General features: G+C 66.7%; 56 protein-coding genes, 4 tRNA genes and 1 pseudogene (1 of these 61 running past the window's edge). 41 read left to right on the plus strand and 20 right to left on the minus strand.

All coding sequences use genetic code 11. From position 1 onward, the window contains the following. Positions 1 to 2, plus strand: partial view of a hypothetical protein gene (locus tag AB0H00_RS03695; RefSeq protein ID WP_357260167.1) — a 2-nt sliver only. Its footprint begins 607 nt before the window's first position; a 2-nt sliver of its 609-nt coding sequence is all that appears in the window; the start codon falls outside the window, past its left edge; the stop codon is cut by the window's left edge — 2 of its three bases fall inside, at positions 1 to 2. Positions 3 to 328: 326 nt separating this feature from the next. Here AB0H00_RS03695 and AB0H00_RS03700 read toward each other — a convergent pair whose 3' ends face one another. Next, positions 329 to 535: a hypothetical protein gene (locus tag AB0H00_RS03700; RefSeq protein ID WP_357260170.1), complete on the minus strand. Its 207-nt coding sequence runs from the start codon at positions 533 to 535 to the stop codon at positions 329 to 331. A 118-nt stretch (positions 536 to 653) separates the two neighbouring features. Beyond that, positions 654 to 863 (minus strand): BldC family transcriptional regulator, encoded by a 210-nt coding sequence (locus AB0H00_RS03705; protein WP_327110406.1) that lies wholly within the window; start codon positions 861 to 863, stop codon positions 654 to 656. A 184-nt stretch (positions 864 to 1,047) separates the two neighbouring features. Between AB0H00_RS03705 and AB0H00_RS03710 the strand changes: the two genes are divergently transcribed. The 5 genes from AB0H00_RS03710 to AB0H00_RS03730 all read left to right on the plus strand — a co-directional run bounded on the left by AB0H00_RS03710 (position 1,048) and on the right by AB0H00_RS03730 (position 3,936). After that, positions 1,048 to 1,401 carry a DUF4229 domain-containing protein gene (locus AB0H00_RS03710; protein WP_357260172.1) on the plus strand — a complete coding sequence of 118 codons (354 nt, stop codon included), beginning with the start codon at positions 1,048 to 1,050 and terminating at the stop codon, positions 1,399 to 1,401. Further along, entirely contained in the window at positions 1,398 to 2,483 is a 1,086-nt protein-coding gene (locus tag AB0H00_RS03715; RefSeq protein ID WP_357260175.1) for a PLP-dependent cysteine synthase family protein, read from the plus strand. Before AB0H00_RS03710 ends, AB0H00_RS03715 begins: the two co-directional genes overlap by 4 nt. Before the next feature lie 183 nt (positions 2,484 to 2,666). After that, complete coding sequence (locus tag AB0H00_RS03720; protein WP_327110403.1) at positions 2,667 to 2,888, plus strand: helix-turn-helix domain-containing protein; 222 nt, start codon at positions 2,667 to 2,669, stop codon at positions 2,886 to 2,888. Continuing rightward, positions 2,888 to 3,472, plus strand: coding sequence for a Clp protease N-terminal domain-containing protein (locus AB0H00_RS03725; RefSeq protein ID WP_357260179.1), 585 nt, complete (start codon positions 2,888 to 2,890; stop codon positions 3,470 to 3,472). The genes AB0H00_RS03720 and AB0H00_RS03725 overlap by 1 nt, the downstream gene beginning before the upstream one ends. A 74-nt stretch (positions 3,473 to 3,546) precedes the next feature. After that, entirely contained in the window at positions 3,547 to 3,936 is a 390-nt protein-coding gene (locus AB0H00_RS03730; protein ID WP_357260182.1) for a phage holin family protein, read from the plus strand. A 75-nt stretch (positions 3,937 to 4,011) separates the two neighbouring features. Here AB0H00_RS03730 and AB0H00_RS03735 read toward each other — a convergent pair whose 3' ends face one another. Both AB0H00_RS03735 and AB0H00_RS03740 read right to left on the minus strand, forming a co-directional pair. Then, entirely contained in the window at positions 4,012 to 4,881 is an 870-nt protein-coding gene (locus tag AB0H00_RS03735) for a 1,4-dihydroxy-2-naphthoate polyprenyltransferase (protein ID WP_357260185.1), read from the minus strand. A 26-nt stretch (positions 4,882 to 4,907) separates the two neighbouring features. After that, entirely contained in the window at positions 4,908 to 5,372 is a 465-nt protein-coding gene (locus tag AB0H00_RS03740) for an SRPBCC family protein (protein ID WP_357260188.1), read from the minus strand. Positions 5,373 to 5,502: 130 nt separating this feature from the next. Between AB0H00_RS03740 and AB0H00_RS03745 the strand changes: the two genes are divergently transcribed. Then, entirely contained in the window at positions 5,503 to 8,847 is a 3,345-nt protein-coding gene (locus tag AB0H00_RS03745; RefSeq protein ID WP_357260191.1) for a BTAD domain-containing putative transcriptional regulator, read from the plus strand. Between the two features lie 147 nt (positions 8,848 to 8,994). Here AB0H00_RS03745 and AB0H00_RS03750 read toward each other — a convergent pair whose 3' ends face one another. The 5 genes and pseudogenes from AB0H00_RS03750 to AB0H00_RS03770 all read right to left on the minus strand — a co-directional run bounded on the left by AB0H00_RS03750 (position 8,995) and on the right by AB0H00_RS03770 (position 13,827). Then, positions 8,995 to 9,834: an ABC transporter permease gene (locus tag AB0H00_RS03750; protein WP_357260194.1), complete on the minus strand. Its 840-nt coding sequence runs from the start codon at positions 9,832 to 9,834 to the stop codon at positions 8,995 to 8,997. Continuing rightward, positions 9,831 to 10,826, minus strand: a pseudogene (locus AB0H00_RS03755) (ATP-binding cassette domain-containing protein). Before AB0H00_RS03755 ends, AB0H00_RS03750 begins: the two are co-directional and overlap by 4 nt. A 216-nt stretch (positions 10,827 to 11,042) precedes the next feature. Next, entirely contained in the window at positions 11,043 to 12,176 is a 1,134-nt protein-coding gene (gene menE, locus AB0H00_RS03760) for an o-succinylbenzoate--CoA ligase (RefSeq protein WP_357260458.1), read from the minus strand. A 363-nt stretch (positions 12,177 to 12,539) separates the two neighbouring features. After that, positions 12,540 to 12,932: a VOC family protein gene (locus AB0H00_RS03765; protein ID WP_357260197.1), complete on the minus strand. Its 393-nt coding sequence runs from the start codon at positions 12,930 to 12,932 to the stop codon at positions 12,540 to 12,542. A 1-nt stretch (position 12,933) separates the two neighbouring features. Further along, positions 12,934 to 13,827, minus strand: coding sequence for a 1,4-dihydroxy-2-naphthoyl-CoA synthase (locus tag AB0H00_RS03770; protein ID WP_357260200.1), 894 nt, complete (start codon positions 13,825 to 13,827; stop codon positions 12,934 to 12,936). A gap of 164 nt (positions 13,828 to 13,991) precedes the next feature. On the opposite strand from AB0H00_RS03770, the gene AB0H00_RS03775 reads away from it, so the two are divergent. The 3 genes from AB0H00_RS03775 to menD all read left to right on the plus strand — a co-directional run bounded on the left by AB0H00_RS03775 (position 13,992) and on the right by menD (position 17,024). Continuing rightward, positions 13,992 to 14,648: a PaaI family thioesterase gene (locus AB0H00_RS03775; RefSeq protein ID WP_357260203.1), complete on the plus strand. Its 657-nt coding sequence runs from the start codon at positions 13,992 to 13,994 to the stop codon at positions 14,646 to 14,648. 74 nt (positions 14,649 to 14,722) lie between these two features. After that, on the plus strand, positions 14,723 to 15,166 hold the full coding sequence (locus AB0H00_RS03780) for a hypothetical protein (protein ID WP_357260206.1): 444 nt from the start codon (positions 14,723 to 14,725) through the stop codon (positions 15,164 to 15,166). Positions 15,167 to 15,380: 214 nt separating this feature from the next. Then, on the plus strand, positions 15,381 to 17,024 hold the full coding sequence (gene menD / locus AB0H00_RS03785) for a 2-succinyl-5-enolpyruvyl-6-hydroxy-3-cyclohexene-1-carboxylic-acid synthase (protein ID WP_357260209.1): 1,644 nt from the start codon (positions 15,381 to 15,383) through the stop codon (positions 17,022 to 17,024). A 6-nt stretch (positions 17,025 to 17,030) separates the two neighbouring features. Here menD and AB0H00_RS03790 read toward each other — a convergent pair whose 3' ends face one another. Together AB0H00_RS03790 and AB0H00_RS03795 are read right to left on the minus strand one after the other, a co-directional pair. Next, entirely contained in the window at positions 17,031 to 17,258 is a 228-nt protein-coding gene (locus AB0H00_RS03790) for a hypothetical protein (protein WP_357260212.1), read from the minus strand. Between the two features lie 338 nt (positions 17,259 to 17,596). Beyond that, positions 17,597 to 18,271 carry a TetR/AcrR family transcriptional regulator gene (locus tag AB0H00_RS03795; protein ID WP_357260215.1) on the minus strand — a complete coding sequence of 225 codons (675 nt, stop codon included), beginning with the start codon at positions 18,269 to 18,271 and terminating at the stop codon, positions 17,597 to 17,599. Positions 18,272 to 18,384: 113 nt separating this feature from the next. Here AB0H00_RS03795 and AB0H00_RS03800 point away from each other — a divergent pair, with 113 nt between their 5' ends. Continuing rightward, positions 18,385 to 19,419 (plus strand): aldo/keto reductase, encoded by a 1,035-nt coding sequence (locus tag AB0H00_RS03800; RefSeq protein ID WP_357260460.1) that lies wholly within the window; start codon positions 18,385 to 18,387, stop codon positions 19,417 to 19,419. 27 nt (positions 19,420 to 19,446) lie between these two features. Here the strand turns inward: AB0H00_RS03800 and AB0H00_RS03805 are convergent, their stop codons facing one another. From AB0H00_RS03805 to AB0H00_RS03820, 4 genes are all read right to left on the minus strand, one after another. Beyond that, positions 19,447 to 23,616, minus strand: a complete 4,170-nt coding sequence (locus AB0H00_RS03805) for a bifunctional nitrate reductase/sulfite reductase flavoprotein subunit alpha (protein WP_357260218.1) — start codon at positions 23,614 to 23,616, stop codon at positions 19,447 to 19,449. Between the two features lie 115 nt (positions 23,617 to 23,731). After that, positions 23,732 to 24,442, minus strand: a complete 711-nt coding sequence (locus tag AB0H00_RS03810; protein WP_357260463.1) for a demethylmenaquinone methyltransferase — start codon at positions 24,440 to 24,442, stop codon at positions 23,732 to 23,734. Between the two features lie 85 nt (positions 24,443 to 24,527). Next, positions 24,528 to 25,670, minus strand: coding sequence for a glycosyltransferase family 1 protein (locus tag AB0H00_RS03815; RefSeq protein WP_357260221.1), 1,143 nt, complete (start codon positions 25,668 to 25,670; stop codon positions 24,528 to 24,530). An 83-nt stretch (positions 25,671 to 25,753) separates the two neighbouring features. Beyond that, the gene (locus tag AB0H00_RS03820; RefSeq protein ID WP_357260224.1) at positions 25,754 to 26,209 is read right to left on the minus strand and encodes a DUF3592 domain-containing protein; all 456 of its coding nucleotides are present in this window, start codon (positions 26,207 to 26,209) and stop codon (positions 25,754 to 25,756) included. A 39-nt stretch (positions 26,210 to 26,248) separates the two neighbouring features. Between AB0H00_RS03820 and AB0H00_RS03825 the strand changes: the two genes are divergently transcribed. Further along, positions 26,249 to 26,755: a DUF2505 domain-containing protein gene (locus tag AB0H00_RS03825; RefSeq protein ID WP_357260227.1), complete on the plus strand. Its 507-nt coding sequence runs from the start codon at positions 26,249 to 26,251 to the stop codon at positions 26,753 to 26,755. Positions 26,756 to 26,839: 84 nt separating this feature from the next. On the opposite strand, the gene AB0H00_RS03830 is transcribed toward AB0H00_RS03825, so the two are convergent. Genes AB0H00_RS03830 through AB0H00_RS03840 form a run of 3 tightly spaced genes read right to left on the minus strand, consistent with a single transcriptional unit; the run spans position 26,840 to position 29,052 of the window. After that, entirely contained in the window at positions 26,840 to 27,277 is a 438-nt protein-coding gene (locus tag AB0H00_RS03830; protein WP_357260230.1) for a VOC family protein, read from the minus strand. Positions 27,278 to 27,336: 59 nt separating this feature from the next. After that, positions 27,337 to 27,765 carry an AraC family transcriptional regulator gene (locus AB0H00_RS03835; protein WP_357260232.1) on the minus strand — a complete coding sequence of 143 codons (429 nt, stop codon included), beginning with the start codon at positions 27,763 to 27,765 and terminating at the stop codon, positions 27,337 to 27,339. Positions 27,766 to 27,780: 15 nt separating this feature from the next. Then, on the minus strand, positions 27,781 to 29,052 hold the full coding sequence (locus tag AB0H00_RS03840; RefSeq protein ID WP_357260235.1) for a geranylgeranyl reductase family protein: 1,272 nt from the start codon (positions 29,050 to 29,052) through the stop codon (positions 27,781 to 27,783). A 277-nt stretch (positions 29,053 to 29,329) separates the two neighbouring features. Here AB0H00_RS03840 and AB0H00_RS03845 point away from each other — a divergent pair, with 277 nt between their 5' ends. Both AB0H00_RS03845 and htpX read left to right on the plus strand, forming a co-directional pair. After that, on the plus strand, positions 29,330 to 30,337 hold the full coding sequence (locus AB0H00_RS03845; protein ID WP_357260466.1) for a polyprenyl synthetase family protein: 1,008 nt from the start codon (positions 29,330 to 29,332) through the stop codon (positions 30,335 to 30,337). Between the two features lie 307 nt (positions 30,338 to 30,644). Beyond that, positions 30,645 to 31,526: a zinc metalloprotease HtpX gene (htpX, locus tag AB0H00_RS03850; protein WP_357260238.1), complete on the plus strand. Its 882-nt coding sequence runs from the start codon at positions 30,645 to 30,647 to the stop codon at positions 31,524 to 31,526. Positions 31,527 to 31,536: 10 nt separating this feature from the next. Here htpX and AB0H00_RS03855 read toward each other — a convergent pair whose 3' ends face one another. Next, positions 31,537 to 32,001: a MarR family winged helix-turn-helix transcriptional regulator gene (locus AB0H00_RS03855; protein ID WP_357260241.1), complete on the minus strand. Its 465-nt coding sequence runs from the start codon at positions 31,999 to 32,001 to the stop codon at positions 31,537 to 31,539. Positions 32,002 to 32,126: 125 nt separating this feature from the next. Here AB0H00_RS03855 and AB0H00_RS03860 point away from each other — a divergent pair, with 125 nt between their 5' ends. Further along, positions 32,127 to 33,152 (plus strand): nitroreductase/quinone reductase family protein, encoded by a 1,026-nt coding sequence (locus tag AB0H00_RS03860; RefSeq protein ID WP_357260244.1) that lies wholly within the window; start codon positions 32,127 to 32,129, stop codon positions 33,150 to 33,152. On the opposite strand, the gene AB0H00_RS03865 is transcribed toward AB0H00_RS03860, so the two are convergent. Beyond that, positions 33,143 to 33,634, minus strand: coding sequence for a YajQ family cyclic di-GMP-binding protein (locus AB0H00_RS03865; protein ID WP_327110379.1), 492 nt, complete (start codon positions 33,632 to 33,634; stop codon positions 33,143 to 33,145). The genes AB0H00_RS03860 and AB0H00_RS03865 overlap by 10 nt on opposite strands. Before the next feature lie 173 nt (positions 33,635 to 33,807). Between AB0H00_RS03865 and AB0H00_RS03870 the strand changes: the two genes are divergently transcribed. From AB0H00_RS03870 to AB0H00_RS03995, 26 genes are all read left to right on the plus strand, one after another. After that, a tRNA-Tyr gene (locus tag AB0H00_RS03870) sits at positions 33,808 to 33,890 on the plus strand. A 400-nt stretch (positions 33,891 to 34,290) separates the two neighbouring features. Then, positions 34,291 to 34,363: transfer RNA gene (locus AB0H00_RS03875), tRNA-Thr, on the plus strand. 84 nt (positions 34,364 to 34,447) lie between these two features. Then, positions 34,448 to 34,523 (plus strand) — tRNA-Met (locus AB0H00_RS03880). A gap of 41 nt (positions 34,524 to 34,564) precedes the next feature. Further along, positions 34,565 to 34,735 carry a 50S ribosomal protein L33 gene (rpmG, locus tag AB0H00_RS03885; RefSeq protein ID WP_011211653.1) on the plus strand — a complete coding sequence of 57 codons (171 nt, stop codon included), beginning with the start codon at positions 34,565 to 34,567 and terminating at the stop codon, positions 34,733 to 34,735. A gap of 183 nt (positions 34,736 to 34,918) precedes the next feature. Further along, on the plus strand, positions 34,919 to 35,986 hold the full coding sequence (locus AB0H00_RS03890; protein WP_357260469.1) for a fused (3R)-hydroxyacyl-ACP dehydratase subunits HadA/HadB: 1,068 nt from the start codon (positions 34,919 to 34,921) through the stop codon (positions 35,984 to 35,986). A 222-nt stretch (positions 35,987 to 36,208) separates the two neighbouring features. Further along, positions 36,209 to 36,281 (plus strand) — tRNA-Trp (locus AB0H00_RS03895). A 190-nt stretch (positions 36,282 to 36,471) separates the two neighbouring features. Beyond that, positions 36,472 to 36,873: a preprotein translocase subunit SecE gene (secE, locus tag AB0H00_RS03900; RefSeq protein ID WP_357260247.1), complete on the plus strand. Its 402-nt coding sequence runs from the start codon at positions 36,472 to 36,474 to the stop codon at positions 36,871 to 36,873. Between the two features lie 118 nt (positions 36,874 to 36,991). Next, positions 36,992 to 37,768, plus strand: coding sequence for a transcription termination/antitermination protein NusG (gene nusG, locus AB0H00_RS03905; RefSeq protein ID WP_357260472.1), 777 nt, complete (start codon positions 36,992 to 36,994; stop codon positions 37,766 to 37,768). Between the two features lie 95 nt (positions 37,769 to 37,863). Then, positions 37,864 to 38,298, plus strand: a complete 435-nt coding sequence (gene rplK / locus AB0H00_RS03910; protein ID WP_040870318.1) for a 50S ribosomal protein L11 — start codon at positions 37,864 to 37,866, stop codon at positions 38,296 to 38,298. A gap of 126 nt (positions 38,299 to 38,424) precedes the next feature. After that, the gene (rplA, locus tag AB0H00_RS03915) at positions 38,425 to 39,138 is read left to right on the plus strand and encodes a 50S ribosomal protein L1 (RefSeq protein WP_357260250.1); all 714 of its coding nucleotides are present in this window, start codon (positions 38,425 to 38,427) and stop codon (positions 39,136 to 39,138) included. A gap of 141 nt (positions 39,139 to 39,279) precedes the next feature. Continuing rightward, a complete protein-coding gene (locus AB0H00_RS03920; protein ID WP_357260253.1) occupies positions 39,280 to 39,486 on the plus strand; it encodes a hypothetical protein in 207 nt (68 codons plus the stop codon). Then, positions 39,483 to 39,896, plus strand: coding sequence for a PIN domain nuclease (locus AB0H00_RS03925; RefSeq protein WP_357260475.1), 414 nt, complete (start codon positions 39,483 to 39,485; stop codon positions 39,894 to 39,896). Before AB0H00_RS03920 ends, AB0H00_RS03925 begins: the two co-directional genes overlap by 4 nt. A gap of 380 nt (positions 39,897 to 40,276) precedes the next feature. Beyond that, positions 40,277 to 40,810, plus strand: coding sequence for a 50S ribosomal protein L10 (gene rplJ / locus AB0H00_RS03930; RefSeq protein WP_357260256.1), 534 nt, complete (start codon positions 40,277 to 40,279; stop codon positions 40,808 to 40,810). Positions 40,811 to 40,868: 58 nt separating this feature from the next. Next, the gene (rplL, locus tag AB0H00_RS03935; RefSeq protein ID WP_327110372.1) at positions 40,869 to 41,246 is read left to right on the plus strand and encodes a 50S ribosomal protein L7/L12; all 378 of its coding nucleotides are present in this window, start codon (positions 40,869 to 40,871) and stop codon (positions 41,244 to 41,246) included. Positions 41,247 to 41,493: 247 nt separating this feature from the next. After that, complete coding sequence (locus tag AB0H00_RS03940) at positions 41,494 to 42,570, plus strand: ABC transporter ATP-binding protein (RefSeq protein WP_357260259.1); 1,077 nt, start codon at positions 41,494 to 41,496, stop codon at positions 42,568 to 42,570. An 11-nt stretch (positions 42,571 to 42,581) separates the two neighbouring features. Then, a complete protein-coding gene (locus AB0H00_RS03945; protein WP_357260261.1) occupies positions 42,582 to 43,376 on the plus strand; it encodes an ABC transporter permease in 795 nt (264 codons plus the stop codon). A gap of 106 nt (positions 43,377 to 43,482) precedes the next feature. Further along, a complete protein-coding gene (locus AB0H00_RS03950) occupies positions 43,483 to 44,247 on the plus strand; it encodes an ABC transporter permease (protein ID WP_357260478.1) in 765 nt (254 codons plus the stop codon). Continuing rightward, positions 44,244 to 45,596 (plus strand): MCE family protein, encoded by a 1,353-nt coding sequence (locus AB0H00_RS03955; RefSeq protein ID WP_357260264.1) that lies wholly within the window; start codon positions 44,244 to 44,246, stop codon positions 45,594 to 45,596. Before AB0H00_RS03950 ends, AB0H00_RS03955 begins: the two co-directional genes overlap by 4 nt. Continuing rightward, complete coding sequence (locus tag AB0H00_RS03960; RefSeq protein ID WP_357260267.1) at positions 45,593 to 46,669, plus strand: MCE family protein; 1,077 nt, start codon at positions 45,593 to 45,595, stop codon at positions 46,667 to 46,669. The genes AB0H00_RS03955 and AB0H00_RS03960 overlap by 4 nt, the downstream gene beginning before the upstream one ends. Continuing rightward, positions 46,669 to 47,679 carry an MCE family protein gene (locus AB0H00_RS03965; RefSeq protein WP_357260270.1) on the plus strand — a complete coding sequence of 337 codons (1,011 nt, stop codon included), beginning with the start codon at positions 46,669 to 46,671 and terminating at the stop codon, positions 47,677 to 47,679. Before AB0H00_RS03960 ends, AB0H00_RS03965 begins: the two co-directional genes overlap by 1 nt. 64 nt (positions 47,680 to 47,743) lie before the next feature. Continuing rightward, positions 47,744 to 48,949 (plus strand): MCE family protein, encoded by a 1,206-nt coding sequence (locus tag AB0H00_RS03970; protein WP_357260481.1) that lies wholly within the window; start codon positions 47,744 to 47,746, stop codon positions 48,947 to 48,949. After that, entirely contained in the window at positions 48,946 to 50,211 is a 1,266-nt protein-coding gene (locus tag AB0H00_RS03975; protein WP_357260272.1) for an MCE family protein, read from the plus strand. Before AB0H00_RS03970 ends, AB0H00_RS03975 begins: the two co-directional genes overlap by 4 nt. Then, positions 50,208 to 51,449: an MCE family protein gene (locus AB0H00_RS03980; RefSeq protein WP_357260275.1), complete on the plus strand. Its 1,242-nt coding sequence runs from the start codon at positions 50,208 to 50,210 to the stop codon at positions 51,447 to 51,449. Before AB0H00_RS03975 ends, AB0H00_RS03980 begins: the two co-directional genes overlap by 4 nt. Before the next feature lie 29 nt (positions 51,450 to 51,478). After that, entirely contained in the window at positions 51,479 to 52,282 is an 804-nt protein-coding gene (locus AB0H00_RS03985; protein ID WP_357260277.1) for a hypothetical protein, read from the plus strand. A gap of 11 nt (positions 52,283 to 52,293) precedes the next feature. Continuing rightward, positions 52,294 to 53,037 carry a hypothetical protein gene (locus tag AB0H00_RS03990; RefSeq protein ID WP_357260279.1) on the plus strand — a complete coding sequence of 248 codons (744 nt, stop codon included), beginning with the start codon at positions 52,294 to 52,296 and terminating at the stop codon, positions 53,035 to 53,037. Positions 53,038 to 53,447: 410 nt separating this feature from the next. After that, positions 53,448 to 55,482: DNA-directed RNA polymerase subunit beta (locus AB0H00_RS03995; protein ID WP_357260281.1), on the plus strand; the 2,035-nt coding region annotated here is incomplete at its 3' end.

Below are 55,482 nucleotides of genomic sequence, written 5' to 3' on the forward strand. Positions count from 1 at the left end.
GATCGGAACTCGCGAGTGAATGGGGGCAGGCGCACCGCAGCGCGCCTGCCCCCTCTTCGATTTAGTGACAAATATCACATCGCCGCTCCATGGAAGCGTCGTGTGTTTCTGGCGATGTGCGACCTGATGCGCACCGTTGAGCAGCGTTAGCGGGCCGGTATCGGCACGCCCGCGACAAAGCAAGTTGCTGGTCTGAATTGCGATGATCGCGCTCGGCGCCTACGCCGAACCCGACGCGGCGACTGGGTACCGGCGAGATGTCACTCGGCGCATGCTTTCGATGGCACCGCTCTGAGCGCACCCGGCCGTCGAGGTGCGAAGGCCCTCGTCAGCGATCCGCCGGGCCGGACTCGCCGTCGCGGTGCTGGCGGGACAGGCGCCAGAGGAACTCTGGATCGTCGTCGGGGCCGATGATGCGCTTGCGTCGCGGCGAACGCGCTTGTGGGGCGGTCGGTCCGGCCTTCTCGGGGCCGAACGCCTTCCAGCACAACACCGCGACTGCCGCCATTGCGATGAGTGCCAACAGGTACGTCACGTCGCTCACCTCCTGGTTACGAGGGTAGTCGCGTACGTGACTCCCGCCCACCGCAGGCGCGAAATCGGTCCTGCGGGTTGGCGCGGGCCCCAGAACGACGGGCCCGCGCGCCCTGCGATCAGTGTGCCGTCGCCTCGGTGGTAAGCGACTGCAGCAGCTGGAGTACTTCTGATTCGCGGAACCGGCGATGCCCGCCCGGTGTGCGCAACGACCCCAGTCGCCCGGCATGAGCCCAGCGCGTCACGGTCTTGGGGTCGACATGGAACAGGGCAGCAACCTGCCCCGGCGTCAGCAGGGTGTCCTGGCCGCCGACGGTGATCGCAGTCATAGCAAACCTCTCCGTTCTCGACAGTTCCCTCATCAGATGGCGCCATCGTCGCACCGAAACCCCTAGGTACTCGAACCACCTACTGTTGGTAAAGGGGAGGTAATAGACAAATCGGATGTGCGCCCCACCCCCGGCAACAGGCGCGCGCCGAGGCTGGGCAACAGCTTCGCATAGGCTGACCGATGTGCGTGACGAAATTCCACCGGAAGGTGTTCGCGGACAGCAAACTGCTGGCGCGGGTCGTCGGCTGGCCCGCAATCTGGCGCTCTACAGCCTCGCCAGGCTGGCTCTGGTCGTGGTGCTCACGGCGGTCATCGTGCTGGCCGCACGGCTGGTCTCGGTGGACATTCCACTGGTGGTCGCCGCCCTGTTCGCGCTGATCATCGCGATGCCGCTGTCGTTGACCCTGTTCAAACGGCTCCGCACCAAGGTCAACGAGGACATCGCCCTGGTAGACGAGCGCCGTCGCCGTGACAAGGCCCAGCTGCGCGCGCGGCTTCGCGGAGAGAATCCGGAGGACACGGGGACGTCCTCGTGAAGTCCTGTGATCGCAGTACGCCGCGTGACTGGGTCGACAACGCGGTCCGGCTGATCGATGCCGATACCCAGCGCAGCGCCGACACCCATCTGCTGCGCTATCCGCTGCCGGCCGAGTGGAATGTCCAGCTGTATCTGAAGGACGAGTCCACGCACATCAGCGGCAGCCTCAAGCACCGGCTGGCGCGCTCGTTGTTCCTGTACGCGATCTGCAACGGCTGGGTCACCGAGGGCACCACGGTGGTGGAGGCGTCCTCCGGTTCGACCGCGGTCAGCGAGGCTTACTTCGCGAAGCTGCTCGGCCTGGACTTCGTCGCGGTGATGCCCGCAAGCACGTCCCCGCAGAAGATCGCGCTGATCGAAGCGCAAGGGGGCCGTTGCCATTTCGTGCGGCGTCCGCCGGACATGTACGCCGAGGCGGCGCGGCTGGCCGCCGAGTGCGGCGGCCACTATATGGACCAGTTCACCCATGCGGAGCGTGCCACCGACTGGCGCGGCAACAACAACATCGCCGAGTCGATCTTCCAACAGATGGCGTTGGAGACCCATCCGGTGCCGGAGTGGATCGTGGTCGGCGCGGGCACCGGCGGAACCAGCGCCACGATCGGCCGCTATATCCGCTACCGCAGGTACGCGACGAAATTGGCTGTTGTCGATCCGGAGAACTCCGCGTTCTTCGGCGGCTACGAGACCGGCGATCCGGCCTATCAGACCGGCATGCCCTCGCGCATCGAGGGGATCGGCCGTCCCCGGGTGGAACCGTCGTTCGTCGGGCCGGTGGTGGACCGCATGTTCGAGGTGCCCGACGCGGCCTCCATCGCGGCCGCCCGGCACGCCAGCGTGCGGCTCGGTCGGCGGGTCGGCGGGTCGACCGGCACCAACCTGTGGGGTGTGTTCGCCCTCGTCGCCGAAATGATCGCCGAGAACTGCCGCGGCAGCGTGGTCACGCTGCTGTGTGACGGCGGAGATCGCTACGCGGGAACGTATTTCGACGACGACTGGGTCGCGTCGCAGGGGATCGGTCTCGCCGAGCCCACCGCGATCCTGGACAAGTTCATGGCGACCGGAACCTGGGACGCCTGACCTGAACCGTCCGAGAGCGGTCGCGTCTGCGCGGAACCTGGCGAATCTGCCGCTGCGTGGCGCGGCCGGATCTCTTTCGCGGACCTGCCCATCCGTTCGCCGTTAGCTGTATCGGTCCCGCTCGCGCCCACGGTTGTCAATTTAGATTGACATCGCGCAGTGTCGTCAATAAAAATTGACGGCATGACTGAAGCAACCACCCTGGCGGCCGCCGCAGGCAGCCCCGACCCCAAGGTCGGGCTGCGCGCGGTGCTCGCACTGCGTCGGCTGCTCGAACGTCTCGAGGCGATCCAGGTGACCAATGCCCGCGAACAGGGCTGGTCATGGCAGGCGATCGCGGAGGCACTCGAGGTCAGCAAGCAGGCGGTCCACCAGAAGTACAACCGGAGAGGCAGGAGCCGCTGATGTTCGAACGGTTCAGCAGGTCGGCGCGAACGGCCATCGTCAACGCCCAGGAGGACGCACGGGAGTTGCGCGCGCCCAACATCGAGGTGGAGCATGTGCTGCTCGGGCTACTCTCGCACGGCGACCCGGAGCTGAAGGCACTGCTCGCCGAGGCCGGGCTCACCCACGAGAGCGTGCTGAGCAGGCTGGCCGACAATGGCGAGGAGGAACCGCTCGGCGCGGAAGACGCTGAGGCCTTGCGCTCCATCGGCATAGATCTCGACGCGGTGCGCGAATCGCTGGAGGCCAACTTCGGTGAGGACGCGCTCGATCGCGCGGTGCCCGAACCACGGCGCGGTCCGTTCGGCTGGGGTCGCGGCAGGGGGAACGTCGGGCACATTCCGTTCACCAAGGACGCGAAAAAGGTTCTGGAGCTCGCCCTGCGCGAGGCGCTCGGCCGCAAGGACAAGACCATAGAATCCGGGCACGTCCTGCTGGGGATCCTGCGGGCGCCCAATCAGACCACCGTGCGCCTGTTCGGCGGCTCCGGCCAGATCCACGACTTGCGTCCCAAGGTGCACGCCCTGCTCGACCGTGCCGCCTGAGAGCGGGGACGTGTGCTGTCACGATATTCATTTTGTGGCAGCACATGTCCGCCCCGCAGGCCTAGCATTGGCCCATGCAGCTTCTGATTCGGTTGATCATCAACGGGGTGGCCCTCTGGCTGGCCGCGGCCTGGGTCGACAAGATCGACATCATCAGCCCCTCCGACCAGGGCACCGGCGCCAAGATCGTTGTCGTGCTCGTCGTTGCCGCGGTCTTCACGGTGGTGAACGCGTTGGTCAAGCCGATCGTCAAACTGCTGTCGCTGCCCCTGGTGATCGTGACGGTCGGCCTGTTCCTGCTCGTGATCAACGCGCTCATGCTGTGGCTGACCGCGGAGATCACCGAGGCATTCAGCGACTACGGCCTGCGGGTGGAGGGCTTCTGGGCCGCGGTGCTCGGCGGCATCATCGTCTCGATCGTCAATTGGGTGCTCGGCATCCTGGTCCCGGACGGCGACGACTAGAAGCTGTGTTCGTTTTCCAGCGCCGATGTGGTTGCGGTGAGTAGGAACCGGGTCCTCCTTTGGCAGCGCGTTCGGCTAGCCGACCCCGACCGCGAGTGCGGTGACCGCCGACCAGACCAGTAGGGCGAGGCCGGAATCTCGCAAGGCGGAAATCAGTTCGAGTCCGCCCTTGCCGCGACGCACCGGCGCGTTGGCGCGCACGGCCAGCGGCACTGCGACCAGGCCGACCAGTGCCCACGGCGTGCGGGCGACGAGGGCCAGCGTCACGATGAACGGCACCGCGAGCAGCGCGAGATGCAATGTGCGAGTACGCGGATCGCCGAGCTTCACCGCGAGCGTGACCTTTCCGGACTCGGTGTCGGTCGGGATGTCGCGCAGGTTGTTCGCGACGAGCACAGCGCTGGAGAAAGCGCCCACCGCGACCGCGAGCAGCCCACCCACCCAATCGATCTCCTTCGCCTGCACGAACTGGGTGCCGAGCACGCCGATCAGGCCGAAGAAGACGAACACCGCGAGTTCGCCGAATCCGCTGTAGCCGTACGGGTTGCTGCCCCCGGTGTAGTACCAGGCCCCGGCCAGACAGGCGGCGCCGATGAGCAGCAGCCACCACGCGCTCGTGATGACGAGGACAAGGCCGAATACCGCGCCGAGGGCGAGGCTGACGATCGCGGCATTGCGCACCGCGGCGGGCGACGCGAGCTTCTGCCCGACCAGCCGCAGCGGGCCGACCCGGACGTCGTCGGTGCCGCGGATGCCGTCGGCGTAGTCGTTGGCGTAGTTCACGCCGACGATCAGCGCCAGCGAAACGAGCAGCGCCAGAATCGCTTTCCACCACACCGCACCGCCGACAGACGCGGCCGCGCCGGTCCCGGCGAGCACAGGGGCGATCGCGTTCGGCAGGGTACGCGGTCGCGCGCCTTCGATCCATTGCGCTGCAGTAGCCATATCCGCAGCCTAATGCGCAGGGGTGTTCAGCCCGTCTGGGCCGTCGCAGCCTGCTGCAGACGGGCGAGGCCTTTCTCGAAGTCCTTGCCGACCAGTTTCTCCATCGGTATCAGCTTCCCGACCACGCCCATCAAGCCGGACTGCCGCCCTGTCGCCCGCCAGGTCACCTCGGTGCCGGTCTCGACCGGATCCAGGGTGAAGGTCACCTGGTGGGTAGATTTGATCGGCTTCAGGAATTCCAGGCGGACGCCGATTTCTCGTTCGGCGCTGGCGATGATCTCCATGCTGCCCGCGCCTGCCTTGCGGTTACCGCTCCAGGCGTAGCGCGCGCCGACACCGGAGTCGGCACCGGAATAGCTGCGCTGCATCTGCGGGTCGAGATCCTCCCAGGGCGACCACTTGCCCCACTCGTGGAAATCGTCGATCAGCGTATGCACTCGCGCTGGTTCGGCCGTGATCACGGCCGAACGGACCACTTCGAACTCAGCCATGCGGTCAGCCTAAGCGACCGACCGCTCGGAACAGGGGCAAAGAAATCATGTCGGCCGATCAGTCCAGCTCGCATACGATGACCGCGGGATGTTTCCGGATCAGAGCGGCCCGAACGGCCACAGTCACCCCGTGACGGCGCCCGCAGTCGAATCGGTCGTGGTGGCCCTGCTGGGCGAAATCGCGCTGCGCCGTGACGGCGCGCTGACACCTGTGCCGGGCACGCGCTCGCGACTGCTGCTCGCGGCGCTCGCCTTGCGGACGGGCCGCAGCCGCAGCCGCAGCGCACAGGCACTGATCGACGACGTGTGGGGCGAGCAGCCGCCGAGGGCGCCGATGAATGCGCTACATACCCAGGTTTCCCGGCTCCGCTCCACCCTGCCCGACGGAGCGCTGGAGATCGGGCCCGCGGGCTACCGGTTGAGCATGGGCACCGATCAGGTCGATCTGAGCCTGGTCGGCGTGCTGGTGCGGCGGGCGCGTGCCTGCCGGACGGCGGGCGATCCGACCGGGTGCCTGGACGCGGTGTGGCAGGCACGAGGTTTGTGGCGCGGGGAACCCGGCGCCGACCTGCCCGCCGGTGACCTCGCCGACGAGCTGCGCACCGCCGCCGCACACGGGCTCGCCGAACTGGATGCGCTCGAGCTGGCCGTGCGCGAGTCCGTCGGCGACATCGACGGCGCACTGCGCCTGGCTCGCCGACGAAACGCCACCGACCCGTTGGACGAACCCGCACAGCACACCCTGATGTGCCTGCTCGCCGCGGCGGGCCACGCCAACGAGGCGCTGGAATCCTTCGCGGCCTTTCGTTCCCGGTTGGCCGAGCACCTCGGTACGGACCCCGGTCCTGCGCTCGTAGCGTTGAACACCGCGATATTGCGCGGCGAGCCGGTGTGCGGCGCCGACCTCGCGCCGCGGTCTTCCTCCGGCGGTGCGCCGACCTCGGCCGCTGCAGGCGCGCTGTCCTCGGGCGAGAACATCGTCGCGGCGGCGCAATTCCAGCAACCCGCCGCGATCGGGCTGCGTGCCGCGCCCAACATGCTGCTCGGCCGCATGGACGATCTGACCGCGCTCGAAGAACTGTTGCGCGATTCCCGCGTGATCACCATCCTCGGCCCGGGCGGCTCGGGAAAGACCAGGGTCGGCAACGAGATCGGTGCGCGCGTGGCGGCCTCCCGCCCGGTGGTACTGGTCGAACTGGCCTCGGTGCGTGCGGAGGGCGACGACGCCAGAGTCGAGATCGAAACGGCGATCGCCGCGGTGCTCGGCCTGAGCGACGTCACCTTCGACTCCGCCACATTGCGTACCAGGCAGGCGCTCGATGCCCGTCAGCGGCTGCGCGACGCGATATCGGCCCGCTCGATGCTGCTCATCCTGGACAACTGCGAGCACCTGATAGACGCCGTCGCCGTGGTCGTCGCTGATCTGATCGGCATCGCGGACCGGCTGACCGTGCTCACCACCAGCCGCGCGCCGCTGATGATCACCGCCGAGACTGTGTATCCACTGCCGCCCTTGACGATCGACCCGGCCGGCTCGCCCGCGACCGAGCTCTTCGCGGCGCGCGCCAGGGCGGTGCGCCCCGGCGTCCGGCTGGACCCGGATGTCGTCGCCCAGCTGTGCCACACCCTCGACGGGCTGCCGCTGGCCATCGAGCTGGCCGCCGCACGGGTGCGCGTGATGAGCGTCGAGGAGATCAACGAGCGGCTGGCCGATCGCTTCGCTCTGCTGCGCCACGGCGACCGTAGCTCGCCCGAACGACATCGCACATTGCACGCCGTGATCGACTGGAGCTGGAACCTGCTCGACACCGCGCAGCAGGTGACGCTGCGCCGATTATGCCGATTCCCGGCCGGTTTCACGCTCTCGGCCGCCGAGGCCGTGGCGGGCGCGGCGGCGGTGGACGACGTCGCCGCCGCCGTCGACGGCCTGGTCAATCAGTCCCTGCTCGCCGTGCTGGACGACGAGGTGCTCGGCACCCGCTATCGGATGCTGGAAACCGTGCGGGAATACGGCGAGGAGCAGCTCGCCCACACCGCGGGGGAGGCCGAATCGGTCGACATCGCGATAATGCGGTGGGCCACGAACTATGCCGACGACGTTGCGCGTCGATATCTGACCGGCGACCAGATCGAGCTGGCGCTTTCGGTCGCGATGGAGTTGGACAACCTGCTCGCGGCATTGCGCTGTGCGATCGAACGGGGGGACGCCGCGACGGCGTACACGGTCTTCCCGGTCGTCGCGACGATATGGGTGATTCGCGGCTCGCACACCGAGGTGGTCAACTGGGCCGCGCGGGTCATCGACCTGGAGCCGGCCGTATTCGGTCCCGACGCGCCGCGGTCGGATCTGGTGCTCACCACGTACCAGATGATGTTCCTGCATCTCGCCTACACCGGTGGGGGTGCTCGCGCGCTCGCACAGCTGCGCCTGCGCGTGCGCCGATTGCTGCGCGACCGCACCGATCTCACCGAGAACAACCGGTTCATCGGCCGAGTGGTGCTCGTTCGGCCCGACGGCGGTGGTCTCGGCAGGCTGATCGCTCACGCACTTCGATCGAGCGATCAGGAGACAAGGGCCACCGCATTGCTGCTGCGCGCCAACATCAGGGAGAACCTCGGCGACGTGCGCGGCTCGACCGTCGACGCGATCCGGGCACTGGAAATCTTCGGGCACAACAACGTCTGGAGCGTGGCCATGGTGTGCAGGCACCTCGGCCAGGTCTGCGGTCAGATCGCTCAGTACGCCGAATCGGTGACGTACTACCGTCGTTCGCTGGACATGCTGCAGCGGCTCGGCGCCTACGAGGACACGGTGGAGACCCGCAGCATGTTGGTGGCCTCGCTGGTCGGTATCGGTGAGCTGGAGCAGGCCGCGCACGAACTCGACCTCGCGCTCGGCACGTCGGACGTGGACAGTTCGACCGGCGGACAGAATCGGCTGCTGGCAACGGTCGTGCAGAGTTCGGCCGAGGTGGCGTTCGCGGAGGGCGATATCAACGGTGGGCTGTATCGCTACCAGCGTGCGCTCGAGCTGTACGGCTGGCCCGACAGCGTGCTCGAGCCCGGACCGGGGGCTTTGATGCTCGCTGCGGCGGCGCTCGACGCGAAGGTGCTCTACGGCGCCGCCGACTCTGCCGCGACCCTGGTCGCGGAGCTGGTCGAGGTCACCCTGCCGAGTATGACGCAGTATCAGGACCTGCCGCAGATCGGCGCCGTCGCCTGTGCGGTCGGCTCGTACCTCATCGCCGTCGACCGATATGTTCCGCGCGGTCTCGAGCTGCTCGCGCTGGCGCCGAATGTGTTCTGCCGCCAAGACTTTCCCTCGATGCGCTGGGCTGGGCACGCGGATGCGGCCGGCGCGGCGCTCGGCGCCGGCCGGGTCGCCGAGGCGCGTGAGCGGGTCGGCCATCTGCGCCGCAAGGACTCCGCCGACCGCATAATGCGGATACTGCACGAGCTGAACGAGGCCCGCTGACGCGCTATCGCGGCACACTCGGTGGATATCCGGTGACATTCGGCCACGACGCCCGTCGGGGCGACACAGCCGCCGCGCACCATGGACCGACGACGGCACGCCGGGTGAGACTGGTTCGTGTCACCCGGCGTGCGCATCGTATGTGCCTTACGCCCGGCGCATGTACGCCTTGACGGTCAGCGGGGCGAAGATCGCGATGACTACCACGGCGCCGATCAGCGACCAGGCCAGGTCGGTGCCGTAAGCGTTGCCATTCATCAGCGCGCGGCACGCGTTCACCATGTAGTACACCGGGTTCGCGTGATTGATCGCCTGCATCCAGCCTGGCATCGTGCCCACCAGCGCGAAGGCCCCGGACATGAAGGTCAGCGGGAACATGATCATCATCGAGATGCCCTGCACACCCGCCGCGCTCTTACCGGTGACACCGACCAACGCCCAGATCCAGCTGATCGCGAACGAGCAGGCCACGATGACCAGGCCCGCCGCGATCACGCCCAGCACGCCGCCGTCCGGACGGTAGCCGATGCACAGTCCGACGAGGATGGTCAGCACTGTCGCGATGACGTAGCGCGCCATATCCGCGATCAGCGCTCCCGCCAGTGCCGAAATGCGAGCAATCGGGAGAGATTTGAACCGGTCGAAGACGCCCTTGTCCATGTCCTCGCGCAACTGGGTGCCGGTGACGACCGAGGTGAGTACCACCGTCTGCACCAGAATGCCGGGGATCAGGATCGGCAGATAGTCCTTCACACTGCCACCGATCGCGCCGCCGAAGATGTAGGCGAACAACGCGGTGAACAGGATCGGCTGCACGGTGACGTCGAACAGCTGCTCCGGGTTGTGCTTGATCTTCAGCAAGCCGCGGTAAGCCATGGTGAACGAGTTCGCTACCGCCTGCCCGAGCGGAATATGGTTGCGCACGTCGGGAATCGGTGCGGGCACCGCATGACGCGCGGTGGTTTCGGTCGCGGTGAGGGTGGTCATGCCGCGCTCCTTTCGGAGTCGTCGTCGCTGTTGTCTTCGGCCGGGTGGCCGGTGATGGTGAGGAAGACCTCGTCCAGGCTCGGTTTGCTCACGGTGATCTAGTCGACCCCGATCTCCCACTCGCGCAGGCGGATCAGCAGATCGGCGGTGACGCCCGCGTCGGGCATCGGCGCGGTGAGCCTGCCCGCCTCCGGGGAGATCTGAGGTTCGGTGCCGAGGAAGTCGGCGACGATGCGGCGCACCTCGTCGAGCTGGCCGCGGTCGACCAAGGTCAGGTGCAGCGAGGAACCGCCCACCGAGGCCTTGAGCTCGTCGGCGGTGCCGTCGGCGATCACCTTGCCGCGGTCGATCACCGCGATCCGGTCGGCCAGCTGGTCGGCCTCCTCCAGATACTGCGTGGTGAGCAACACCGTGGCGCCCTCGCGGACCAGACGGCGGATGGTCTCCCACATCTGGGCGCGGGTGCGCGGATCCAGCCCGGTGGTCGGCTCGTCCAGGAACAGCAGCGGTGGGGTCGCGATCAAGCTGGCCGCCAGGTCGAGCCTGCGCCGCATGCCGCCGGAGAAATTCTTCAGCGGCTTGCTCGCAGCCTCGGCGAGGTCGAATTCGTCCAGCAGCTCGACCGCCTTACGCCGAGCGTCGATCCGGCTCAGGCCGAGCAGGCGGGCGAAGACGACCAGATTCTCGGTGGCGCTGAGGTCCTCGTCGACAGAGGCGTACTGCCCGGTGACGCCGATCAGGGATCGGACGGCGGTCGGCTCTCTGACCACATCGTGGCCGAAGATGCGGCCGCTGCCGCCATTCGGCCGCAACAGGGTCGCGAGCATGCGGATCGTCGTGGTCTTGCCGGCGCCGTTCGGTCCGAGCACGCCGTACACCGAGCCCTGTGGTACTGCGAGGCTCACTCCGTCGACGGCGCGCTGTTCCCCGAACACCTTGACCAGGCCGTCCGCCTCGACGGCGAGCGCTGCATTCGGTGCGAAAGATGTCATGCCCACGACTGTGGCGGCCTGGACTTGCACCGCTCTTGCACGGCGCTGTCTTCGGCCGCGCGGGCGCGGCGGGGTTCGCGGCCCCTGGAGTCGGGCCGGTGTGGTTGCGGTAGGTGGTGGAGAGTGGCGTCGTTTGGTCGAGCCTGCCAGCACTGGGCAGGTCTATTGCTCGGTCTCGGTTCGGCTTGGAGGCGGGGGAGTGGGGTCGACTTGGGCCTAAGGCGTCGAGTCGGCGAGTAGGTATTCGCGTAGCTTGACGCGGTCGGGTTTGCCCGGCCCGCGCAGCGGGATCTCGTCGAGCAATGCCAGTTCGCGTGGCGCCGCGGTGGAATCCAGGGCCGCCATCACGTGGTCGCGCAGCTCGGCGAGGCTCGGCGTCGCGCCCGCGGCCGGCACCACAGCGGCGGCGACCCGTTGCCCCAGCCGTTCGTCCGGCAGTCCGAGTACCACGACCTCGCTGATCGCCGGGTGGGTGATCAGCACCGCCTCGACTACCTGCGGGAGCACCAGCAAGCCGCCGGTCGCGATCGCCTCGTCGAGCCGTCCGGTGATCCGTAGCACGCCGTCGTCGAACGTGCCCGCGTCTTCGGTGCGGAACCAGCCGGGTTCGGCGAAGGCGGGATGATCGGGCTGGTTGCGGTAGCCGGAGGCGATCATCGCGCCCCCGAGTACCACCCGGCCGTCCTCGACGCGCACCTTCGTGCCGTTCAACGGGACGCCGTCGTACACGCAGCCGCCGCAGGTCTCGCTCATGCCGTAAGTGCGAACCACGGTGATACCGGCGTCTCTCGCGCGCTCGTAGACCGGAAGCGGGGTGGCCGCGCCGCCGACGAGCACGCCGTCGAGCTGGGCAAGCGCCGCGGCCGCCGCCGGCGCGTCCAAAATTTTGATCAACTGCGTCGGGACCAGCGCCGTGTATCGGCGTTCACCGCGCATCCCGGAGATCGCGCCCGCCAGCGCCTCGGGCAGGAATCCGCCGGACACGTCGAGCACCGTGGGTTCGGTTCCTGCCAGAATGCTGCGCAGCAGCACCTGGATGCCCGCGATGTGGTGGGTCGGCAGGGCGAGCAGCCAGCTACCGGGACCGCCGAGGCGGTCGTGCGTCGCGGTGCCGCTGGCACGCAGCGCGGACGCGCTGAGCATCGCGCCTTTCGGCACGCCCGTGGTACCGGAGGTGGTTACCACGAGGGCCACCTCGTCGTCGATCGGCTCGGCCGGCGACAGCGCGTCGCTCAGGCGGCGTGCCTCGCGACGGTCGGTGGTGGGTATCGGTAACCACGCGGACCCGCTGCCCTCCAGCGCTTCCCGCAGATGCGGCATGATGTCGCGGACGCCGGATCCGGTGGGCATCGGCAAGGTTCGCAGTATCCTGCTCACGACTTCGCCTCGGGGGCGCTCGGCCCCGTTATGCCCAGAGGCGCTGTGGTTATGGCTCGCTCGCTGCGCTCCCTCACGGTAGGGATCGTGTCATGCCCGCGTCGCCGCACGCGGAATGGGTGGGTTTGCCGGGGTGGCGCGCGACAGTCGCGGCCATCCGGACGGATCGGGACTCTGGTTCGCCAGGCATCGAGACTGCGATTCACTCGTCGGACGGAACGCGGACACAGCCCACTCGGACGTCGGCGGTCGGGTGGCCATCGAGCGTTATCGTCCTCGCAGGCTGCCGCGTTGGCAACTCGGCGGTGCGCGCCGGATTACCAAATGAGACCGTCTTCACTCCGCTGACCAGCGGGAATCCCGTCGAATTGGATGCGAGGGCGGGACCTCTACGAAGACGATCGGCACCCCATCCGGATCGCGCACCCACATCTCGATCAGACCCCACGGCTCCTGCACCGGTGGCCGTTCGATCGCGATCCCCTTCAGCGCGAGTTGCGCGGCGGCGTCGGACACATCGCGGACCTGGAGCCAGATGGCGCCCTGGAACGACGAGGAGTCCCCCGATCCGCCGTGGGCGGCTACCTCGATCAGCGATTGGCCCGCGAACAAGACCGTGCCGCCGGGGTATTCCCGCGCGATGGCCAGTTCCAGCCCGTCGCGGTAGAAGGCGAGAGTCGACGCGTAGTCGGCGGGCCGCAAGATGATACGGCTGCTCAGGACGTCCATGTCAGAAGTGCCATGGGTAGGGGGCCCAGTCCGGTGCGCGCTTCTCCAGGAAGGCGTCGCGGCCCTCGACGGCCTCATCGGTCATGTAGGCCATCCTGGTCGCCTCGCCGGCGAACAGCTGCTGGCCGACCAGCCCATCGTCGACCAGGTTGAACGCGTACTTCAGCATCCGTTGCGCCTGCGGGGATTTGCCGTTGATGTCGGCGGTCCATTCCAGCGCGACGTCTTCCAGTTCGGCATGGTCGACCACCTTGTTGACCGCGCCCATCTGATGCATCTCCTCCGCCGTGTACGGACGACCCAGGAAGAAGATCTCGCGCGCGAACTTCTGGCCGACCATCTTGGCCAGGTACGCGCTGCCGTAGCCGCCGTCGAAGCTGCCCACGTCGGCGTCGGTCTGTTTGAAGCGGGCGTGTTCGCGGCTGGCCAGGGTGAGGTCGCAGACCACGTGCAGGCTGTGCCCTCCGCCCGCGGCCCAGCCGTTCACCAACGCGATGACCACCTTCGGCATGAATCGGATCAGCCGCTGCACCTCCAGGATGTGCAACCGGCCCGCGCGGGCCCGGTCCACTGTGTCCGCGGTGTCGCCGCTCGCGTACTGGTAGCCGCTGCGTCCGCGGATGCGCTGGTCGCCGCCGGAGCAGAAGGCCCAGCCGCCGTCCTTCGGGCTGGGGCCGTTGCCGGTGATCAGCACCGCGCCGACGTCCGGGGTCATCCTGGCGTGGTCGAGGGCACGGAAGAGTTCGTCGACCGTATGCGGGCGGAACGCATTGCGCACCTCCGGCCGATCGAACGCGACGCGTACGGTGCCCTGCTCGATGTGTCGGTGGTAGGTGATGTCGGTCAGATTCTCGAACCCGGGAACGGGTCGCCACAGCTTCGGGGTGAACGTCACGCCTGTGATTATTGCGCGGTGGTGCTTTGCAGCGCCTGCGGCGCTGCGTGTCCGCAGCCCCTTGATGGCTCGCGTCCGAGCGACCGCCGCGGGCGACTTCATCGCGAACGCCCCTAGCGGCGGCCTCGATTTGACGGTGTAAAACGACGCGTTACCGTGCAGGTATGAGCGAGCGAGTGAAACCGGTTATCGACCGGAGCGCGGTAGACGAGTCCCGCTACGAGCAGCACGGGGGATTTCCCAAGGTCTCCCGCGCGCAGGCCGGGCCGAACTTCGGCTCGTTCGTCGAGGCGATGCGAACGCTGCAGGATCTCGCGGTGTCGGTGGACGCACCGGACGAGGTGTTCGGCGACGCCCTCGCCCAAGCGCGCGAACTCATCGGTCTGCTGGAGCCCTACCGCGCGCCGGAGTTGCAGGGCCCGGCGGGACGCGCCGTCGAATTGCCCGGGCGCGGCAGCCTTCTGCTGCTGCCGTGGCAGGTCGTCGAGGCAGGGCCGGAGGGCATCCGGATGACAGGGGAATTCCGCCGCTTCCATCTGGGCGGCAACGGGGCTGCGCACGGCGGCGTGCTCCCGTTGCTGTTCGACGATCTGCTCGGCATGATCGTGCACTACGCGGGACGGCCGATCAGCCGCACCGCGTATCTGCACGTGAACTACCGGAAGATCACGCCGCTGGAAACGCCGCTCACTGTTCGCGGGCGCGTCGACCGCATCGAGGGTCGAAAAACTTTCATCACCGCCGAATTGCTCGATGAGCAGGGCGATCTGCTCGCGGACTGCGAAGGACTGATGGTGCAGTTGCTGCCCTGGCAGCCGTAGCCGGGAGAATGCCGGCGCAGGTGCGTATAGTTTCCCTCGCTCGTTCATCTACACCGATCCGGAGGAACCTGAAAGTGGTTGCAGCACTGTCTGAATCCCTGCTCGACGACGCCAAGCGCCCGGCCTTTCTCGCCGATGCCGTCGAGGTTCTTGATGCCGAGGTCTCGGACAAGGGTGGTGCGTCCGGCCTGGCTGTGAAGGGTGGCTACGCGGCGGTCAAGAAGATCAGCCCGTCGATCGTGCCTGATGCACTGGAGTCGTTGGCGCCCAAACTCGTCGCGCAGCTGGACCCGTTCTGGCAGGAATACACGGCGTCCGGCTCCGGCACGTTCGCCGATCTGCTCGTCGCGAAGTCCGACGAGGTCGCCGAGGCGTTGCTCGCGGTAACCGACGCGCGTGCCGATGCCTCGACCCGTCCCGCGCTGAAGAAGGTCTACTCCTCGATGCGTTCCTCGGCGAAGAAGAACGTCATCGAGGCGCTGCCCCGGCTCGGCGACCTGGTCCAGAAGCACGCCTGAGTTCTGTGTTCGATGTGTAGCGCCTTCGGCGCTGCGTGTTCCTGGCCCTTGATGGCTCGTGTCCGAGCGGACGCTCGGACACGAGCCGCGCCGCGAACGTGGATTCACGTACACCCATGTCGGCTATAGATTCGCGATGGTGTGCGTGACGACACAGTGTGATGGAAAGCCTCCCGAAGGCGACTGCGGCCAGAGTGTCTGGGAGGCTGAAGGCGTGAATCCGTCAACAGCACAAGCGCAAGTCGTCGTCGACGAACTCGCGCGTGGGGGCGTACAGGATGTCGTCCTGTGTCCCGGCTCCCGGAACGCCCCGCTGGCTTTCGCCCTGCAGGCCGCCGATGCGGCCGGGCGGCTGCGGCTGCACATGCGGATCGATGAACGGACGGCGGGCTTCCTCGCCGTCGGGCTCGCCGTCGCGAGCCACCTCCCGGTACCGGTGGTGATGACCTCGGGGACCGCGGTGGCCAACCTCGGGCCCGCCGTACTCGAGGCGAATTACGCCAGGGTCCCACTGGTGGTGCTCAGCGCCAATCGGCCCTACGAGATGCTCGGCTCCGGCGCCAACCAGACCGTCGAACAGTTCGGGTTTTTCGGCAGCCAGGTCCGCGCGGCTATCTCGCTCGGTCTCGCCGAGGAGGAGGCGGGCGACGCCGACTGCGGGCCTTACGGACACCAGAACAGCCAGTGGCGTTCGGCGGTCTGCCGCGTGCTCGCGGCGGCCCGAGGCACCCGCTCCGGCAACGCGGGCCCAGTACACTTCGACATTCCGCTGCGTGAGCCGCTGGTTCCCGATCTCGCACCGAACGAGTGCGCTCCTGCGGGTCGCGCGGGCGGACGTGCCTGGACCGAGAGCCAGTACGCGACGCTGGACGTGCCGCTGGAGCTCGACCTCACCCCCGACACCGTCGTGATCTCCGGCCATGGCGCCGGACTGCGGCCGGAATTAGCGGATCTGCCGACCGTTGCCGAGCCCACCGCTCCCCTGCACGGCCCCGCGCTCCACCCGCTCGCGCTGCCGTTGCTGAAGCCGCGGCAGGCGATCATCACCGGTCGCCCCACCCTGCACCGCCAGGTCTCGAAGGTGCTCGCCGATCCTGCCGTCATGGTGTACGCGCTCACGACCGGCCCGCGCTGGCCCGATGTGTCCGGCAACGTGCTCGGCACCGGGACGCGTGCGGTCATCAGCGGCACACCCAGCGCGCGGTGGCTGGAACACTGCCGCGAACTGGACGCGAAGGCCGACTCGGTGGTGCGCTCCGAGCTCGCGCGGCACCCGAAGCCGACCGGGCTGCACGTCGCCGCGGTCGTGATGGACGCGCTGCGCGACGGCGACCAATTACTGCTCGGCGCCTCGAATCCGGTGCGTGACGCCGCGCTGGTCTCGCATCCGCGGCGGGGTGTCAAGGTGCTGTCCAATCGCGGCGTCGCGGGTATCGACGGCACGGTGTCCACCGCGGTCGGGGCTGCCATGCACCATGCGGGCCGGACCATCGCGCTGATCGGCGATCTCACCTTCCTGCACGACGCGTCCGGCCTCCTCCTCGGACCTGGCGAGCCGCGCCCGAGTGAACTGACCATCGTGGTCGCCAATGACGACGGTGGGGGCATCTTCGAGCTGCTCGAGCAGGGCGACCCGCAGTATGCCGGCGTCTTCGAGCGGGTTTTCGGCACCCCGCACGGGATGGATCTCGCCGCGCTGTGCGCCGCGTACCGCATCCCGCACCGTCAAGTCGATCCTCAGCAGCTGGCCGTCGAGTTGGCCGGGGAGGCGCACGGCATGCGGGTGCTGGAGGTGGCGACCGAGCGGTCCAGCCTGCGCGAGCTGCACGCCGCGGTACGAGCGAAGATCCTCCCCTGACCGGGGTCAGTAGCCGAGGTCGTCTTCGAGATCGTCATCCAGCGGGACCGGGATCGCCTGTTCGGCCACATCCGCCGGGTTGGCGCTCCACTCGTCGCGCTCGATAACCGCACGCTCGACGCTGTCGTCCGGTTCGGGTGTGTCGTCGAGGTACACCGGCTGGTCCGGGTACGCCGGAATGGACTGCTCGGCGAGATCGGCCTCCGGGACCGCGTCCGTGCTGCGATCGATCATCGTGCGCTCCTCTCCGTGTAAGTCTTTCGATCGGGCATACCCGCTGTGGCACGCCGCAATCGAGTGGGACCACCGAACTCGTTCAGCTTCGAGAATGCCCGTGGAGCGGCTCGGTGGCAACCATTTGGTTACTCGCTCTCCGGCGGCGCCGTTCCGTTCGCTGGTGCTCCACCAGCGCCAACGTGCGTCCGGCCGTGAATCGGGCGGTCCGCACCGGCGTGCCGGTTCCAATTATCCGCTTTTTCCAGGGCGTTTCGCCGTTACGACTTGGTCGCGGCAGGGCCCGCCCGTGCGACGGAGACCGCGGTGCCTGGCGATTGGCGCACCCGCATCCCGGCTCAGCTCGAGGCGCTTGTCGCGGCGTGGCGCGAGTCGAAGGTTCGGGACGGCGTGACGGATGTTCTCGTCACAAATGTGCCCGCTGTGACGGCGTGTGTCGTGGCTTCGGCGGCCATGGTCGCCGCAGTGTCGTCGAGGGGGTCACCGCTGGCGAGTAGGCGGTAGTAGAGCGGGCCGGACACCGCGGACAGCACCGCACGCGGGTCGGTGCCCTCGGGCGCCTCGCCGCGGACAACGGCCGCCTCGACACAGGCCGACCACTCGGTGAGCCGCACGTCGTAGAAGCGGCGCAAGGCCGTGGCGGCGGACTCATCGCAGGTGGCGGCGGCGATGACCGCCTGGAAGAGCTTGCCCTGGCGGGGGTCGGCCAGCGTCTTCGCGACCAGGCGGGCGTTGGCGGTGAGATCGCCGAGCAGCGAACCGGTATCGGCGTGCGGCACGGACTGCTCGGCCATGTCGACCAGCAGGTCGGTGACCAATCCGGTCGGCGTGCGCCAGCGGCGGTAGACGGTGGTTTTGCCGACCCCGGCCCGCACTGCGACCTCGGCGAGGTCCAAGTGGGCGAAGCCCCGGTCGGCGAGCAGGTCGCCGGCGACGCGCAGCACCGCCTCGCGGACCCGGGCGGTCCGTCCACCGGGGCGGACTGAACCGGGCGCGACTTCGTCTTGCTTCATAACGGAACTCCAGTTTCATTTACTGTGAGGTCAGTGTACTGTTCGAGCCGATAACGGAACTATAGATCCTTTAGGAGGGCTGTCTCATGAACCTTCGGACGGTAGACGCTCAGATGGAGTACCGGCGCCTCGGCGCCTCGGGTCTGCTCGTCCCGGCCCTGAGCTTCGGTGCAGGCACCTTCGGTGGGCGCGGCGAGTTGTTCAGCGCCTGGGGCGACACCGATGCCGAGCAAGCACGGCGCCTGGTCGATATCAGCCTCGAGGCGGGCGTCACCATGTTCGACACGGCCGACGTCTACTCCGACGGCGCTTCCGAAGAGGTGCTCGGCGCCGCCGTCAAGGGCCGACGCGATCAGGTGCTGCTGTCGACCAAGGCCACGCTGCCGACCGGACCGGGCCCGTTGGACGCCGGTTCCGGCCGGGCCAGGCTGATCGGCGCGGTGGAGGCCTCGCTGCGCAGGCTCGGCACCGACTACATCGATTTGTTCCAGCTGCATGCGTTCGACGCGGGCACCCCGGTGGAGGAAGTCGTTGCCGCGCTGGACGATCTGGTGCGCTCGGGCAAGATCCGCTACGTCGGCGCCTCGAACTTCGCGGGCTGGCAGCTGATGAAATCCCTTGCCGCCGCCGACCGGAGCGGGTTGACCAGGTACGTCGCGCACCAGGTCTACTACTCGCTGGTCGGACGCGACTACGAGTGGGAGCTCATGCCGCTCGGGCAGGATCAGGGCGTAGGCGCGGTCGTGTGGAGTCCGCTCGGGTGGGGCAGGCTCACCGGCAAAATCCGCCGCGGGCAACCGCTTCCGGAAGGAAGCCGGTTGCACCAGACGGCCGCGGCCGGTCCGCCCGTGGATGACGAAAAGCTCTACGACGTGGTCGATGTTCTCGACGAGCTCGCCGCCGAAACAGGCAAGACCGTTGCGCAGATCGCCCTCAACTGGCTGTTGCGCCGACCCACCGTCTCGACCGTCATCGTCGGCGCCCGCAACGAGGAACAGCTGCGCCAGAACCTCGGCGCCGTCGGCTGGGAACTCGACGCCGACCAGATCGCCCGCCTCGACAACGCCGGCGCCACCACTCCGCCCTACCCCTACTACCCGTACTACCGTCTCCCCGCCTTCACCCGCCTGAACCCACCCGCGGTGTAGGCCTCCTGGTTCGTCCGCGCGCAGAACTCAGTAGACGTCGCGAACGTAACGCTTTTCGGCGACCAGCTGCTTTCTGAAGGCGAGAGCGCTGTCCTCGTCGAGTTTGCCGTGAATGCGGGCGATCCTCAGCAGGGCTTCGTCGACGTCCTCGGCCATGCGGCCTGCGTCGCCGCAGACGTAGAAGTGGGCGCCATCGCACAGCCAGGACCACAGTTCGGCGCCGTGCTCGATCATGCGGTGTTGCACATAGATCCGCTCTCGCTGGTCGCGCGAGAAGGCGAGGTCGAGTCGGGTCAGGAAGCCGGAGCGGAACATGTCCTCCAGCTCGGCGCGGTAGTAGAAGTTCTGTGCCGCGTGCTGATCGCCGAAGAACAGCCAGTTGCGCCCGGTGCAGCCGAGCGCCCTGCGCTCCTGGAGGAAGCCGCGGAACGGTGCGATGCCGGTGCCCGGCCCCACCATGATCATCGGTGCTGTCGGGTCGGTGGGCGGGCGGAAGTGCGGCGCCCGCTGCAGGAAGATCGGCACGGCCGCGTCCGCGACTTCGGCGCCTGCCCGATCGGCGAGGAATGTTGAGCACACCCCGCCGCGCCGGGCCGCTGAACCGGTGGCCGCCGGATCTCCGTAGCGCACAATGCCGACAGTCAGCTGCACCTCGTCCGAGCTGACCAGTGGGCTCGACGAGATCGAATACTGGCGCGGTTGCAGCTTCTTCAGCGTGCCCAGCCACTCCACCAGGTCCGCGCGCACCGGGAAATCACGCAGCACATCCACGGCCTGGCGATCCCACAGGTAGTTCTCCAGCTCGTTCCTATTGTCTCTGCGCAGCAGTTTGGCGAGCTGGTTGCTGTGGTTGCGGTCGGCGAGGAACCCGAGCAGATCCTGGCTCACCTTGGTGATGTCGTAGTGCGTGTGCAGCGCCGCGGCGAGCGGCAGCTCGCGGTCGTCGACGTCGATGACACGGCTGCCGTCCAGCCCGGTGGCCGCGAGCCATTCCGTGACGAGCGACGAACAATTCACCGGCCAGACACCGAGTGAATCGCCCACCTCGTAGCCGGCGTCGAGCCCGGTCACATCGAACCCGAACTGTCGCACTTCTTTCGGCGAACGGCCTCCGGACAGCAGGTGATTGCGCACCAGCGGCGCGCGCAATGGAGCAGCGCGGGTGAACGGCGCGGGCTTGGTGCGGGTGCGGCCGAGTGCCGGGGCGGCGATCGGCAACTCCATGGTGGCGACTCCGCCTGCGTGGCTCGTCGGGCGCCCGGTCCGTGCCGGCGGATCGGTGGGGGAGCTGGGTGGACCGTCGCCGAACGTGGCGAGCACGTCATCGAGCCAGCTCGCCGCCGCGTCCTCGTAGTCGGGTTCGCTGTCGACGCGCACAAGCAGCCGCGTCGCACCGAGTTCGGCGAACTTCTCGTCGAGTTTGCGGCCGTACCCGCAGAAGTCGCGGTAGGAGGAGTCGCCGAGGGCGAACACCGCATACCGCACGTCTGTCAGCCGAATCGCGCTCTCGGCCAGCCGATCCCAGAAATAAGTGCCGTTGTCCGGCGGACCGCCGTCGCCGAAGGTGCTGCTGATCACCAGCACGTCGCCGCTCACCGCGCTCGGCTCGCAAGAATCCAGGTCGAGCAGCCTGGGGCGGAAACCATCCTCGGCCAAGCGCGCAGCGGCGCGCGCGGCGAATTCTTCCGCGGTGCCGGTCTGCGACGCCCACAGCACGGTGATCGCGCCGCCGTCCGGGTCGCTCGTCTGGGGTGCCGAGCCTGCCGCGCCGCGCGAGTACATTCCGGCCAGCAACCCGTCGATCCAGAGCCTGCTGTGCGCCGACATCGGAGCCGACTCCGGAAGGACCGGCTGACCGGTTACCGGAATTGATTGCAGCGCAGCCAAATATCCGCTCATGTAGATGCGTTCGGTCTCGCTGAGCGTGGGCGCGGTCGCACTGTCGAGGCCGAGCACGGCCGCCAGCGGGTGTGCTGATGGTGCCCCGGGAAACGCGGCCGGAGCCTCCGGCACGGCCGCGACCCGACGCAAGGCCACCGCACACGCCTTGAACTCCGGCTGTAGCGACACCGGGTCGACCGCGTCGTTGGTGACCGCGTTGATGGTCAGGTATTCACCCTGCTCGTCGTTCCAATGGAACGGAACGAAGCAGTCACCCTGGCGAACCCGGTCGCTGACCTGCACCGGCAGGACGGCTCTCCCTCGGCGTGAGGCGATCTCGAGCTGGTCTCCCGCGCGCAGACCGAGTCGCTCGGCATCGGCGGGATGCACCTCGACGAACGGCGTGCCGTTCAGCTTGGTCAGCTTGTCGATCTTGCCGGTCTTGGTCATCGTGTGCCACTGGTGTTGCACTCGGCCGGTGTTGAGCAGGAAAGGGTAGTCGTCGTCCGGCATCTCCTCCGGCAACATGTGCGGGCGCGGCCAGAACACGGCTCGGCGGCTGGGCGTGGCGAAGGCAAGCCGGGGCCGATGCCCGTTCTCGTCGACGAAAAGATCTTGGCTGACACCGTCGTTCAGGTATCGGATCGGGTTTCGTCTGTGTTCGGGCTCCGCGCAGGGCCACTGCATCGGCCCTTCGCGCAGCGCCTCGTAGCTCATACCGCGCAGGTCGTAGCCGGTGGACGGGTTGGCGAACCGGCCGATCTCCGCGAAAACATCGGCACTGGAGGGGAAGTCGAAGCCGGGGAACCCCATGGCGGTGGCGATGTCGGCGATGAGCCGCCAATCGGGCCGGGCGTCGCCGGTCGGTGGGACCGACTGCCGCAGCAGGGTGAGGCTGCGTTCCGAATTCACCATCACGGAATCGGCTTCCGCCCACAGTGTGGCGGGCAGCAGCAGGTCGGCGTAGGCGTTGGTCGCGGTCTCGGTGTAGGCGTCCTGGGCGATCACCAGCTCGGCGGCTTCCAGTCCCGCGATCACCGTCTTCCGATTCGACACGGTGGCGACGGGGTTGGTGCAGATGATCCACGCCGCCCGGATCTTCCCCTCGGCCAGCCCGCGGAACATTTCGATCGTGCCAGGCCCGGCCTCGGTGCGCAGCGTGCCGGGTTCGAGACCCCACGCGGTTTCTACGAACGTGCGGTCGGCGGGCGAGAGCAGGCTGCGCTGGCCGGGCAGCCCCGGCCCCATGTAGCCCATCTCGCGTCCGCCCATGGCGTTCGGCTGCCCGGTGAGCGAGAACGGACCGCTGCCCGGACGGCAGATGGCGCCGGTGGCCAGGTGCAGGTTGCACAGCGCGTTGGTGTTCCAGGTGCCGTGCGTGGACTGGTTGAGTCCCATCGTCCACAGCGACATCCATTCGCCCGCCTCGCCGATCCACCGGGCGGCGGTACGGATGTCGGCTTCGGCGAGTCCGGTGATCTCGGCGACCCGCTGCGGCGGATAGTCGGCGAGGAATTCCGGCATCGCGTCCCAGCCTTCGGTCTGGGCGGCGATGAACTCCACATCGATGTCGCCGTTGTCGACCAGCAGATGCAGCAATCCGTTCAGCAGCGCGAGATCCGTGCCCGGCGCGATCTGCAGGAAGAGGTCGGCCCGCGCGGCGGTATCGGTGCGGCGTGGGTCGACCACGATCAGCTTCGCACCCGCTTCTAGTCGCTCGGCCATGCGCAGGAAAAGGATCGGATGACAGTCGGCCATGTTGGCGCCGATCACCAAGAACAGGTCGGCGTGCTCGAAGTCGTCATAGGAGCCAGGCGGCCCGTCCGCGCCGAGCGACTGCTTGTATCCGGTCCCTGCGCTGGCCATGCACAGCCGCGAGTTGGCCTCGATGTGCACAGTGCGCAGGTATCCCTTGGCGAGTTTGGTGGCGAGGTACTGCGCCTCGAGCGACATCTGCCCCGAGACGTACAGTGCGATGGCGTCCGGACCGTGCTCGTCCAGGATGGCCCGCAGCCGAGTCGCCGCCTCGTGCACGGCCTCGTCGACCGGAAACGGCACCGGGACTTGGCCGCGCTCGGAACGTCGGTAGGCGGTCTCCATGCGTCCGGTGGTGCGCATCAACTCGGCGTGCGTCGCCCCCTTGGTGCACAGCCTTCCCGCGTTGGCCGGGTGCATTTTGTCCCCGCTGACCTTGGCGATCACCGGATGACCCGCGTCGCCGGGCGCGGTCTGCACTGTGATCCCGCAGCCGACGCCGCAGTACGAGCACGCCGTTCGGGCGGTGCCGCCGCTGCGGCTCGTCACTGCGTCAGACATGTCTCCGATCATGCTGACCGTCGATTGCGCCGGATTTACCCCGCGTTATCGGCAGGTGACATTCCTCCTCACCGTGAAACAACCTGCTGGTGAGGTGTGATCGGAGTCTGGCGGATCAGCCGAGTTTGTACGCCCGATGCAGGGCAACGACGCCGCCGGTGAGGTTACGCCATTTCACCGACGACCAGCCGTTGGCGGCGATCCGCATCGCGAGCTGGCGCTGATTCGGCCACGCCCGGATGGATTCGGCGAGGTAGACGTACGCGTCGGGATTGCTGCTGACGGCGCGCGCCACCTTGGGCAGCGTCTTCATCAGGTATTCCATGTAGGCCGTGCGGAACATCGGGACGACCGGTGTGGAGAACTCGCACACCACCAGTCTGCCGCCTGGCTTGGTCACCCGGAGCATCTCACGCAGCGCGAGATCGCTGTCGACGATGTTGCGGAGCCCGAACGAGATGGTCACCGCGTCGAACGAATCGTCGGCGAACGGCAGCGCCATCGCGTCGGCCGCCACCATCGGCACCCGGCGGAACCGGCCAGCTGCGAGCATGCCCTGTGAGAAGTCGGCGGCGAGGCACCACGCGCCGGATTTCCGCAGCTCCAGAGTGGACACACCGGTCCCGGCCGCGAGGTCGAGCAGCCGCTCGCCCGGCCGTGGCGCGAGTGCCCTGCGGGTCGCCCAGCGCCAGTAGCGATCCTGACCCCCGGAGATCACCGTGTTGGTCAGGTCGTATCGCCGCGCGACACCGTCGAACATCGACGCGACCTCGTGCGGCTGCTTGTCGAGCGAGGCTCGATTCGATTGCGTTTTCGCCACGCCCATGACACTAACTTGCCCTCTGAGACGCACCCAGCCTGGCACGACGAGTGATCAATCACGTCGCGCGCGCCGCGGTGACAAGCACGGTTCAGGCCGTATGCGGCAACCGAATTCGCGTTTCGGCCACATCGGCGTAGTGCCCTATCAGCTCCGTGCAGACTGCGGGCCAGGTGCGAGGCAGTACCGACTTCCTGCCGGCCCCGGCGAACCTGCTGCGCAGCGCGGGATCGCGCAGCGCCGCGACGGCGCTCGGTAACAGCTCGCGAAACCGGTCCACCGGGAGGAGATAGCCGTTGCGGCAGTGCGCGATCAGATCGCGCGGACCGCCCGCGTCGGGGCCGATCACCGGGACGCCCGAGGCCAGCGCTTCTTGCACGCCCTGGCAGAACGTCTCGTGCTCGCCGGCGTGCACCATCACGTCCAGGCTCGCGTATGCCCGCGCCAGGTCGTCGCCGCCGAGCTCCCCGGTGAACACAGCGCTCGGCATCATGCGGGCCAGCCGTCGACGCTCCGGCCCGTCGCCGACGATCACCAGCTGGATGTCGGGATCGGCTCCGAGCACCGAAAGCCGTTCGATGTGCTTCTCGGGCGCGAGCCGCCCCACGAAGCCGACCAGCAGCTTTTCCCGCCCACGGCGCCAGGTGTCGCGTAGCCGCTCGGACCGGGCCGATGGCGTGAAGCGGGCGATATCCACCCCGCGGCCCCACCGGTGCACACGCGGGATGCCATGCCCGGCCAGGTCCTCGGCGGCGGTCCTGGAGGGGGCGAGAGTGCGTGTGGCGCTCTCGTGGATGCGTCGCGTCCAGCCCCACGCCGCCCGGCTCGCCAGTCCCAGGCCATAGCTCTTGGCGAACCCGGCGACATCGGTCTGATAGACCGCGACCGTCGGTAGGTCCAAGCGCAGCGCAGCGGCGAGACCCCCGGCGCCGAGCAGGAACGGCGAGGCCAGGTGCACCACATCGGCGTCGAAGTCGGCGATGGCCGAAACGATGCCCGGCTGCGGCAGCCCGACCGGTAGGGAGCTGACCTTGGGCACCATCAACGCGGGCACCCGGTACACCGGAAAGCGCTCATGCGTGCGCGGGGCGGGCGGGAGGCCGCGCGGGGTGTCCGGCGCGATGACCAGCGCGTCGTGGCCGTGCCGGTCCAGGTGCTCGAGCACCCGCAGCACGGAGTTGACGACGCCGTTCATATTCGGCAGAAACGACTCCGCGACGATCGCTACACGCACTCTCCCAGGCTGACCGCCACATCGCACCGCGCCGCCACATCAGCGTGAAGGGCACGGAAAGTTCCGGCGAACTGTCGCCAGCGTCAGCCCACCGACGCGGGTCTGCGTCGACCCGCGCGGATGACCAGCCACAGTGCGGGGAGCACGAGCAACCAGACCGCGACGAGGACCGAAAGGGCTGGTGGTATGGCGACACGCACGTCACGGCCTTCCACGCGCACCAGGTCGGGGTCGCTGCGGCTGTACTCCACGCGGATACGCTCCCCCGCGGTCAGGTTGGTCGGATACAGGACGCCGACCTTCGGATTGTGCGTCTCGCCGTCCGGAGTGACGTACATGACCGCCGACCGCAGCCGCCCCGCCGAGAGCACCTCGGCAGTGGTGCTGCCCTTGTCGGAGCTGATCAGATAGTCGTTGCGCCACGCGGCGAGCACCAGCAGCGCGACGAGCACGCTGACCACCGTCGCGGCGGTCAGTACCCCGATCCTGGCCCGCCGCAGGCGGATCGACCGGCCTGCGGACTGGCTGGTTTCCGACACCGCCACAGGCTACCGACCGGCTCGGCTACGGTGACGGCCATGTCCCGCAAATTCAGCTTCACCGTGTCTTACACCGTCCCGGTCGAAGATCTCCACCGGGCACTCACCACCGACGACGTCTGGCGTGCGCGCTTCGCCGAGTCCGAGACCGCGACCATCGACCTGTCGCATCCCGACGGCGCGGGAACCATCCGCATCCACATGACCGAAAAGGCACCAGGGGAGAAAATTCCCGGCCTTGTACGCAGAGTGCTCAAGAGCGAGCTGACCTTCTTCCGCACCGACAACTGGCGAGCCCTCGACGGCGATGTGGCCAAGGGCACCTTCGAGGCCAGCAGTGGCGGGATCGATACCGAGATGTCCGGTACATACGAAATGCATTCCACCGCAGAGGGTTCCGAGATCGAGGTGGTCGGCACCGTGCGGGTCAAGGTGCCCGTGGTCGGCAGAGCCATCGAGCCGCTCGCCGAGCAGCTGCAGCACCGGGCCCTCGACGGCGAGCGCAGATTCATCGAAGAGTGGTTCGCGGCTCGGCAGAACGGCTGAGCGTCTCGGTAACTTCGCTTGTCGCCCCAGCACGAGTCAGGCTCTGTTTCTGGGCCCGTGCCGGGGCGCCGGCGCGGGCGCAAGTTACGCGAAGTCCTCCGGGGAGTACTCCTTCCTCTCCACCAGCACCAGCCAGTTTCCCGAGTTGTCCCGGATGACCGCTTCCGTCCCGTATGGCCGCTCGGCAGGCGGCTGGATGAACTCCACACCCTTGGCGGTGAGCTCCTCGAAGGTCTTCTGGCAGTTCTCGGTCCGCAGGCCAAGGGAGCCGTGCGTGCCGTTGGCCAGCGCGCGCCGGACCGCCTCGGCGTAGTTCTCCTCCAGCGGCGGGCCCGGGATCATCAGCGTGATCTCCAACTCCGGATGCGCGGGATGCGCGACGGTGACCCAGCGGAAGCCGTTGTCGCCCATCGTGACATCGGCGGTCTCGATGAATCCCAGTTTGTCGAGGTACCACTGCTTGGCTTCGTCCTGATCCGTGACGTACACCGTGACCAAGGACACATTTGTAATCGTCGTCATGCGACCAGGCTATGGCGGGTGTCCGGCCCGGCGCTTCTCCGAAATTGCGGTGTCGTCCTTCAGGGGGGCGGCTTGCGATCCGACAGGCCGTGCATGAAGACGAAACAGCCTGGAATACGCGGGGCGCCGTCGGCGAACTTCGCCTGATATTTCGAGGGTGTGACCCCGACCAGTTGGCGAAACTTGCTGCTGAACGAGCCAAGGCTGCTGTAGCCGACCAACATGCAGACCTCGGTGACGGTGAGGTTCGTCGCGCGGAGCAGATCCTGTGCGCGCTCGATGCGTCGCTCGGCCAGATACGCGGCCGGGGTCAGGCCGTACACCGCGGCGAAGGCGCGCAGGAAGTGATATTTGGACACCCCGGCGGCCGCCGCCAACCCGTCCAGGTTCAGCGGATCCGCGTAGTGACGGTCCGCGAGGTCTCGAGCTCGGCGGAGGTGCGGAAGCAGGTACAACGTCGGTAGTCCCCGCGCCGGTTGGGCGCCCATAGTGCCTACCCAGGCCTATGCGAACGGTTGCAGTTCGTCGAAGCGTAGGGACGCCCGGCCCGCGGCGCGCCAGGCCCGCGCGGTCAGGTCCACGTCCTCGTCGGTCACCAGGTTGCCCATCACTCGAACAGCGGTGCGCTGCAAGTACTTCGAGCGCATCACCGGAGGCCCGCCCACCGGAACCATGCGGGGATGGGTCGCCAGCCCCGCGATCCGGCGCGCGACCGAGAAAGTGCGGCCGTAGCGAGTCCGCAGCAGCTGCGGCCAGATCGCCGTGAAGTCCGGCTCGGCCAGCAGCTCGGCCAGCATGTGACCGCCCTCCAGGCCGTAGTCGATCCCTTCCCCGTTGAGCGGGTTCACACAACCCGCCGCGTCGCCGACCAGCACCCAATTACCCCCGGCGACGTGCGAGACCGCGCCGCCCATGGGCAACAGCGCCGAGGCCACCGCGCGCAACGAACCCTCGAACTGCCATTCCTCCCTGCGCAGCATCGTGTAGTGCGCCAGGAGCGGCTTGAGCGCGATATGCGAAGGCCGCTGCTGGGTTGCCAGCGACCCGACGCCGATATTGACTTCGCCGTTGCCGAGCGGGAAGACCCAGCCGTAGCCGGGGACCAGGTCGCCGGAGGCATCGCGCAACTCCAGATGCGAAGTGATCCACTGGTCGGCGCTGCGACCGGACTTGATGTAAGCACGGGCCGCGGTGCCGTAGGCATACTGCCGGTGCCAGGTGCGTCCCAGGAGCCGCCCGACCGGCGAGCGCACGCCGTCCGCGACCACCAGCGTCCGGCATGTGATTGTCCGGATGCCGTCGCCGGTGCGCACTGTCACCCCCGTGACCCGGTCGCCTTCGCGGGTGACATCGACCACCTTGGTGCCGTCGAGCATCCGCGCACCGGATTTCACCGCGGTCTCGCGCAGCTTGTCATCGAGCTCGGTGCGCGGAACGGCACTTCCGTATGTCGGGAAGGACCCGCCCGGCCAAGTCAGGAGTGCCTCGCGTCCGAAGCCGGTCATACGGAGACCATGGTTGACGGTGTGTGCGCGCACCCAGTCGCCGAGGCCGAGATGTTCCAGTTCGGCGGTCGCGCGCGGAGTCAGGCCGTCACCGCAGGTCTTGTCCCGAGGAAAGACGGCGGAGTCGACCAGTAGCACGTCCCGGCCCGCCCGCGCGGCCCAGGCAGCCGAAGCCGATCCGGCCGGGCCCGCGCCGACGACCAGCACCTCTGCCTCGGCGGGCAACGCGTCTCGGTCGCCGCCTGCGGGAGTGACTTCCGGTGAACCCATGGGCTCAATACTCGCAGGGCAGTCTCCAGCACGTCGACGCGGTCACGGCGCGTCCGATCGATGACCACGGTCGAAGGTGTGCGAAAGTGTCTGATCCCCCGCAGAGTGACGGTGTTCATGGGCCATCTGCCGGGGACACGCTAGGTTCTCTACCGTGGGGTCGGACGCATCGCTGGGAGAAGAAATGAGCACATCGGCCATGAGCGAGCGCAGCGAGCGAAAAATAGGCACAGCGCGCGGGGCGCACGACGGAAGCGACCGTCAGCGAGCTGAAGTCGTGAGCGAACTGAGCACGGTGGTGGCCGGGGTCGATCTCGTCGACCTCGAGCTCGCCGCGACGGTGCGTGACGGCCTGGACGAGGTTGAGAAGCTCTTGGTCGACGAGCTGTCCGACGGCGAGGATTTCCTGCTGGAAGCCGCGCTGCATCTGACCAAGGCGGGCGGCAAGCGATTCCGGCCACTGTTCACCATCCTCACCGGGCAGCTCGGCCCGCGCCCGAGCGATCCCGCGTTGATCACGGCGGGCACCGTCGTCGAACTGGTGCACCTCGCCACGCTGTACCACGACGACGTGATGGACGAGGCGCCGATGCGCCGCGGCGCATCGAGCGTGAACGCGCGCTGGGGCAACAGCATTGCCATCCTTGCGGGGGACTACCTGTTCGCGCACGCCTCTCGGCTCACATCGACACTCGGGCCCGACGCGGTGCGCATCATCGCCGAGACCTTCGCCGAACTGGTGACCGGTCAGATGCGCGAGACCATGGGCGCCCGCACATCCCAGGACCCGGTCGAGCACTACCTGCGTGTGGTGTGGGAGAAGACCGGTTCGCTGATCGCCGCCTCCGGGCGATTCGGCGGCACCTTCTCCGGGGCCGAAGCCGAGCATGTCGAGCGGCTGGCCCGCCTCGGCGACGCCGTGGGCACCGCCTTCCAGATCTCCGATGACATCATCGACATCTCCTCGGCCTCCGAGCAGTCCGGCAAGACTCCCGGCACCGATCTCCGCGAGGGGGTGCACACCCTGCCGGTGCTGTACGCGCTGCGTGAAGAGGGAGCCGAAGGAGACCGCTTACGCAAGCTGCTCGCCCGCCCACTGGAGACCGACGACGAGGTCGAGGAGGCGCTCGAGCTGCTCGCCCACTCCCGCGGCATGGTGCTGGCCAAAGAAAAGCTGCAAAGTTTCGCCGACATCGCACACACCGAGCTGTCCGTGCTGCCAGGTGGCCCGGCCAACGACGCACTCGAGCGGCTGGTCCGCTACACCATCGACCGCGTGGGCTGAATATTCGGCCGTGCGGGCGCGCTCGTAAGGCTCGCGCTGTGTGGGCTGGGAGGGGTGCGGTTGCGTGGGTGGGCAGGTGAGATTTGCGCTTTGTGTTCTGGGAAGGTGCTGTGCCGGTAGGTGACGTGGGAATCCGCAGTGTGGTCCGGGGTTGGGCCGTGGTGGTTCCGAGGTGTTTCGAGCCGCGAATGTGATGTGTGGTCGGAGTGGTGCAAGGTGTGGCCGCACCGGAACTCTGTCCGGGGCTTCTGTCGTTGAGTTGCTGTAAGGGCAACTCGGTGAATGGGGGAGTTGGCAAGGGAGACTTATGCACGGGCACGGGTATGCGAACGGACTGAAGACCTTCGGGCTGATGGTCGGCCTCTCGGCGTTGATCGTGTTCGCGGGTGCACTGTTCCGCAGCCCGACGATCCTGGTCCTGGCGATCCTGCTGGCGGTAGGTATGAACGCGTACGCGTACTTCAACAGCGACAAGATCGCGTTGAAGGCGATGCATGCGCAGCCGGTCAGCGAGCTGGAGGCGCCGGTCATCTATCGGACAGTGCGCGAGCTGGCTACCGCCGCACGCCAGCCGATGCCGCGGCTGTACATCAGTCCGACCAACGCGCCCAACGCCTTCGCCACCGGCCGTAGTCCCCGGCATGCCGCGGTTTGCTGCACCAGCGGCATCCTGCAGATCCTCGATGAGCGAGAGTTGCGCGCCGTGCTCGGCCATGAGCTCTCACACGTCTACAACCGCGACATTCTCATCTCCTCGATCGCCGGCGCGCTCGCGGCCGTCATCTCCGGCCTGGCCAACTTGGCCTTCTTCGCGTCCATGTTCGGAGGTAACCGCAATGGTGAAGCTCCGAACATCCTGGGCGTGCTGCTGATATCGCTGCTCGGCCCGATCGCCGCGACCCTGATCAAACTGGCCGTTTCCCGCTCGCGTGAGTACCAGGCCGACCAGTCCGGCGCCGAGCTCACGGGTGACCCGCTGGCCCTCGCCTCCGCTCTGCGCAAACTGGAGCGCGGCGTCCAAGCAGCTCCGCTGCCGCCGGAGCCACAGCTGACAGCGCAATCGCACCTGATGATCGCCAACCCCTTCCGCGCCGGCGAGCGGGCCGCGCGCTGGTTCTCCACGCACCCGCCCATGGCCGACCGCATCGCCCGCCTCGAGGAGATGGCGGGCGGTCCGCGCCGCTACTGAGACCCGCTCGTCATTCGTCCGCGGCGAGCTCTTCTTCGTAGGCGCGGAACGTCTCGACGAACAACTGCCGCTGCTCCGGTGTCAGCGGCTCCAGCACCGTCCGCCAGGCTCGTGCACTGCGGCCCAGCCACTTGTGCACTGATTTCTCGTGCGCGGGTGCGATGCCGACAATGGTGCGCCTGCGATCGTCAGGATCCGCGCCGCGCTCGAGCACGTCCTGTTTGCTCAGTTCGCCGACCATGAGGCTCACCGTCGTCGGCGCCACCTCCAGACGTGCGGCGAGGTCGGTCACCGTGGTCGGACCGTCGAACACCAGGTTGGCCAGCAGCGACAGGTGCCGCGGTGCGAGCGAGAACGATTCCAGCTCCTTCGGGACGCCCAGCTTCTTCGCTCGTCCGACCACCCTCGGCATGAGAAGCAGCAGGGTGCGGATGCCCTCGTCGACACCAAGTCCCGTCCGCTCTTCGATTGACATACCGCACACCTTTCAATAACCTTTGCTTGCAAAGGTATTTTGCTTGCAAAGCAAAATTGCGCTCAATCATCAGGCTATAACCAGCCGTCGCGGCGTGCGTGCGGCACCACGAAGGGGCGTCGGACATGACCGATCCGGAGCAGATCAGGCCAGGCGAATTCAACCGGGCGATCATCGCGGAGTTCCGTGCGAACGGGGGGAAGGTCGGCGGGATGTTCGAAGGAGCGCCGCTCATGCTGCTCACCACCATCGGCGCCCGCACCGGTCGCCCGCACACCGTGCCCGTGGTCTACCGCCGCGACGCAGATCGCCTTCTGGTGTTCGGCTCCAACGCCGGCGCCGACACTCACCCGGCCTGGTTCTACAACGTGCAGGCGAATCCGGAAGTCGCCGTCGAGATCAGCGCGGAGAAGGGGATCGAGACCTACACCGCGAGCGCCTCGATCCTGGAGGGCGTGGAACGTGATCGCGCCTATGCCGCGCAGGCGAGCGACGACGTTGCGTTCGACGCCTATCAGGCAGCGACCGACCGGGTCATCCCGGTGGTCGCGTTGCGTCCCCTCGTTCGCCCCGGACTGGGCAGGCGTCGATTCCTGGTGAGCGCAGGCGCGACCGCGACCATCGCGGCGGGTATCGGGGGCGCGCTCGCAGTATCCGGCTCGCCCGAATCGGCCACCCGGCAGCGCGCCGCGGCGATCGGCGACCATCTGCGGCAGGTGCATGCGCAGCTGCGCCGCGATCTCGCCACCGTCCGAGCCGGTCTCGACAGACATTCGAACGCACCGGACGCCGTCGCGAAGCCGACTCTGCCGCAGGAGCTGCGCACGCACTGCGCCGCGTTCTGTAGCGCGCTGCACGAGCACCACACCAGCGAGGACGGCGTTTTTCCTGCGCTGGTCCGCCTGCATCCCGAGCTGGCGCCCGTGGTGGACCGGCTGCAGCGCGAACATGGTGTCGTGGCCACGGCGCTGACAGAGCTACGCGAGCTGCTCGACACCGGAGAGTCTGGAGACGCGGCTCGGTTGCGTACCGAATTCGACCGCCTCGCAACAGAATTGGAAAACCACTTCAGCTACGAGGAAGACACGCTTGTCGAAACCCTGAACGCGGCGGACCCGGCCGCGTTACGACCCGATAGCGGTCAGCGGTAGTTGACGAACTGGAGCGCGATGCCGAAATCCTCGCTCTTCAACAGGGAGATGACGGCCTGTAAGTCATCGCGCTTCTTGCTGCTCACCCGCAGCTCCTCGCCCTGGATCTGCGCCTTCACACCCTTCGGCCCCTCGTCGCGGATCTTCTTGGAGATTTTCTTCGCATGCTCTGCGTCAATGCCCTGCACCAGCGAACCGGTGATCCGGTACACCTTGCCGGACGCGGCGGGCTCGCCCGCGTCGAACGCCTTCAGCGAAATGTCGCGGCGGATCAGCTTCTCCTTGAAGACCTCCAGCGCGGCCTTGACGCGCTCCTCCGCCTCGGCGGTGAGCACGATCTTGTCCTCGCCGGACCATTCGATCGACGCGCCGGTTCCGCGGAAGTCGTAGCGGGTGTTGAGCTCCTTCTCCGCCTGATGCAGGGCGTTGTCGACCTCCTGCCGGTCGACCTTGCTCACAACATCGAAAGACGAATCAGCCACACTGCGCTCCTGTCCTGACGGTCCGACGGGTCACTACAACCGGATGTTTCCGGCCATCGTCAGTTCTACCCGGAGACCCGAGGTTAGTCGCCCGGCATGGCCGATAGCCAGCCGGTTTGCATTAGGGGTGCGGGTTCGATGTATTCTGCTCAGCGCGCAGAACAAGCGTGAATGGCAGGTTGCCCGAGCGGCCAATGGGAGCAGACTGTAAATCTGTCGGTGAAAGCCTACGTAGGTTCGAATCCTACACCTGCCACTTCGTTCGCTAGGTGAGCCCTGTACGCACAAAGCGCGTACAGGGCTCACTTCGTCTGTTTTTGTGGGGGTGCAACCCCCACGCCCCGCCCGGCGGGGCTTCGCCCCCCGGAACCCCCCCTTTCGAGTGGTTGCGTTGGTCACGTCGGTGTGGGTGTGGGGTGTGGGGGTCGGTGTGGGTTACGGCTCAGGTTGGTGGGGGTACCGGGCTTACGTCGGTGTGGGTTACCCCTCCGGCCTGTCGCTGTCGTGTTCGCTTGGCTCTCGAATATGCTGGGTCCGCAGCCGAAATCACAGCTTTGACCACGCGGTTTGGTGGTGCGACCGGTGAGTGTGTAACCTCGTTCAAGACTTCGCCGCGCTGAGGTCGGGCTTTTGGAGCTCGGTGCGGCAGCAGTCATGCCCCCTTAGCTCAGTCGGCAGAGCGTTTCCATGGTAAGGAAAAGGTCAACGGTTCGATTCCGTTAGGGGGCTCGCCGGATTGCCGGTGGTGACCGACTCGGCATCGCTCCTGTAGTTGCGGGAGTTGGGCGCGGCACCACGACAATGCGACGCCGTGGCGGTGTAGCTCAGTCGGTAGAGCAAACGACTCATAATCGTTGTGTCGCCGGTTCAAGTCCGGCCATCGCTACCACAACCGATTAAGCCCATCAGGTACCGGAAAGAAGGCATATCGTGGCCGCGAAGTCCACCGATGTCCGGCCAAAGATCACCTTGGCCTGCGAGCAGTGCAAACATCGCAACTACATCACCAAAAAGAACCGGCGTAACGACCCGGACCGGCTGGAGCTGAAGAAGTTCTGCCCGAACTGCGGTACGCACCGGGCACACCGCGAATCCCGCTAGTCCCACACGCGTGAACTACCGCGTGGTGTAAGGCCGGGACCACATCCCGGTTATCTCGGGCCGTGGTACCGCGAGGGCCGGACATAAGTCCGGCCCTGACGCATTTTCACGGTGTGGGTGCGGTGGTGAGCGCTCCGCAGACTCCGGGTGACGGGGTCAGATAGGTACAGTCCTCCCGTGACAATCAACACCGGTACATACGAAGCGGTCCAGACGGGCGAGGCATTCGATCCCGCGGCACACGCCGCGCAGATGGTCGGTCACCACTACCGCGTCGACGACTACTACGAGGTCGGCCGTGAGAAGGCGCGCGAATACGCGCGCGCTGTGCAGGACTACCACCCGGTGCACTGGGACGAGGACGTCGCGCAGGAGTACGGCTACGACAACCTGCTCGCGCCGCTCACCTTCATCTCTTTGGTCGGGATTCTGGCCCAACGGAAGCTGTTCGAAGAGGTCGTCACCGGTTACGACCTCAGCCAGATCATGCAGACCGACCAGATCCTCGAGTTCCACCGCCCCATCAAGGTCGGCGACCAGCTCACCTGCGACGTCCACTTGCACTCGTTCCGGCAGGCCTTCGGCGGCGACATCATCGTCACCAAGAACATCGTCACCGCGCAGAACGACGAGCTGGTGCTCACCACCTACACCACACTCGTCGGCCGCAGCGGTGCCGACATCGACCCCAACCTCAACGCCGCCGTCCGCAACGTCCTCATGCACGGCATCGGCGAAGAGGCGCCGGGCCATCACCCACGCAGCACTCCGTCTGTCGCCGCGCCGCCTGAGTCGGCCCTGGTGGTCCCCGCGGTGGTGCCTACCAAGCACGCGATTCGGTTCGAGGATGTCTTGGTCGGCGACGAATTGCCCCCGCGCACGGTCCGGCTCACCCGCGGCGATCTGGTGAACTACGCGGGCGTCTCGGGTGATGCCAACCCGATCCACTGGAGCGACGAGGTCGTAAAGCTGGTCGGCCTGGACAACGTGGTCGCACACGGCATGCTCACCATGGGCCTCGGCGGCGGTTTCATCACCTCATGGCTCGGTGATCCCGGCGCGGTCAAGGAATACAACGTGCGCTTCACCAGCCCGGTCTACGTGGGTACCGACGAGGCCGCCGAGGTGGAGTACACGGGTAAGGTGAAGTCGGTCGATCCGGAGACCAGGACCGCAGTCGTCGCGATCGTTGCGAAGTCGGCGGGAAAGAAGATCTTCGGCCGCGCGACCGCGACCGTGCAGCTGGCCTGACCTGGTCCGGCGACCCTGATTGGCTAATGTTGCGCACGGTGACGTAGACTCAGGTTTCTGGGGTCACCAGCCGCTGCGCGCTGCTCTGTAGGGCTGGTTCCAGGCGATCCGTGCGGATCGCCGACGGGGCCGGCAACTGCCGGAGTGGCGCGCGTGTTGTGTGACACCAGTGCACAACTGAATATCGAACAGAGGTTGGGACAGCCGACGCCGTCCAACCGAAGGGGCGTAGCTCAACTGGCAGAGCAGCGGTCTCCAAAACCGCAGGTTGCAGGTTCAAGTCCTGTCGCCCCTGCCCTGGATGCCAGCGACGAGAGAGGATCGACCCGTGAGCGAGCGCAGCGAGCGAACAATGGACGCAGCCGAGCGTTCGCTCGTGCCGGAGCCGAGCGCCAGCGAGGCGCAGGCATGAGCGAGCGTAGCGAGCGAGCCATTGGCACTGCGCGCATCACGCACGCCGACGACGAGCGCAGCGAGGAGAAGGCGTGAGCGACGAGCGGGACACTCGCCACGGCGCGCATGCGGCCGACAATGGCGATGACACCGCCGCAGCGACTCGACCGAGCGGCAAGCGGTCCGCCCGGCGGGCCCGCAGTGCCTCGCCCTCGCAGATCGACAATGGCGGGGTCGCCACACTCGACCGGCCGTCGCGGAAGGCAGCCAAGACAACCGATCGGGCCGAACGCAAGAAGGCGGGTAATCCGTTCAAGCGTTTGATCAGGTTTCTGCGTGAGGTCATCGCGGAACTGCGCAAGGTGATCTGGCCCAACCGGAAGCAGATGGTCACCTATACGAGCGTTGTTCTGGTGTTCGTGATTTTTATGGTCGCGTTCATCAGCGGGTTGGATCTGGCGTTCATCAAAGGTGTCAACTGGCTGTTCGGCTAGCTGAACGACGCCGACGCCGGTAGCCGATCCCGGGGCGGACACGGGCGGAAGCATTTCGCCGCGCGCCCGGCCCGGCACGCAGAGGATGTACGTGACGACACAGGAAGCGAGTGCCCCAGTGAGCACCCCGGAGAACGACACACACAACGAGTTCCCGGTCGACGACGCGGTGGCCGAGCCCGACTCCGTCGAGGAGTTCGCGACCGAGGAGACCGTGGTCGAGGAATCGGAGCCCGCTGAATCCGCCCCCGCCGCTCCTGTCGATGCCGAGCCCGCGGACCCCGTCGCCGAGATGAAGGCCGCGCTGCGGCGTGCCCCCGGCGACTGGTATGTCATCCACTCGTACGCGGGCTACGAGAACAAGGTGAAGGCCAACCTCGAGACCCGTGTGCAGAACCTGGACCTCGAGGACTACATCTTCCAGGTCGAGGTGCCGACCGAAGAAGTCACCGAGATCAAGAACGGTCAGCGCAAGCACGTCAATCGCAAGGTCCTCCCCGGCTACATCCTGGTCCGGATGGAACTCAACGACGAGTCGTGGGGCGCGGTGCGTAACACTCCCGGTGTCACCGGATTCGTGGGCGCTACCTCCCGTCCGTCGCCGCTTTCCATCGACGACGTGGTGAAGTTCCTGGTCCCAGCCGCGCAGCAGCAGAAGAAGCCCGCCGCCGCGGCAAGCGCTGACGCCACCGGCGGCGACATCGCGCCGAAGCCGGTCATCGAGGTCGACTTCGAGGTCGGCGAGTCGGTGACCGTGATGGACGGCCCCTTCGCGACGCTGCCCGCCAGCATCTCCGAGGTCAACGCCGAACAGCAGAAGCTCAAGGTGCTCGTGTCGATCTTCGGTCGCGAGACCCCGGTCGAGCTGGCGTTCACCCAGGTCGCGAAGATCTAGACCAGTTCCGACAGCGGCGGGGTGAATCTGCCCGGTCGAAGATCCAACACCACGACTTGCAAAGAGCAAGGACAACAAACACCTAGGAAAGAAAGATGCCCCCCAAGAAGAAGAAGCTCGCCGGGATCATCAAGCTTCAGATCCAGGCCGGCCAGGCGAACCCGGCTCCTCCGGTCGGGCCCGCGCTCGGTCAGCACGGCGTCAACATCATGGAGTTCTGCAAGGCGTACAACGCCGCGACCGAGTCGCAGCGTGGCAACGTCATCCCGGTCGAGATCTCGGTGTACGAGGACCGGTCCTTCGACTTCAAGCTGAAGACTCCGCCTGCCGCCAAGCTGCTGCTCAAGGCCGCGGGTGTGCAGAAGGGCTCGGCGGAACCGCACCGTCTCAAGGTGGCCAAGGTGACCATGGACCAGGTCCGCGAGATCGCCAAGACCAAGCAGGAAGATCTGAACGCCAACGATGTCGAGCAGGCGGCCAAGATCATCGCGGGTACCGCGCGTTCGATGGGCATCACCGTCGAAGGCTGAGTTCGGCGTCATAGCTAGCGGATTCGATCTGGGATCCGGCAGCTCATCGAGAGTCGAGATAGCACACGTGGGAGGGCCGGCCAGGCCCGACAACCACATCTGAACACCGACAAGGACACAGACAAAATGGCAAAACGAAGCAAGGCGTATCTCGCCGCGGCCGAGAAGGTCGATCGCGACAAGCTGTACTCCCCGCTCGCCGCGACGCGGCTGGCCAAGGAGACCGCCACCACCAAGACCGACGCGACCGTCGAGGTCGCCGTGCGTCTCGGTGTGGATCCCCGCAAGGCCGACCAGATGGTCCGTGGCACCGTCAACCTGCCGCACGGCACCGGTAAGACCGCCCGCGTCATCGTGTTCGCGGCGGGAGAGAAGGCCGCCGAGGCCGAGGCCGCCGGTGCGGACGCTGTCGGCGCCGAGGACCTGATCGAGCGGATCCAGGGCGGCTGGTTGGACTTCGACGCTGCGATCGCCACCCCGGACCAGATGGCCAAGGTCGGCCGCATCGCGCGTGTCCTCGGCCCGCGCGGTCTGATGCCGAACCCGAAGACGGGCACGGTCACCAACGACGTGACCAAGGCCGTCAACGAGATCAAGGGCGGCAAGATCAACTTCCGCGTCGACAAGCAGGCCAACCTGCACTTCGTCATCGGCAAGGCGTCCTTCGGCGACGCCGAGCTCGTGGAGAATTACGGTGCCGCGCTGGACGAGATCCTGCGTGTCAAGCCGTCGACCGCCAAGGGCCGCTACGTCAAGAAGGTGACGGTCTCGACGAACACCGGACCGGGCATCCCGGTGGATCCGAACCGCACCCGCAACCTCCTCGACGAGGACGCGTAGCCCGCACCTGAGGAACACCGCAACGGCGGGGACGCGATCGCGTCCCCGCCGTTGCGCGTCCAACGGACGGGAGAACTGGATATCAGATTGGCGTAACGGCAGATATCCATGTACCCTTATGTGAGATATGGGGAGGCTGTCGTGGCGAAGACCAGTGTTGACGTAGATATGGCGAAGTTGGATCGCGCAAAAGAGATCCTCGGTACCGAGACACTCCGCGACACGATCGATGCCGCATTCCGCGAGGTGATTCGGATCGACTCCGTACGCAGATTGGTGGATTTGGCCGCGCAGGGGGCGTTTTCGACTCTGCTGGAACCCGACGTCGAGGAACGTCTGTGGGGGTGACTCGCTATCTGGTCGATAAGAGTGCGCTTGCGCGGCTTCATTTGACGCCAGTGCGAGACGTGCTCGTCCCTTTGATGGACCGCGCGCTGGTCTGCATGTGTGGGGTCACCGAGCTGGAGATGCTCTACTCGGTCCGTAACAGCGATGACCGGGCGCGTATCAGGGCGACACTTCATGAATCCCTCGAGTGGGTGGACACTCCGGATGATCTCTGGGGACAAGCGTCCGACCTTCAGGCACTGCTCACCGCCAAGGCTCAACATCGATCCGCATCGATCGCCGATCTGGTTGTCGCGGTCACGGCCCAGGCGCATGGATTGGCAGTTTTGCACTACGACAACGACTTCGACACCATTGCGGCACATACCGGGCAGCCGACAACATGGGTCGTGTCAGCTGGGGCAGTCTGAGCGATCGGCGCGGAGTTCCGCACCGCCGCCGACTGCACAGGCGCCGCGCAAAGGCCTCGGCCGACGGTTGCGGGGCCCGTTTTGGCAGATAGCAGCACGGCCAGGTACTCTCACTCGTAGTTATCGACGAGTTCGATCGCTACCCAATCCGTTCTACCGAAGACCGTTGGTCGCCGTTCCCACATGGGTTCGGTCGAAGGTCCGGCGACAGTGCCGGCGGCCCACGCAGGGAGAGCCGAGGCTGGGAATTGGTCCGGGCAAACCCGGGATCGGTTTTCTGTTGCGCCCCGGAACGCTCTGCGTTCGGGGCGTTTGTTTTGTCGCCGGCCCCTGATCGGTAGTTCGCGTATACGAACCGACCATCAGAGAGGAGGCGAAGTATGGCAAAACCCGAGAAGGTCACCGCGGTCGAGGAGATCGCGGAGCAGTTCAAGAGCTCGACGGCCACCGTCGTCACGGAATACCGTGGCCTGTCGGTGGGCAAGCTCACCGAGCTGCGGCGCGCGCTCGGCGCCGAAGCCACGTACTCCGTCGCCAAGAACACCCTGGTCAAGCGCGCCGCTGCCGAGGCGGGCGTGGAAGGCCTCGACGACCTGTTCGTCGGACCGACCGCGATCACCTTCATCACGGGTGAGCCGGTCAACGCGGCCAAGGCCCTGAAGACCTTCGCGAAAGACAACAAGGCGCTGGTCATCAAGGGCGGTTACATGGACGGCGCGCCGCTGTCCGTGTCCGAGGTCGAGCGCATCGCCGATCTGGAAAGCCGCGAGGTGCTGCTGGCCAAGTTGGCCGGCGCGCTGAAGGGCAACCTCGCGAAGGCTGCCGGTCTGTTCAACGCTCCCGCCTCGCAGGTGGCCCGCCTGGCCGCCGCGCTGCAGGAGAAGAAGCAGGCCGAAGGCGAAGCCGCCGAGTAACTCCCGGTGCGGCACGATTCGCCCCGCATAGACATCAACTACCGAAAGGAAAACAACAATGGCCAACGTTGACGAACTGCTCGAGACCTTCGGCAACATGACCCTGCTCGAGCTGTCGGACTTCGTGAAGAAGTTCGAAGAGAAGTTCGAGGTCACCGCGGCTGCCCCGGTCGCCGTCGCCGCCGTCGGTGCCGCAGCGCCGGCTGAGGCCGTCGAGGAGCAGGACGAGTTCGACGTCGTCCTCGAGGGTGCCGGCGACAAGAAGATCCAGGTCATCAAGGTGGTCCGCGAGATCGTCTCCGGCCTGGGCCTGAAGGAAGCCAAGGACCTGGTCGAGAGCGCCCCGAAGTCGATTCTGGAGAAGGTCGCCAAGGACGCCGCCGAGGCCGCCAAGGCGAAGCTGGAAGAGGCCGGCGCCAAGGTCTCGGTCAAGTAATTCCGACCGAAATACGCCGAACGGGCGGTTCCTCCATTGCGGAGGGGCCGCCCGTTCGGCTCTTTTCGGCAACGTGGGCGCAATTGCGAATATCGCGAGCTTTGGGCGGTTACTCTTCGGTCAGGTCAGGGTGTGCCTCATCTTGCTCATGGGATACAGTGACCGCACCCGCTGTGACGTGACGCACCGCGATGACTGAGCGCGCGGTTCGCCGGTGGGCTGCTCGCTGAGAATTGTGGAGGTTGGCGTGGGCGTCGAGGTCAGGACCGAAAGTGTTACCAAATCCTTTGGTTCCCAGCGCATTTGGCAGGACGTTTCGCTGACGTTGCCATCCGGCGAGGTCAGCGCTCTGCTGGGCCCGTCGGGTACCGGTAAGTCCGTGTTCCTGAAGTCGCTGATCGGTCTGCTTCGTCCGGAGCGCGGTTCGATCTACATCGACGGCACCGACATCACGACCTGCTCCAACAAGGAGCTCTACGAGATCCGCAAGCTGTTCGGTGTGCTGTTCCAGGACGGTGCGCTGTTCGGGTCGATGAATCTGTTCGACAACGTGGCCTTCCCGCTTCGTGAGCACACGAAGAAAGGGGAGGACGAGATCCGCAAGATCGTGATGGAGAAGCTGGAGCTGACCGGTCTGCTCGGTGCCGAGGGCAAGCTGCCCGGCGAGATCTCCGGCGGTATGCGCAAACGCGCTGGTCTGGCCCGCGCGCTGGTGCTGGATCCCCAGATCATCCTGGTCGACGAGCCCGACTCGGGTCTGGACCCGGTCCGCACCTCGTACTTGAGCCAGCTCCTGATCGATATCAACGCACAGATCGACGCCACGATCCTGATCGTCACGCACAACATCAACCTGGCCCGTACCGTGCCGGACAACATCGGCATGCTTTTCCGCCGCCAGCTGGTCATGTTCGGACCACGCGAGGTGCTGCTCACCTCGGAAGAGCCGGTGGTCAAGCAGTTTCTCAACGGCCGCATGATCGGTCCCATCGGTATGTCCGAGGAAAAGGACGAGGCGCAGATGGCGCGCGAGCAGGCACTCGTGGACGCCGGTCATCACCATGGTGGCGCCGAGGAGGTCGAGGGGATCATCCCGCAGATGCGCGCGACACCCGGTATGCCGGTGCGGCAGGGGGTGCTGCGGCGTAAGGAGCGTGTCCGCGGGATCATGCACACGTTGCCACACGCCGCCCAGGTCGCGATTCGCGAGTCACTTGCGGAGAACGACGATACGCAGGTGATGGCGTACAACAGCGGCGACCTGGCCAATTATCAAGGCAGCGCATTCGACGCTACCGTGCGACACAACACAACTAACGGGTAACATCTGCGATCGTGACTTCCTCCCTGGCGCGGTTGCGGACTCCACTGCAGTCGGGGTTTGCCCAGGCAGGAAACATTTTCGCGCTGTTCATCGACGTCCTGCGCAAGACGTTCCGTCGTCCATTCGAATGGCGGGAGTTCATCGAGCAGTCGTGGTTCATCGCGAGTGTCTCGATCCTTCCCAGCGCCCTGGTCGCGATCCCGTTCGGCGCGGTCGTCGCACTGCAGACCGGTTCACTGATCAAGCAGCTGGGTGCCGAGTCGTTCACCGGAGCAACCAGTGTGCTTGCCACCGTTCAACAGGCGGCACCGGTCGTCACCGCGCTGATCATCGCGGGCGCGGCCGGGTCCGCGGTGGCCGCCGACCTCGGCTCGCGCACCATCCGCGAGGAGATCGACGCGCTGGAGGTGCTCGGTGTCGACCCGGTGCGGAAGCTGGTCGTACCACGTGTGATCGGCATGATGCTGGTGGCGCTGCTACTCAACGGCCTGGTGTCCGTGGTCGGTATCGCGGGCGGCTACTTCTTCAACGTGCTGCTGCAGGGCGGAACGCCGGGTGCCTACCTGGCCTCGTTCTCGGCGCTTGCTCAGCTGCCGGACCTGTGGATCGGTGAGATCAAGGCCGCCGTGTTCGGTCTGATCGCCGGCGTGATCGCCGCATACAAGGGGTTGCATCCCAAAGGGGGTCCGAAAGGAGTCGGTGACGCGGTGAACCAATCCGTGGTGATCACATTCATGGTTCTGTTCTTCGTGAATCTCATCCTGACCCTGGTGTACCTGCAAGTCGTCCCGGCAAAGGGCGCCTGATCCGATGGCCGGCCCGTATCGAACCCCGGTCTTCGCCAAGTCGCTGCGCCGGGCGGGAGACTTCGTCCGCTCACCACTGAACGTCATCGATCGGGCGGGCGATCAGATGTCGTTCTACTCGCGCGCCATCGTCTGGATCCCGCGCACCGCCGTGCACTACCGCAAGGAGGTCATGCGGCTGCTCGCCGAGGTCACTTTCGGCACCGGCGCGCTCGCGGTGATCGGCGGCACCATCGGCGTCATCGTGTTCATGTCCGGTTCGGTCGGCGTCGTGGTCGGCCTGCAGGGCTTCAAGGCCCTCGACGCGCTCGGCAGCTCAGCGCTCACCGGCTTTCTCACCGCCTACATCAACACCCGCGAGATCGCGCCGCTGGTCGCGGCGCTCGCACTCTCGGCGACGGTCGGATGTGGTTTCACCGCGCAGCTGGGTGCCATGCGCATCTCCGAGGAGATCGATGCACTCGAGGTGATGGCGGTACCCGGCGTGCCGTTCCTGGTCACCACTCGCGTGATCGCCGGATTCGTTGCGGTGATCCCGCTGTACGTCGTCGGACTGCTCGGCACGTTCCTGGCGTCCCGAATGGTCAGCATCTGGTTCAACGGCCAATCCAGCGGATCCTATGACCACTACTTCAGCCTGTTCCTGCCGCCCGAGGATGTGCTCTATTCCTTCCTCAAGGTGCTGGTCTTCGCCTTCGTGATCATCTTGGTGCACTGCTACTACGGCTTCCATGCCACCGGCGGCCCCGCGGGCGTCGGCGTCGCGGTGGGTCGCGCGGTCCGCGCCGCCATCGTGCTGGTGAACGTGCTCGACTTCTTTCTCAGCCTCGCGATCTGGGGAACCACGACCACGGTGCGAGTGGCCGGATGAGCCGGGGGGTGCAGGCCTGGCGCTCCACCGAGACACTGCGCATTCGTGTGCTGGGCATCACGTTCTTCCTTGTGGTCGGCCTGTTCTTGTGGACGACCATCGCGGTTTACAACAAGCAATTCGTCAAGACCGTGAACGTCGACCTGGTGACTGACAGCGTCGGCAACGCGCTGACCCGGAACGCGGACGTGAAGGTACGCGGCATCAGCGTCGGAGAGGTGCGCTCCAGCCGTTCCGAGGGCGGGAAGGTGACGCTGAATCTGGCCATCGATCCGGACAAGGCGCAACAGATTCCGGCCGATGCGACCGCGCGGTTGCTACCCAAGACGCTGTTCGGCGAGCGCTACGTGGACCTGGTCATTCCGGAGGACCGAAGCGCACAGCACCTGACCAATGGTGTGACGCTGCACCAGGATGTCAGTGGCAACGCAATCGAGCTGAGCAAGCTGCTCGACGATCTGCTCCCGCTGCTGCAAGCCATTCCGCCGGAGGACCTCGCCGCCACCCTGGGCGCGCTGTCCCAGGCGCTGGCCGGTCGAGGTTTCGTGCTCGGCGAGAGCGTGGACAAGCTGGACAACATCTTCCGCCAGGTCAACGGCGTGCTGCCGGACCTGCAGGAGGACCTGCGCAGCTTCGCCCAGGTAGCCGCTACCTACTCGGACGCGGCACCGCAGCTGATCGAGGCGCTGGACAACCTGAGAACCACCAACGCGACGATCGTGCAGCGGCGCACCGACATCGACGCGCTCTACGCCACGTTGACGCCGACCTCGTCGAGCACCGCCGACTTCCTGACCGCCAACCGCGACAACATCATCGACTTGGCCGCAGACTCCCGGCCCGCGCTGGAACTGTTGGCCTATTATTCGCCGAACTATGCCTGCTCGCTGGCGAACTTCGCGAAGATGAAGCCGCGCATCGACGATGTCTTCGGCAAGGGCACCGACCGGCCCGGCTCCAGAGTGAGCATCGAGCTGACCAATACCCGCGGCAAATACCTGCCCAACCAGGACGAGCCGCGCTGGCTGGACCCCCGCGGCCCGTGGTGCATCCCCGAGCTGCCCACTGGCCTCGACCCCGGCCAGTACACGGGAGGACCGAACAACGACGGCTCCTACGCGGTGCCCAGCCGTAACCCGGGTGACCAGGAAAGCGGCAAGCTGCAGCCGCCGCAGTTCGGCGTCTACCCAGGGAGCAAGGTGCCGACGACAGCCGGCTCGCCGATGGAGCAGCAGTCGCTCGGCGCGATCTACGGTGCGGCCAACGGGGTCGCGCCAGATCAGGTGCCGGGCTGGGTAACCAGGGCCGGTGCGCCCGCGTTCCGCGGAAGCGAGGTGAGTATTCGATGAAGCAGAAGTTGCGCGGCCTGGGTGGGCCGCTGACCAAGCTGATCGTCTTCATCGCCGTGACCCTGTTCGCGACCACGATGCTCGGTTTGTCCATCGCCAACTACAGCGGCGGCGGAACGGGTTTCAAAGCTCGGTTCACCGACGTCACCTCGCTCAATGCCGGTGACGAGGTGCGGATCGCCGGCGTGCGGGTCGGCAAGGTCACCGACGTCTCGATCGTGGACAAGCGCTTGGCCGAGGTGAAGTTCGATCTCACCGACCGGAGTTGGCTGCCCGCCACGACCACGGCCACTATCAAGTACCGCAACCTGGTCGGCCAGCGCTACATCGCACTGGAGCAGGGCACCGGTGAGCAGGGCCGCAAGCTGAACAAAGGCGGGACCATCCCGTTGGAGCGCACCAGGCCCGCGCTGAACCTCACCACGCTGTTCAACGGTTTCCGCCCACTGTTCCGCACGCTGACCGCCGACGACGTGAACAAGCTGTCCTTCGAGATCATCCAGGTCTTCCAGGGCGAGCAGGGCACGATCCACGACCTGGTCGCGACCACCGCGAACCTGACCAACAAGATCGCGGACAAGGATGCGGTAATCGGCGAGCTGACCCGCAACCTGACCGCCGTGCTGGACACCGTCAACAAGCGCGACGACCAGTTCGACCAGCTGATCGTGAACACCGAGGCGCTGATCAGCGGCCTCGCCGCGGAACGCGACACGATCGGACGCTCGGTGACTTCGCTCGCGAACCTGACCTCGGCCACCGCCGACCTGCTCGTGCCGGTCCGGCCGACGCTACAGGGCTCGATCGCCGGGCTGAGCCAGCTGACCGGCACGCTCGACGACCGCGGCGCCGAGGTGAACGAAGCGCTGCGGAATCTGCCGCTCAAGATGGAGAAGCTGGGCCGCGCCGCGAGCTACGGCTCTTGGTTCCAGTTCTATCTGTGCGGCATCGACATCGTCGTCGGGCCGGGCGCGGTCGACGCGCCGCAGCTCAACCTGCCTGCCGGTCTGCCGACGATCAATCAGCCGCTGTACACCAACGCCGCGCCGCGCTGCCATGGGGAGGCTCGCTGATGGACGACCGCATCCTGCTCGGCAAGCGCAGCCCCGCGTTCATGGGTGTGCTCGGCCTTGCCATCGTGCTCCTGGTGACGGTGTCGGCGTTCTTCTTCGACCGACTGCCGATCATCGGCGCGGGCACCAAGTACACCGCCGAATTCAGCGAGGCGGCGGGCATCAAGAAGGGCAACGAGGTCCGCATCGCGGGCGTCAAGGTCGGCTCGGTCTCCGATGTCCGGCTCGCCGGTGACCGGGTGCTCGTGGACTTCCGCACTCAGGACACCTGGATCGGTAATGAGACCACCGCGTCCATCCAGATCAAGACCCTGCTGGGGCAGAAGTACCTGGCGCTGGATCCGAGAGGCTCCGGGCCCGCCGATCCGAACAAGCCGATCCCGTTGTCGCGCACGGTATCCCCATATGACGTGGTGGACGCGTTCACCGACGCGGCGAGGAACATCGACCAGATCGACACCGCGCAGCTGGCCACCAGCATGCGGGTGCTGTCCGACGCGTTCGACACCACGCCGCCGGAGATCCGCGGCTCGATCGACGGCGTCGCCCGGTTGTCGGAGACGCTGGCCAAGCGCGACCAGGAGCTGAAGAAGCTGTTCGCCGCGACCAGACAGACCACCCAGGTGCTCGCCGACCGCAATGCCGAGTTCGAGCGTCTGCTCGCCTCAGGCGGTCAACTGCTCGCCGAGCTGAATATCCGGCAGCAGTCCATCGCGCAGCTGCTGTCCGGCGCCAGGGTCGTCTCGGCGGAGCTGAGCGCGCTGGTGCACGACAACGAAGAGCAGATCGGTCCCGCACTGAAGAACCTGCGCGCCTCCATCGACTTGCTCAACGACAACCAGCAGAACATTTCCAAGACCTTGGAACTCGCGGCGCCCTTCTACGGTCTCTACGCCAGCGTGCTCGGTACCGGCCGCTGGTTCGACGCGGTGATCGTCAACCTGGTGCCGCCAGCGCTGCCGGAGATCCCCGGCGACCGTCCGCCGGTCCGCACCCTGGGAGGCAACTGACGTGGCGGGCAACTGGAGTAACGATCCCGTCGGCGCGGTCAAGCATTCCAGCCGCGGCGCCAAGGTGGGCATCGCACTGGTAGTGGTCATTGCGGTGCTGGTGGCGGGCGTGCTGTGGTGGCTGTTCGACCGGCTCACCACCACCAAGATCACCGCCTACTTCGATCGTTCGGTCGGCATCTACGAGGGCTCGGACGTGCGCATTCTCGGTGTGCCCGTGGGTTCGGTCGACTCGGTGGAACCGCAGGGCGATCAGGTCAAGATCGTCATGAGTGTGGACCGCGACTTCGACGTGCCCGCAGGTGCGCGGGCCGCGCAGATCACGCCCTCGATCGTGTCGGACCGCTACATCCAGCTGACCCCGGTCTACACGGGGGGGCCGAAGATGGACCGGAACGCGACCATCCCGCGCGACCGCACGGTCACGCCGGTCGAGGTCGACCAGCTGTACAAGAGCATCACCGAGCTGTCGGATGCGTTGGGCCCCCACGGTGCCAACGCCGACGGTGCGGTGAATGAACTGGTGCGCACCGGCGCGGCGAACCTCGCAGGCAACGGCGAAGCGCTGGCCAACAGCCTCACCCAGTTGTCCCGTGCGGCGCGGTACCTGTCCGACGCGCGCGGGGACATCTTCGACACGGTCAAGAACCTGCAGTCCTTCGTCACCATGCTGGCCCAGAACGACCAGCAGGTGCGGCAGTTCAACGTCCAGCTCGCCGACCTGTCGACATTCTTGGCCGACGAACGCGAAAACCTCGGCGCCGCGCTGCACCTGTTGTCGATCGCGCTCGGCGACGTGGCCAGATTCATCGACGACAACCGGGACCTGGTGGCCAGCAACGCCGAAGGACTGACCACGCTGACCAAGACGCTGGCCGATCAGCGCAACGACGTGGCCGCCTTGCTGCCGGTGCTGCCGCTGGCGCTGAGCAACCTGATCAATGTGCACAACGCGGAATCGGGCACCCTCGACATGCGCGCCAACTTCACCGATCTGCAGGACCCGTTCGGTGCGATATGCAAGATGCTCGACCTTTCCAAGTTGATGCCGGGCGATCCGAAGTTCGAGGCGCTCGGCAGGCAGATGCGGCCGATCCTGGACCACTGCAAGGCGATCACCGACCAGATCACCGCCGGGGTGAAGACTCCCACGCTGATCCTGCCGTTCGGCATCCTCAGCGGCGAGAACCAGCAGCGTGACCCGGTGCCCGGCACGGTGCCCGGCACGCCGTCGGATCGGCTTCCGCCGTCGCAGGGAGGCATCCGATGAACACCCGAATCCGTTCCGCCGCTCGCGGCGTCGGCGCCGCGCTGGCGGTCGGCCTGTCCGCCGCGCTGGTCACCTCGTGCGCCGCCGACGGCATCTACAGCATCCCGCTGCCCGGCGGCGCCGACGTCGGTGACCATCCGATCCACATAGACATCCAGTTCGACGACGTGCTCGACCTGGTGCCGCAGTCCGCGGTCAAGGTCGAAGGTGTGCCGGTCGGCCGGGTCGAGGAGATCACCATCGGCAAGGACCAGTGGACCGCCGTTGTGCGCACCGTGGTGAACGCGTCGGTGGACCTGCCCGCGAACGCGCGCGCCGAGGTCCGGCAGTCCAACCTGCTCGGCGAGAAGTTCATCGAGCTGTCCGAGCCCGCCGCGGACCCGGATCCGAAGAAGCTCGGCAACGGCTCGGTGATCCCGGTCGACCACACCCGGCACGCCACCGAGATCGAGCAGGTGCTCGGCGCGCTGTCGTTGCTGCTCAACGGTGGCGGTGTCGCGCAACTGCAGCCGATCGTCACCGAGCTGAACAAGACCCTCGGCGGCCGGGAGGGCCGGGTGCGCTCGCTGATCGAGCAGGCGAACATCCTCATCGACGGCCTGAACAAGCAGGTCGACGACATCACGAGGGCACTGGACGGTCTCGATCTGCTCAGCAGCAGGGTCGGCGGGCAGACCGCGCAAATCGGCAAGATTCTCGACGAGCTGCCCCGCGGCATCAAGATCCTGGAGGAGCAGCGTCCACAGCTGGTCGGATTGCTCGCTCAGCTGGACCGGCTCGGAGAGGTCGGCTTCGACGTGCTGAACACCTCGAAGGACGACCTGATTCGCGACCTCAGCTCGCTGCGGCCGACGCTGCAGGAACTCGGCCGTTCGGCTCCGGATCTGGTGACCGCGTTGCCGCTGGTGCCGACCTACCCGTTCCCCGACTCCTCACTGGAGGCCACCTTCGGCGGACAGGTCAACACCTGGCTGTCGGTGGATCAGCAGATCGGCGTCACGCTGAGCAATCTCGGTGTAGGCAAACCGGATCCGGTGTATATCCCGCCGGTCGGTCCCCCGGTGCCGGTGAACCCGACCAACCCGTACTACAACGGCAACGGCCCGCGACCGGGCTGGCCGACGGTGTCGATCCTGCCACTGCCGCCGAACATGGCGCAGCCGCCCGCACCCGGAGTACCGCCCAACCCCGTCGGGGCGATCCTCGAGCAACTCGGGGTCGGCGGGGGGATCGGACAGGGAACGGAGGGTGGTCCCCGATGACACGTCTGGTCCGGTGGCAGCTGATCGCGTTCGCGGTCGTCGCGGTGGTCGGCGTGGTGTTCGTCGGCGGGAAGTACATCCGGCTCGATCACATGCTCGGTTTCGGTGAGTACACGGTGCAGGTGCGGGCGGCGCAGACCGGTGGCATCTACAAGGGCGCCGAGGTGACCTACCGCGGCGTCCCGGTCGGCCGGGTCGGTGAACTAGAGCTCACCGACGATGGCGTGGTGATGAATCTCGTTATCGACACGAGCTCGCCGAAGATCCCCGACTCGGCGAAAGCCGTAGTGGCCAATCGGTCCGCGATCGGTGAGCAGTACGTCGACCTGCAACCCGACTCCAATGCGGGCCCGTACCTGCGGGACAACTCGGTGATCGCCTCGGCGACGACTCCCGTGCCGGTCGAGCAGCTGGTCGCCAGCGTGGACGGGTTCACTCGTTCGGTGGACCTGAACGCACTCAACACCACCGTCCGCGAACTGGGCACGGCGTTCGACGGCAAGGGCGGCGATCTGCAAGTGCTGATCGAGTCGCTCAACACGTTCACCGAGACGTTCAACGAGACCCTGCCGCAGACGATCCAGCTGATCCGGGACGGCAGGATCGCGCTGGGCACCCAGGCCGAGCAGTCCGATGCCATCCGCCAGTTCAGCGATGGTCTGGACAAGCTCACCGCCCAGCTTCGCTCCAGCGACCCTGACGTGCGCAGGCTGATCGGCACCGGAGCCGACGCGGGCGAGCAGATCGGCGCGCTGATCGATGAGAGCGGCGGCACGCTCACCGAGGACCTGGCCAACCTGCGGCTGCTGCTGCAGACCATCTCACCGAAGTTCTATGCGCTGCGGCCGTTGCTGCAGATGCTTCCGCAACTGTCCATCGGTGCTTCCTCTACCGCGCCCGGCGATGGCACCAGCCACTTCGGTTTGGTGCTGGAGACCAACAACCCGCCCGCCTGTACCGTGGGCTACGAGGGTACGCAGCGGATTCTCGAGCAGATGAAGGCACAGAACCCGGATTTCGACGACACACGCGACGAATTTCCGTTCAACAAGGACGCGAAATGTCTTGTGCCGTTCGGTAACCCCACTGCCGTCCGCGGTGGCGAGCGAGCCACGCTCGCCGACCCGAGCATTGTGCAGCCGTGGGACTCCAACCCCAAAACCGATCCGGAGAAGCTGAACCTGAATCCGATCGCCGTGCAGATGGCCACCCTGCTGGGGGTCACGCCGAAACGGTGACCAGGACCGACGACGTTAGGGTGTCTCGCGTGAGTGAGCGTAGCGAGCGAACAACAGGCGCGACCGCGGATCTATCCGAGCAGGCCGATTCGGCGGAGCCGGAAGCGCCGGAAGTCGTGGTGCCGTCCGCGGATGCGACCGCCGCCACCGCGGGCGTGGCTGCGGATTCGCCGGTCGAGGAAGTCTCCGACGGAGAAAAGATCACTTCCGGCGCGTCGGAAAGTGTGTCGAAGCGCTCCGTCGGCTCGGCGGCGCTCGGTAGGTTCGCGCTCGTCGGCTCGGCCGTGCTCCTGGTGGTCGCCCTGATCGCTGCCGCCTGGTTCGGCACGGGCTGGGTGCGCGCCGCGTTGACCGACGGCCCGCGCGCCGACGCCCGCGACACCGCGCTGGACGCTGCCCGTCAGGCCGCGCTGAACATGACTTCGATGAACCTCGACGATGTGCCGGGCTCGCTCGCACTGGCCAGATCCTCGATGACCGGCGCGTTGCTCGACTCGGCCACGAAGAACAAGGACCAGGCCGAGAAGCTGGCCCGGCAAACCGGTGTCGGGATGTCGTCGAAGGTGCTCGGCGCCGCACTCACCACGCTCAACAGCGAGCAGGACAAGGCATCGGCGCTGGTCGTGCTGCAGGTGACGGAGACAGGCAAGGACAAGCCGCCCGCGGCGTACCGCTACACCTGGAGTGTCGACGTGGCCGAGACGGGCGATACCTGGAAGGCCGAGCAGATCTCCTCGCTCAGCCAGCCGGTGCTGTTGAACGGTGGGCCCGGCCAGCAGTCGCCCGCGCCGCCCGCGGACCAGCCGCCCGCCGCGCCGAAGCCGGGATCATAGGAGGACAACCCATGACGTCTCGCCGACCGGTCAATCGGGTCACCTCCAAGCGCCGCCCCGGCGCCGAACACCAGTCGCGTGCCGCCACCGCACGTACCGAGCGCCCTGCGCCCAGCGGTAGGACGCGACCGGCGGGCGCTTCCCGCACCACTATCGCGCGCGGGAAGTCGGGTGCCGAACAACGCCCGGAGCGGGGTGGCGCGCCGTCGCGGTTCCGCAAGGTCGTCGTGCCGACAGCCGCTCCATCGCCGGGCAGCGGTCCGGGACGCGCGCACTGGGCCCTCGTCACGGGGTTGTTGATCGCCGCCGTGTTGCTCGGCGCCTTCGCGGTGGTCGCCGCGAAGCGGCCCGGCGTGGACACCTCGAACCAGGCGTTCGTGAACAACGAGGCCACCCAGGAGGTGCGGGCGGCCGCCGACCACGCGTTGCGGACGGTTTACGCCTATGACGTCAAGAACATCGACGGTTACCGCGGCATGGCCGCACAGGTGCTCACCGGAAAGATGCTGGCGGACCTGGACAAGTACGCCGGCACCACAATCTCGGCGGTCAAGCAGGCGCAGACCAGCGCCGACGCCAAGGCGGATCCGATTGCGGTGTCGTTGCTCACAGAAGACCGGGCGGAGCTGCTGGTCAACCTGGTGGTGAGCGCCACCAAGGATGGCGTCGCTCAGCAGAGCGTCGCGGGCCCGGTCGTCCTGCACATGCAGAAGGTGAACGGTCGTTGGCTGGCCAGCGACATCGTCGACCAGTGAGCGCCAGGGCAATACCCCGGGATACCGCAGCGCGCCAGGCGATCTCGCAGGCGGCTCGGCCGGTCCCGCCACTTGACGAGCTTCGCCCGACCCGTCACGCTATTCACAACAGCGGCAGCTGTCACGGTGGCTTCAGCGCACCGCGGGCTCAGGACGCAGCCAGCGAATTCGGCCCGGCGCGCCAGCCACTCGGACGTTCGCACGGGTGGTACTTTGACACCTCCGTGTAGATGGGTGTAGGTTTGGACGTTGCGCTGGCTGCCTCCTGTCCATACCTCGATTTGCACACGTAAGTTCCACCCTTCCGGTGTTGCTTCCGTTGGTGCCTGTTCGAGTTTCGTTCGGGTTGTAACCAGCGGAATTCGTAGCAGACAAGCGACGGTCGCGGACCACCACGCGACGCGCGTGAGGTGCTGGAAGGACGCATCTTGGCAGTCTCCACCCAGACCAAGGCAGTTGCCGGAATCCCCGGAGCCCCGTTGCGGGTGTCTTTCGCGAAGATCCGTGAACCCTTGGAGGTGCCCGGACTTCTCGATCTACAAACGGAATCATTCGCCTGGTTGATCGGTTCGCCGGATTGGCGCGAGCGTGCCGCCGCTCGCGGTGACGTCGGCCTAGTCGGCGGACTCGAGGAGGTGCTCGAGGAGCTTTCTCCGATCGAGGACTTCTCAGGCTCTATGTCCCTGTCCTTCTCCGACCCACGCTTCGAAGAGGTCAAAGCCTCGATCGATGAGTGCAAAGACAAGGACATGACCTACGCGGCGCCGCTGTTCGTCACCGCGGAGTTCATCAACAACAACACCGGTGAGATCAAGAGCCAGACGGTCTTCATGGGAGATTTCCCGATGATGACCGACAAGGGCACGTTCATCATCAACGGCACCGAGCGCGTCGTCGTCTCACAGCTGGTGCGCTCGCCGGGTGTCTACTTCGACCACTCTGTCGACAAGGGCACGGAGAAGGACCTGCACAGCGTGCGCGTCATCCCGAGCCGCGGCGCGTGGCTGGAGTTCGACGTCGACAAGCGCGACACCGTGGGTGTACGCATCGACCGCAAGCGCCGCCAGCCGGTCACCGTGCTGCTGAAGGCGCTCGGCTGGAGCACCGAGGAGATCGCCGAACGTTTCGGCTTCTCCGAGATCATGATGTCGACCCTGGAGAAGGACAACACCGCCGGTCAGGACGAGGCGCTGCTGGACATCTACCGCAAGCTGCGTCCGGGCGAGCCGCCGACCAAGGAGTCCGCGCAAACTCTGCTGGAGAACCTGTTCTTCAAGGAGAAGCGCTACGACTTGGCGCGCGTCGGTCGCTACAAGATCAACAAGAAGCTCGGCATCCACCTCGGTGAGCAGGTCATCGGCTCGGTGCTGACCAAGGAAGACATCGTCACCACGATCGAGTACCTGGTGCGCCTGCACTCGGGTGACCGTGCCATGACCGCCCCCGGCGGTCGGGAGGTACCGGTCGAGGTCGACGACATCGACCATTTCGGCAACCGTCGCCTGCGCACCGTCGGTGAGTTGATTCAGAACCAGATCCGGGTCGGCCTGTCCCGCATGGAGCGCGTGGTCCGCGAGCGGATGACCACTCAGGACGTCGAGGCGATCACGCCGCAGACCCTGATCAACATTCGCCCGGTCGTCGCCGCGATCAAGGAGTTCTTCGGAACCTCGCAGCTGTCGCAGTTCATGGACCAGAACAACCCACTGTCGGGTCTGACCCACAAGCGCCGCCTGTCGGCGCTGGGCCCGGGTGGTCTGTCCCGTGAGCGCGCCGGTCTGGAAGTCCGTGACGTCCACCCGTCGCACTACGGCCGTATGTGCCCGATCGAGACCCCGGAAGGCCCGAACATCGGGCTGATCGGTTCGCTGTCGGTGTACGCGCGGGTCAACCCGTTCGGCTTCATCGAGACCCCGTACCGCAAGGTCGTCGACGGCCGGGTGACCGATGAGGTCCGCTACCTGACCGCCGACGAGGAGGACCGGCACGTCCGCGCCCAGGCCAACTCGCCGGTCGACGCGGAGGGCCACTTCCTCGAGGATCGCGTGCTGTGCCGCCGAGGCAATGAGGAGAACGAGCTCGTCGCGGCATCCGAGGTCGACTATATGGATGTGTCGCCGCGTCAGATGGTGTCGGTGGCGACGGCGATGATTCCGTTTCTCGAGCATGACGATGCCAACCGTGCTCTGATGGGTGCGAATATGCAGCGTCAGGCTGTTCCGCTGATCCGTTCCGAGGCGCCGATTGTGGGCACGGGTATGGAGTTGCGTGCTGCGGTGGACGCGGGTGATGTCGTGGTGAACGAGAAGGCTGGTGTGGTGGAGGAGGTTTCCGCCGACTATGTCACCGTGATGGCCGATGACGGTACTCGTAAGTCTTATCGGATGCGGAAGTTCAACCGCTCCAACCAGGGCACCTGTTCCAACCAGCGTCCGATCGTGGACG

The sequence above is a fragment of the Nocardia sp. NPDC023852 genome, from assembly GCF_040639505.1.
GTDB lineage: Bacteria > Actinomycetota > Actinomycetes > Mycobacteriales > Mycobacteriaceae > Nocardia.

Excerpts from the sequence above, each read along its gene's own strand:
- AB0H00_RS03705 (WP_327110406.1), bottom strand. The coding sequence starts at position 863 with ATGACTGCGATCACCGTCGGCGGCCAGGACACCCTGCTGACGCCGGGG.
- AB0H00_RS03720 (WP_327110403.1), top strand. The coding sequence starts at position 2,667 with ATGACTGAAGCAACCACCCTGGCGGCCGCCGCAGGCAGCCCCGACCCC.
- AB0H00_RS03725 (WP_357260179.1), top strand. The coding sequence starts at position 2,888 with ATGTTCGAACGGTTCAGCAGGTCGGCGCGAACGGCCATCGTCAACGCC.
- AB0H00_RS03730 (WP_357260182.1), top strand. The coding sequence starts at position 3,547 with ATGCAGCTTCTGATTCGGTTGATCATCAACGGGGTGGCCCTCTGGCTG.
- AB0H00_RS03735 (WP_357260185.1), bottom strand. The coding sequence starts at position 4,881 with ATGGCTACTGCAGCGCAATGGATCGAAGGCGCGCGACCGCGTACCCTG.
- AB0H00_RS03740 (WP_357260188.1), bottom strand. The coding sequence starts at position 5,372 with ATGGCTGAGTTCGAAGTGGTCCGTTCGGCCGTGATCACGGCCGAACCA.
- AB0H00_RS03750 (WP_357260194.1), bottom strand. The coding sequence starts at position 9,834 with ATGACCACCCTCACCGCGACCGAAACCACCGCGCGTCATGCGGTGCCC.
- menE (WP_357260458.1), bottom strand. The coding sequence starts at position 12,176 with ATGCCCACCGGATCCGGCGTCCGCGACATCATGCCGCATCTGCGGGAA.
- AB0H00_RS03765 (WP_357260197.1), bottom strand. The coding sequence starts at position 12,932 with ATGGACGTCCTGAGCAGCCGTATCATCTTGCGGCCCGCCGACTACGCG.
- AB0H00_RS03775 (WP_357260203.1), top strand. The coding sequence starts at position 13,992 with ATGAGCGAGCGAGTGAAACCGGTTATCGACCGGAGCGCGGTAGACGAG.
- AB0H00_RS03790 (WP_357260212.1), bottom strand. The coding sequence starts at position 17,258 with ATGATCGATCGCAGCACGGACGCGGTCCCGGAGGCCGATCTCGCCGAG.
- AB0H00_RS03795 (WP_357260215.1), bottom strand. The coding sequence starts at position 18,271 with ATGAAGCAAGACGAAGTCGCGCCCGGTTCAGTCCGCCCCGGTGGACGG.
- AB0H00_RS03800 (WP_357260460.1), top strand. The coding sequence starts at position 18,385 with ATGGAGTACCGGCGCCTCGGCGCCTCGGGTCTGCTCGTCCCGGCCCTG.
- AB0H00_RS03805 (WP_357260218.1), bottom strand. The coding sequence starts at position 23,616 with ATGTCTGACGCAGTGACGAGCCGCAGCGGCGGCACCGCCCGAACGGCG.
- AB0H00_RS03810 (WP_357260463.1), bottom strand. The coding sequence starts at position 24,442 with ATGGGCGTGGCGAAAACGCAATCGAATCGAGCCTCGCTCGACAAGCAG.
- AB0H00_RS03825 (WP_357260227.1), top strand. The coding sequence starts at position 26,249 with ATGTCCCGCAAATTCAGCTTCACCGTGTCTTACACCGTCCCGGTCGAA.
- AB0H00_RS03830 (WP_357260230.1), bottom strand. The coding sequence starts at position 27,277 with ATGACGACGATTACAAATGTGTCCTTGGTCACGGTGTACGTCACGGAT.
- AB0H00_RS03835 (WP_357260232.1), bottom strand. The coding sequence starts at position 27,765 with ATGGGCGCCCAACCGGCGCGGGGACTACCGACGTTGTACCTGCTTCCG.
- AB0H00_RS03840 (WP_357260235.1), bottom strand. The coding sequence starts at position 29,052 with ATGGGTTCACCGGAAGTCACTCCCGCAGGCGGCGACCGAGACGCGTTG.
- htpX (WP_357260238.1), top strand. The coding sequence starts at position 30,645 with ATGCACGGGCACGGGTATGCGAACGGACTGAAGACCTTCGGGCTGATG.
- AB0H00_RS03855 (WP_357260241.1), bottom strand. The coding sequence starts at position 32,001 with ATGTCAATCGAAGAGCGGACGGGACTTGGTGTCGACGAGGGCATCCGC.
- AB0H00_RS03860 (WP_357260244.1), top strand. The coding sequence starts at position 32,127 with ATGACCGATCCGGAGCAGATCAGGCCAGGCGAATTCAACCGGGCGATC.
- rplK (WP_040870318.1), top strand. The coding sequence starts at position 37,864 with ATGCCCCCCAAGAAGAAGAAGCTCGCCGGGATCATCAAGCTTCAGATC.
- rplA (WP_357260250.1), top strand. The coding sequence starts at position 38,425 with ATGGCAAAACGAAGCAAGGCGTATCTCGCCGCGGCCGAGAAGGTCGAT.
- rplJ (WP_357260256.1), top strand. The coding sequence starts at position 40,277 with ATGGCAAAACCCGAGAAGGTCACCGCGGTCGAGGAGATCGCGGAGCAG.
- rplL (WP_327110372.1), top strand. The coding sequence starts at position 40,869 with ATGGCCAACGTTGACGAACTGCTCGAGACCTTCGGCAACATGACCCTG.
- AB0H00_RS03950 (WP_357260478.1), top strand. The coding sequence starts at position 43,483 with ATGTCGTTCTACTCGCGCGCCATCGTCTGGATCCCGCGCACCGCCGTG.
- AB0H00_RS03955 (WP_357260264.1), top strand. The coding sequence starts at position 44,244 with ATGAGCCGGGGGGTGCAGGCCTGGCGCTCCACCGAGACACTGCGCATT.
- AB0H00_RS03960 (WP_357260267.1), top strand. The coding sequence starts at position 45,593 with ATGAAGCAGAAGTTGCGCGGCCTGGGTGGGCCGCTGACCAAGCTGATC.
- AB0H00_RS03965 (WP_357260270.1), top strand. The coding sequence starts at position 46,669 with ATGGACGACCGCATCCTGCTCGGCAAGCGCAGCCCCGCGTTCATGGGT.
- AB0H00_RS03975 (WP_357260272.1), top strand. The coding sequence starts at position 48,946 with ATGAACACCCGAATCCGTTCCGCCGCTCGCGGCGTCGGCGCCGCGCTG.
- AB0H00_RS03980 (WP_357260275.1), top strand. The coding sequence starts at position 50,208 with ATGACACGTCTGGTCCGGTGGCAGCTGATCGCGTTCGCGGTCGTCGCG.
- AB0H00_RS03990 (WP_357260279.1), top strand. The coding sequence starts at position 52,294 with ATGACGTCTCGCCGACCGGTCAATCGGGTCACCTCCAAGCGCCGCCCC.